We start from the raw sequence: 56011 nt of genomic DNA, 5'->3' as shown, positions 1-56011 counted from the left end.
CCTCCAGCGAGGTCGAGTTTCGCGGTGCGCTGGCGTGGATGATCGGCGAAGAAGGGCGGGGCGTGCCAACCATCATCGAGATGGTCGCCATGACCCGTTTCGATTGCATGGTCGGGTCCAGCGCGCTGATGCGCCAGGCGTTGACCCAGGCCAGCCATCACTGCGCCCATCGCCGTGTCGGCGGCAAGCGCCTGAGCGAGCAGCCGTTGATGCAGAACGTGCTCGCCGATCTGGCGCTGGAAAGCGAGGCGGCCCTGGCGCTGAGCCTGCGCATGGGCAAGGCGCTGGATCATCCGGGTGACTCGCATGAAGCGAAATTCGCCCGCCTGGTGACGGCGGTGGGCAAATACTGGATCTGCAAGCGCGCGCCCGCCATGATCAACGAAGCCGCCGAATGCATGGGCGGCGCCGGCTATGTCGAAGACAGCATCCTGCCGCGCCTTTACCGCGAGGCGCCGGTCAATTCGACCTGGGAAGGCTCAGGCAACGTGCAATGCCTGGATGTGCTGCGGGCGCTGTCGAAGGAGCCCGGCGTGCTTGACGTGCTGTTCAGCGAGTTGGGTGACGGGCACGGCGATAAACGTCTGGCGGCGCACATCGACCAGTTGCACGCCGCCTTCAGGGATACCGGCGACATTCAATACCGGGCGCGGCAGTTGACCGAAGACATTGCCCTGGGGTTGCAGGCCAAGCTGTTGCTGGAGGCGGGGAATTCGCCGGTCAGCGATGCCTTTATCGCCAGCCGCCTGGGGGCGACGGGCCGGGTGTATGGGGCGTTGCCGCGAGGGCTGGAGGTTGAAGCCATCGTCGCCCGCTCGACGCCACCTCTGTAAACAACGCGGATCAAAGCGTGGTGGAGCGGGTAGGACTTGGTCTTTGGGCGACACGCCACTGTTCCCGTGGGGCGACGATGCAGGCAAGATGAAGCTCTGCAAGTCAGAACACAGGATGCTGATCGTGACCGAAGCTTTTATTGTCGTCCAAACCGCCGAGCAAGCCGTGGATCGGCTTGCGTACTTGCACAATCGTGCAACCACCGCGCTGAACCAGGCGCTCATGCGTTACCTCAAGGACCGTATTGAGCCGGACGCCGAACAGCGTGCGATGTTTCGTTATCCTGAGCTGCGTCTGACCTACCACTGTCAGGGCGAAGTCCCGCAAACCACGCGGGCCTATGCCAAGGTCCAGTTGCCGGGCACCTACAGCGTCACCGTCACCCACCCGGCGGCTTTCCGCAAATACCTGCTGGAGCAACTGGTGCCCTTGATGCACGACTTCACCGTGACGGTGGAAGTCGGCATCAGCCAGCAGAACATTCCTTATCCGTACGTGGTCGAGCAGGGCGATGAGCTGGCCGGTTCCGGCGTGACCGCCGCGGTGCTGGCGCGGGTTTTCCCCAGCACCGATCTGTCCGCCGCCACCGACGGCATAGCCGACGGCCTGTACGATTGGGAAAACACCGATCCACTGCCGCTGGCGCTGTTCGATGCCGCGCGGGTGGATTTCTCCCTGCGCCGCCTGGTGCACTACACCGGCAGCGACTGGCGCCATGTGCAGCCGTGGATTCTGCTGACCAACTACCACCGGTATGTCGACCAGTTCATCGTGCATGGCCTGGAGCAGTTGCGCAGCGATCCACGTTTCGTGCGCATGGTGCTGCCGGGCAACGTGATCATCGAAAAGAGCATGGACCATGGCGAAGCCTCGGCGATTGCCGCGGGCGTGGTCTGGCACCGTTACCAGATGCCGGCCTATCACCTGATCGCCGCCGACGGTCATGGCGTGACCCTGGTGAACATCGGTGTCGGCCCGTCCAACGCCAAGAACATCACCGACCATCTTGCGGTGCTGCGCCCGCATTGCTGGCTGATGATCGGGCACTGCGGCGGCCTGCGGCAGTCGCAGACCATCGGCGACTACGTACTGGCCCACGCCTACATGCGGCGCGACGGGATTCTTGACCGGGTGGTGCCGCCGAATATTCCGATCCCGGCCCTGGCCGAAGTGCAGATGGCCTTGCAGCAGGCGGCCGCCAACGTCACCGGCGAGAAGGGCGACGAACTGAAAAAGCGCCTGCGCACCGGGACCGTGCTGACTTACGACGACCGCAACTGGGAATTGCGCTGGGCCCAGGAGCGACCGTTGATCAACCTGTCCCGTGCCGTGGCGGTGGACATGGAAAGCGGCACCATCGCCGCCCAGGGCTATCGCCTGCGGGTGCCGTATGGCACGTTGCTGTGTGTCTCGGACAAGCCGCTGCACAGCGAAATCAAGCTGCCGGGTTCGGCCAACGCGTTCTATCAGCGCGCGGTCAGCCAGCACTTGAAGATCGGTATCGAGGCGGTGGACCTGCTGCGCACCGAGCTCAACTCGCTGCATTCACGCAAATTGCGCAGTTTCGACGAGCCGCCGTTCCGCTGACGGCCATGGCCATTTGTCGGTCGGGGCACTAGCATGGGCAGCCCTGACCGTCAGATGTACCTGTGCTTATGTCCCGTCCTCAACGCCCCGTGTCCCGCCGCCCTGGCGCGAACACCCCGTCATCCGCCCCGCGTCGGGTCGCCAAGGCCCCCCCGGCCGAACCGAAGCTGATCCTGTTCAACAAACCTTTCGATGTGCTGACGCAATTCAGCGACGGCGAAGGGCGGGCGACGCTCAAGGATTTCATTGCGATCCCCGGGATCTATCCGGCAGGGCGGCTGGACCGCGACAGCGAGGGCTTGCTGTTGTTGACCAATGACGGTCAGTTACAGGCGCGGATTGCCGACCCGAAACACAAACTGTCCAAGACGTATTGGGTGCAGGTGGAAGGCGAGCCGAGCGCCGAGCAGTTGCAGCAGTTGCGTGAGGGTGTCGAATTGAACGACGGCATGACCTTGCCCGCGCAGGCGCGGCAGCTGGAGGAACCGCAACTGTGGCCGCGCAACCCGCCGGTGCGCTTTCGCAAAAGTGTGCCGACCAGTTGGCTGGAACTGGTGATTCGCGAGGGGCGTAACCGCCAGGTGCGACGCATGACGGCGGCGGTGGGCTTGCCCACGCTGCGGCTGGTGCGGGTCAGGATCGGCGACTGGTCGATCGAGGGGCTCGATCAGGGACAGTGGAAGGAAGTGCCGGCGCGTTTATAACGTACCGGTTTCGATCAGGCCGATGACCACGCTTTTGATCACGAACGCAGCCACGCCCAGGCCCAGCACGAAGAACAGGATGAACGAGCCAAAGCGCCCGGCCTTGGATTTTTTCGCCAGATCCCAGACGATGAAACCCATGAAAATGATCAGGATGCTGACCAGTCCGGTCATCATCCACTCTTCAAACAGTGCAGGATCCATCAAACATCTCCAGCGCGGTTGCGGCTAAAAAGGCGGGGCGAGTATACGCCATGCTGGATTGGCGCAGCATTGACCTGCGGCAGCGTGTCGCAGCTATTCGTCGCCTGTGCGGCCTTCAACACGAACAGGCGCGCTCCCACAGGGGCGCCGCCGTCTCTGTGGGCGATGGCGTTGTCAGCTACGCAGGTGAGTCAACGGCAGCTCGGTGCTGTTGAGCACCTGGTTCAACACGAAGCTCGAGCGCACGCTCGTCACGCCTTCAATGCGGGTGAGGTGACCCAGCAGCAATTTCTGATAGTGGTCCATGTCCGGCACCACCACCTTGAGCTGGTAGTCGGCGTCCATCCCGGTCACCAGGCTGCATTCCAGCACCTGCGGCAAGGTGCGGATCGCCGCTTCGAAGTTTTCGAAACGCTCCGGCGTATGCCGGTCCATGCCGATCAGCACATAGGCCGTCAGGCTCAGGCCGAGCATTTTGCGGTCCAGCAGCGCCACCTGGCGGGAGATGTAGCCGTCGTCCTCCAGTTGCTTGACCCGCCGCGAGCACGGCGACGGCGACAGGCCGATGCGTTCGGCCAGCTCCTGGTTGGAAATGCGCGCGTCGCGCTGCAATTCCGCCAAAATGCTCAGGTCGTATCGGTCGAGTTTGCTCATCAATCAGGCCTTTGTCGTATCAATTGCGGCAGATTATCTATCCAGGGTTAAAAATTGCGCAAGTCATGTTTATTTGAGCAATCTTCGCAATCCTTTGTCGGCGTCGCGGGCCTATCCTTATCACCAGAATCACTGCTCGGACAAACAGTCCACGGCGACTCGCCCAATCAGGCCAGTCGCGGCCGCCACCCCCACAGGGGATGTGTCCGGCCCCCGAGCTGCACACTGTCCAGAAGACGGCGTGAGGTGAGCCGACGTCAAAAGCGTCGAGCACGGACGAAGTTCTCAAAGGGAGGCCGACGGGTCTCCCTTTTCTTTTGCCCGGGATTTCTTGCCGGCGCCCTCAATAAATATGTTTCGTGACTGATAACCTGTTGCAGAACCGGCCTGTGCTTTCCCAGTCTTACGTACAAGCCCTAACCCGCAGTGAGGATAAGCATGAAGTCGCGCATCTGGCGTTTGGCCGGAGTTGGTTTGCTGATTGTTGGTGTGGGGGTCGGTGTCACTGCGCAATCGCAAGCCGATGAGCCGCAGAACCGGGGTCCGGAAAACGGGCAGCGCGGCGACGGCCGTCAGGGCAATAATCAGGGGCATGGCGGCAACAATCAGCCGCGTGCGCAGAACAATGACATCATCCGGGGCGATAACAGTCGTCAGTTCGAGAACAACGGCCAGCCGCGCAATGGCGGGCAGAACAACCCGCCGCGAGATTTCAACAACCCCGTTCGGCCGCCACCGCCGCCGCCACAATTGCCGGCCAACGATCTGCCGATCCAGGGGCGGCCCGACAGCGTGCGCCAGACCCAGCAGCCCCAGCGTGGCTACTATCAGGATGTGCCTCGGCGCAACGATTACAACCAGCACTGGCAAAACAACGGTCCGCGTCCCGATGATCATGCCTGGGCAGGTCGCCCGAGCGGACACGGCAATGGCTGGGGCCCTGGCCCGCAGTACCGGCCAGGCCACGTGATCGACCGCTTCCCGGACCGCGACTACCGCGTGCCCTATCGCGGTCAGGATTACTTCTACTCAGGCGGTTACTGGTACCGTCCGCTCGGCCCGCGTTATGTGGTGGTGCAGCCGCCGCGCGGGATCCGTACCCGTTACCTGCCGGATTACGCCCGTGAAGTCTGGATCGGCGGCGCGCTGCTGTTCCTCGCGGCCGGTTCGTACTACGCCTATCAGGAAACGACCCAGGATTACGTGGTGGTCGAACCCCCGGTGCAACCGCCGCCTCAGGCCGGCAACGGCTACGACGTGGTGGCCTATCCGGCCAACGGCCAGTCGCCGGAACAGGTCAACCAGGACGGCTACGAGTGCTACCAGTACGCCGTGCAGCAGAGCGGTTTCGATCCGCGCACCGCCACCTACCAGCCCGCGCCTGCGGTGGTGCAAACCTACCGTCAGGCCCAGGGCGACTGCCTGGGCAGTCGCGGTTATCAGGTGACTTACTGAGCCGCCCGGGCCGCCTTCACCACTTCCTGCGGGTCGGCGTGTACCAGCACTTCGGCTCGCGGGTAAGCGGCGTGAATCGCATCGGCGGCTTGATCGCTGATGCCGTGGGCGACTGACAGGGTCAATTCCCCCGGCAACTCCAGGTGCAATTGCACGAACCACTGATTGCCCGAGACCCGTGTGCGCAGGTCGTGCGCGCCCAACACCCCCGGGACGCTGCACGCCAGTTCGAGCATGTGCTGGCTGACGTCCGGCGGCAGTTCCTGGTCCATCAGCACGGTGAAGCTTTCCCGGGCGATCTGGATCGCGCTCCAGAGGATGTACGCGGCGATCCCCAGGCCAAACCAGGCGTCCACCTGATGCCAGCCGAACCCGGCCAGCACCAGCGCGACCAGAATGCTGCCGTTGAGCAGCATGTCGGAGCGGTAGTGCAGCGAATCGGCGCGCACGGCATTCGAGCCGGTGGCCTTGACCACCCGATGCTGCAGCATCAGCAGGCCCAGGGTCAGCACCAGCGAGAACACGATCACCCCGATGCTGATCCACGGCGCGCCCACCGGCTCAGGGTGCTTGAGCCGCTCGAACGCCTGGAAGGCAATCAGCGTCGCACTGCCGCCAATGAACAGAGCCTGCGCCATGCCCGCCAGTGACTCGGCCTTGCCATGGCCATAGCGGTGATCGTCATCGGCAGGGCGCAACGCGTAGTGCACAGCCAGCAGGTTGAGCAGCGAAGTGACGCCGTCGAGGGCCGAATCGGTCAGCCCGGCCAGCATGCTCACCGAGCCACTCAACCACCACGCGATGGCTTTGGCGACCACCAGGGTGCACGCCACGGCCACCGAGGCGCGGGTGGCCAGCCGCAGCAGGCGGGCGTGTTCGGAGCTCGAAACCATAGGGGCGGTTATCCTTTCGGGGCTGGATCAGGCAGCCGGTTGCAGGCCAAGCATGGCCAGTTGCTGCGGGCTGCCCTTGTGCTGGATCAGGCGCGGGTCGTCCAGCGGGAAGCTGCGGCCCAGCTCGGTTTCCAGGATCGTCTGCAGTTTATGGGTATCGACCTTGCCGTCGGCACCGATGGCTTCCTTGAGTTTTTCCGGCGCGACATGGGCGGTCTCGCCGGGCGCGTAATAGATCGCCCCGGTGGCGAAGTCCACGGCAAACGCGATCAGGCCGGGGATGATGTAGAACAGCAGGCCGACGGCGTCGAGCACGGCAATCGCCGGGTCGATCTTGCCGTCGATCTGGCCACGGCGGTCGGGGTAGAAAATCGAACCGCACGCCGTCACCTGGGTCAGCAGGGTCGCCACCAGTACACCGCCAATCAGGCGAAAGGGAATACGCATAGGAAAACTCCTGTCATCTGGAAAAACGAAGCATCGTCGGTATGAGTTAGGACCGCGACGAACACCGGGCAGTTCGCCGTTATACTCGCGACTCTGTTTGGGAGCCAGCATGATTTCTTTGCCGATTGATGAAGTTTTACCCGCCCTGCGTGAAGCCTTGGCGACACGCCATGAAGCCGTGCTCGAAGCACCGCCCGGCGCGGGTAAGACCACCCGCGTTCCCCTGGCCCTGCTCGACGAGGCCTGGCTGGCCGGGCAGACCATCCTGATGCTCGAGCCAAGGCGCCTGGCCGCGCGGGCGGCGGCGGAACGGCTGGCCAGTGAGCTGGGGGAAAAGGTCGGCGAAACCGTCGGTTATCGTATCCGGCTCGACAGCAAGGTCGGTCCCAACACGCGCATCGAAGTGGTCACCGAAGGCATCCTCACCCGGCGCTTGCAGGATGATCCGGCGCTGGACGGCGTGGGTTTGCTGATCTTTGACGAGTTCCATGAACGCAGTCTCGACGCCGATCTGGCCCTGGCCCTGAGCCTGAACGGGCGGGAGCTGTTTCGTGATGAGCAGCCGCTGAAGATTCTCCTGATGTCCGCCACGCTGGAAGGCGAGCGCCTGGCCGGGTTGCTCGACGACGCGCCGATCCTGCGCAGCGAAGGGCGCATGTACCCGGTGGCGATGCGCTGGGGGCGACCGTTCCAGCCCGGCGAATTCATCGAGCCGCGCGTGGTGCAAACCATCCTCGAAGCCCTCAACGACGAAACCGGCAGCCTGCTGGTGTTCCTGCCGGGGCAAGCGGAAATCCGCCGCGTGCATCAACAGGTGGCGGATGCGTTGGGCGAGGGCACATCCGTTCTCCTGTGTCCGTTGCACGGCGAGCTGGACCTGGCCGCGCAACGGGCCGCGATCGATCCCGCCCCGGCCGGCAAACGCAAGGTGGTGCTGGCGACCAACATCGCCGAGACCAGCCTGACCATCGACGGCGTGCGCGTGGTGATCGACGCCGGGTTGGCGCGGGTGCCGCGTTTCGATCCGGGCAGCGGCATGACGCGTCTGGACACGCAACGCATTTCCCGCGCCAGTGCCACGCAGCGTGCGGGCCGGGCCGGGCGGCTGGAGCCCGGTGTGTGTTATCGCTTGTGGTCGCAGGATCAGCACGAGCAACTGGCGGCGTATGCCAGCGCCGAAATCGTTGCCGCGGACCTGGCCGGCCTGGCGCTGCAACTCGGTCGCTGGGGCGTCGCGCCGGAACAATTGGTGTGGCTCGACGTGCCGCCAGCGGCCGCTTATGCCCAGGCCCAGGACCTGCTCGAGCGCCTCGGCGCACGGGACGGTGAAGCGCTGACCCGTCACGGGCTGGCGATGGCCGAACTGCCGGCGCACCCGCGTATCGCGCATTTATTGTTGCGCGGGCAGGCGCTCGGCCTGGCCGACATGGCCTGCGAGGTCGCGGCATTGTTGGGCGAGCGCGACATTCTGCGCGGTGCGGGGGCCGATCTGCACAGTCGGCTGGCGCTGTTGTCCGGTGAGGAACGGGCCACGCGTGGCGCCCAGGGCGGTGTGCAGCGCGCCCGGCAACTGGCGCGGCAATATCGCGGGTATCTGCGGGGCAGGGCGTGCGAACCGGTGAGCGATCCGGACCACACACGCTGGCTGGGGGCCTTGCTGGCGCTGGCCTACCCCGACCGCGTGGCTCAGCAACGACGCGCAGGGGGCGCGGAGTATCGCCTGGCCAACGGGCGTGCCGCGTTGTTCGCCGAAGCCGACAGCCTGATGAAGCAAACGTGGCTGGTGATCGCCGACCTTGGCAGTCGTCAGGGCCAGCGTGAGGAGCGGATCTACCTGGCGGCGGATTTCGATCCTGCGTTGTTCGATTCGGTCCTCGCCGAGCAGGTGCGGGTGGTCGATCAACTGGACTGGGACGAGCGCGAAGGCGTGTTGCGCGCCGAGCGTCAACGCAAGGTCGGGGAGCTGATTCTCAGCCGTGAGCCCTTGACCGGGCTGGATGAAACCGCGCGCAGCCAGGCGCTGGTCAATCTGGTGCGGCGCAAGGGCCTGGAGCTGTTGCCGTGGACGCCGGAGTTGCGCCAGTGGCAGGCACGGGTCGCGTTGCTGCGCCAACTGGACCTCGACGGCAAGGGCGAAAGCGAGTGGCCGGACGTCAGTGACGGGGCGTTGCTCAAGGGGCTTGAACATTGGTTGCTGCCGTACCTGGGCAAGGTGTCGCGGCTCAGTCACTTTGCCAACCTGGACCTGTCGAACATTGTTCGCAACTTGCTGCCCTGGCCGTTGCCGCAACGCCTGGATGAACTGGCGCCGCATCATTTGAGCGTGCCGTCGGGGTCGTCCATTCGCCTGGATTACAGTGAGCAACCGCCGATTCTGGCGGTGCGCCTGCAAGAGCTGTTCGGCCTCGCCGAAACCCCGCGCATTGCTGGCGGGCGACAGGCGGTGAAGTTGCACCTGCTGTCCCCGGCGCGGCGGCCGGTGCAGGTGACGCAGGATCTAGCGAACTTCTGGCGCAGTACCTATGCCGAGGTGAAGAAGGATTTGAAGGGGCGCTATCCCAAGCATTACTGGCCGGATGATCCCCTTGTGGCGGAGGCCACGGCACGGATCAAGCCCCGCAAATAGTCCCGTTGCCTGCCCCTGTGTGAGCGAGCCTCAAGGCACATTTTTAGCGGTCAACTGCTCGCGGCAGTAATCGGCAAACAACTGCGCCGGTTTGGTCAGCTGCCCGCGCTTGAGCCAGGCCGCCACCAGGCCGGAACCGGTGACGTCTTCGACGATGTCCACGCACACCACTTTCTGCCCGTCATAGGTGCATTCCGAATGCGGCCGGGTGACCAGGATCGAGAAGCCGAATCCCTGCCCGACCATGCCCCGCACCATCTCGATCGACGGTGAGCTGAAGGCAATCTGCGGTTGCAGGCCCAGCTCTTCGAACAGGCTGACGAAATAGGTCCGGCTCGGTTGCACGTCCAGCAGGATCATTGGCTCCAGGCACAGGTCGCGCAGCGAGACTTGCTTGAGCTGGGCGAAGCGGTGGTCCGCCGGCAGCAATGCATAGGGGCGTTGCGCCGGCATCAGGGGCTCGGTTTCGATGGTGGCGTCGAGGTCGTGTTCATACAGGATCGCCAGGTCGAAGCTGCCCGAGGTCAGGCCTTGCACCAGCTCCTGCTGTTCGCCGTCGCGGATGCGGATCTTCACCCCCGGATACAGCGCCGAGAAACCGGCAATCAATTGCGGCAGGTACAACGGCGCAACGGTTTCGAAACAGCCGATATCGATTTGCCCGGCCACCACGTCGTTGTCGGCCAGGGCGTTCTGTTCGAATTCCTTGGCCATGCGCAGCAGTTCCTGGGCCTTGCGGTAGAAACGCGCACCGCTGGGGGTCAGGGATACCCCCTGGGCGTGATGACGGATCAGCAACTGCACACCAAAGCTGTCTTCCAGCCCCTTGATCGCCGTGGATATGGCCGGCTGGGCGATGTACAGCTTGCGCGAGGCCTCGGCGACGCTGCCGCATTCGACGGTGGTAATGAAGTACTTCAATTGACGCAGGTTGTAGGCAGCCACGGCGAACCTCGGGTGGATGGGCACAACATCCAGGCAATTTTTGCGCCGACGGCAGCCGTTCTGATGCCGGTGTCGGGTGTGCCTGAACAATAACCACATCGCGCATCGCCCGGGAGATGGGCTGCCCAGTTTTTTCATGGTCTGCGAAGACATTTTTACTATTTTTGCTGGACTCGGGGCTGAGCGACTATCCACTGCACAAGAAAGCCCATGGAGCATTTCAGCGTGTTCGAGCTTGCATATTGGCAAAAAAAAGCCGCGACACTGGCGTTGCCCGACCAGGCCTGGATCGACGGTCGACAGCGTACCGCGCAGTCGGGTCAAACGTTCGCGGCGATCAATCCTGCGACCGGCCAGCTTCTGGCCAACGTGGCGGCGTGCGGCACCGAGGAGGTGGACATCGCGGTCGGCAATGCGCGGCAGGTCTTCGAGGCTGGGACCTGGGCCTCACGGTCGCCGGTCGAGCGCAAGCAGGTGCTGCTGCGTCTGGCCGATCTGATCCTGGCCCATCGCGAAGAGCTGGCGCTGCTGGATTCGCTGAACATGGGCAAGCCGGTCATGGACGCCTATGACATCGACGTGCCGGGTGCCGCCGGGGTGTTTCGCTGGTACGCCGAAAGCCTCGACAAGCTCTACGATCAGGTCGCTCCCAGCGCACAGAACGTGTTGGCCACCATTACCCGCGAAGCGCTGGGTGTGGTCGCCGCCGTGGTGCCGTGGAATTTCCCGCTGGACATGGCCGCGTGGAAACTCGCGCCGGCCCTGGCCGCCGGTAACTCGGTCATCCTCAAGCCCGCCGAGCAATCACCGTTTTCCGCCCTGCGCCTGGCCGAGCTGGCGCTGGAGGCGGGGCTGCCGGCCGGCGTGTTGAACGTACTGCCCGGTCTGGGCGAGCAGACCGGCAAAGCCCTGGGGTTGCACCCGGATGTGGACAGTCTGGTGTTCACCGGCTCCACCGAAGTCGGCAAGTATTTCATGCAATATTCCGCGCAATCGAACCTGAAACAGGTGTGGCTGGAATGCGGCGGCAAGAGCGCCAACCTGGTGTTCGCCGATTGCCAGGACCTGGACCTTGCCGCCGAGAAAGCCGCGTTCGGCATCTTCTTCAATCAGGGCGAAGTCTGCTCGGCGAACTCGCGGCTGCTGGTCCAGCGTTCCATTCATGACGCGTTCGTCGAACGCCTCAAGGCCCAGGCACAGCGTTGGTTGCCGGGTGACCCGCTGGACCCGGCGAGCCGTGCTGGCGCCATCGTCGACAGCCGTCAGACCGCACGCATCATGAACTTCATCGAGCAGGCCGAACGCCAGGGCGCGACCAGGGTGTGCGGCGGCCGCCAGGCGAGGTTCAATGGGTCCGACAACTTCATTCAACCGACGATCTTCACCGACGTGACCCCGGACATGCCGCTGTTTCGCGACGAAGTGTTCGGCCCGGTGCTGGCCGTGACGCCGTTCGATGACGAGGCACACGCCTTGCAACTGGCCAATGACAGCGTCTACGGACTGGCCGCGTCCCTGTGGACCGACGACCTCAACCGCGCCCACCGCGTGGCCCGGCAATTGCGCGCGGGCACGGTGTCGGTGAACAGCGTCGATGCGCTGGACGTGAGCGTGCCCTTCGGCGGCGGCAAGCAGTCCGGATTCGGCCGCGACCTGTCGTTGCACTCATTCGATAAATACACCCAGTTGAAGACCACCTGGTTTCAACTTCGCTGACAAGAAAACGGAGAACTGGCGATGACCACCCCACGTGACACCCGCGATTACCAGGCCGCCGACGCTGCGCACCACATCCATGCCTTCGTCGACCAGAAGGCCCTCAACGACGAAGGGCCGCGCGTGATGGTCCGTGGCGAACGCCTGCACCTGTGGGACAACGATGGCCGGCGTTACCTCGACGGCATGTCCGGGCTGTGGTGCACCAACCTGGGTTACGGTCGCCAGGACCTGGCGGCTGCCGCGGCCCGCCAGCTGGAGCAACTGCCGTACTACAACATGTTTTTCCACACCACCCACCCGCAGGTCATCGAGCTTTCCGAGCTGCTGTTCAGCCTGTTGCCCGGTCACTACAGCCACGCGATCTACACCAACTCGGGCTCCGAAGCCAACGAGGTGCTGATCCGCACCGTGCGGCGTTACTGGCAAGTGCTGGGCAAGCCCGAGAAGAAGGTCATGATCGGGCGCTGGAACGGTTACCACGGCTCGACCCTGGCAGCGACGGCGCTCGGCGGCATGAAATTCATGCACGAGATGGGCGGCATGCTGCCGGACATCGAACACATCGACGAACCGTATTTCTTCGCCCATGAAGGTCAGCTGACGCCCGCCGAGTTTGGTCGGCAGGCGGCGCAGCAGCTGGAGGCGAAGATCCTCGAACTGGGCGCGGACAAGGTCGCCGGGTTCATCGCCGAGCCGTTCCAGGGGGCGGGCGGGATGATCTTTCCGCCGGAAAGCTACTGGCCGGAAATCCAGCGCATCTGCCGTCAATACGACGTGTTGCTGTGCGCCGATGAAGTGATCGGCGGCTTTGGCCGAACAGGTGAGTGGTTCGCCCATGAGCACTTCGGTTTCGAGCCCGACACCCTGTCCATCGCCAAGGGCCTGACTTCCGGTTACATCCCCATGGGCGGGCTGATCCTGTCCCGGAAAATGGCCGAGGTGCTGGTGGAGCAGGGTGGCGTGTTCGCTCACGGCCTGACGTATTCCGGGCACCCGGTCGCAGCGGCGGTGGCCATCGCCAACCTCAAGGCCTTGCGCGATGAAGGCGTGGTGACGCGGGTCAGGGACGACATCGGGCCTTATCTGCAACAGTGCCTGCGCGAGGTGTTCGGCAATCACCCGCTGGTGGGGGATATCCAGGGCGTGGGCATGGTTGCGGCGTTGCAACTGGCCGAGGACAAGAGCAGTCGCAAGCGCTTTGCCAACGAGAACGACATCGCCTGGCGCTGCCGCACGATTGGTTTCGAGGAAGGGGTGATCATCCGTTCGACGCTGGGCCGGATGATCATGGCACCGGCGTTGATTGCCAGCCGCGAGGAGATTGACGAGTTGGTCGGCAAGACGTTGAAAGCGGTGGATCGCACGGCGCAGGAATACGGCCGGCTCTGAATTTGTAGTGTTTTTACCGGCCTCATCGCGAGCAGGTCGAGTTGTCGCACCGTCGCTCCCACAGGTTCAGTGCGATTCCCTGTGGGAGCGACGGTGCGACAACTCGACCTGCTCGCGATTGCATTTCCCCCTTCAGTAAAGAAACCAGCTTTTGCACCCACCCCGTGCACCCCCGCCAACCTCGCCCTTTTACCGCGCACGCTACCCAGTTTTTTCATCACTCCCGCCGACATATTTCCTCATTTTCCTGAGCCCGGCCTTGGTCCAACATCGACCTCGCCCGTCAGCCGAATGCCGTGTGCCGCAAAGTCCAGCAGAGACCCCAGGCCATGGCCCACCCCCAAGGCTGCCGGTCGTACTGCCCATGACAAAACTAAATCAACAGCTTTGGGAGTGCTTCATGATCAAGTCCTTGCTTACCTGCGTTGCGCATCCGCTGGCGGTCACCGCCATCGCCGCCACGGTCGCCTGCAGCGCCCAGGCGGGCACCCTGTCCATCGGCCACACCACCTGGGTCGGCTATGGCACCCTCTACCTGGCCCGGGACCTGGGCTACTTCAAGGAAAACGGCCTGACCGTCGAATTGCCCGTGGTCGAAGAGGCCGCGATGTACATGGCGGCCCAGGCGTCGGGGAAGTTGTCCGGCTCGGCGTCGACCATCGATGAAGTGCTCAAGTACCGCCCGCAATTCTGCTTCAAGGCCGTGGCCGCGCTGGACGACAGCCATGGCGGCGACGGCGTGCTGGTGGGCAAGGACGTCAAGAGTCTGCAAGAGCTCAAAGGCAAGGCCGTGGCGGTCAATGAAGGTTCGACCTCGCAGTTCTGGCTGTCGTATTTGCTGAAAAAGCACGGCATGAGCATGAGCGACATCACCGTGCAGAACATGACCGCAGACGATGCCGCAACCGCCTTCATCGCCGGTCGCGTACCGGCCGCCGTGACCTGGGAGCCGCACCTGTCGATGGTGCGCGCCAAGCAGCAGGGCAAGGTGCTGATCGACAGCAGCAGCACGCCGGGGGTGATCGTCGACGTGGTCGCGCTCAACTGCACAGTGATCGAGAAACAACCGGAGGACGTCAAGGCCCTGGTTGCCGGCCTGTACAAGGCGGTGCAGTTCACCAAGGACCATCCGCAGGAAGCCTACAAGATCATGGCCGAGGGTGTCGGCGGTTACCTCGCCGATCCGAAGGAGCTGGAGGCGGCCGCGCAAGGCGTGCGTTTCTACGACCAGGCCATGAGCGAGAAACTCCTTGGCTCGCCGGGCAAACCGGGCGACAGCGCCCCCTTGATCAAATTGGCCAATGAAACCGCCAGCGAACTGCAGGGCAAGCCCTACAACGTCAGCAATGACGATCTGGTCGACAACCGTTTCGTCAGCCCGCTGTAGGAGGTCCGCATGTTCAAGCGCAAATCGTGGCTGAGCCGCTGCATCACGCCCAAGACCCATCTGCCGGTGGCGGTGATCTGGAGCGCGGGCGGGCTGGCCTGGGTGTTGTTGGTCGGTCTGTGGGCCGGGTTGTCTTATGGCGGTGTGGTGCCGGGCATGTTCCTGCCGACCCCCGGCGCGGTGGTCGAGGCCGCCCTGCGTCTGGGACGCGATGGCACGCTCGGCCAGCATGTGTGGGCGAGCGTCGAAGTGGTGATGGTCGGCTTCATTGTCTCATCGCTGGTGGCGGTGCCGCTGGGGTTGCTGATGGGCAGCTTCCGCATCGTCCAGGCGTTCCTCGAGCCGATGGTGAATTTCATCCGCTACCTGCCGGTGACCTCGTTCGTGCCGCTGTTCATTCTGTGGATCGGTATCGGCCTGGAGCAGCGGGTGTCGGTGATCATCTTCGGGGTGTTTTTCCAGCAACTGGTCATGATCGCGGACGTGTCCAAGGGCATCTCCAAGGACCTGATCAACGCCTCTTACACTCTCGGTTCGAACCGCCGCGATGCGGTGTTGCATGTGATCGCACCGGCGTCGTTGCCGGGTGTGCTCGACACCTTGCGCGTGACCATGGGGTGGGCCTGGACGTACCTGGTGGTCGCCGAGCTGGTCGCTGCGTCCAGCGGCCTGGGTTACCTGAGCCTCAAAGCCATGCGCGGCTTCCAGGTGGATGTGATTTTCCTCGCCATCGCGATCATCGGCCTGTTGGGCCTGATCACCGATCAACTGTTCCGTTTCCTTCGCCTGAGGATTGCCGCATGGGCTCAGTAACCGCCGTCAACCCACGTTTAGTCGCGCCGACGGCCACCCCGACGCACAGCGCGCCGCGCCTGCAGGTGGACAAGGTCAGCCTGCGTTACCCGAAGCCCGGCGGCGGTGTGTTCACCGCGCTGGACCAGGTGTCGTTCGAGGTGCCGGATCAACAGTTCGCCGTGCTGGTCGGGCCGTCGGGCTGTGGCAAATCGAGTTTGTTGTACCTCACTGCCGGCCTGAACGAACCCACGGAAGGCCAGATCCATGTCGGTGGCCAGCAAGTGCAGGGCCCGGGGGCGGATCGCGGCATGGTGTTCCAGAGTTACACGCTGTTCCCGTGGCTGACCGTGCGACAGAACGTCGAGTTCGGCCTCAAGCGTCGCGGCATGGCGGCGGCCCGGCGCAAGGAAATCGTCGATTACTACGTCAATGAGGTGGGCCTCGCCGGCTTCGCCGACCACTACGCCAAGCAGCTGTCCGGCGGAATGATGCAGCGCGTGGCGATTGCCCGGGCACTGGCCAACGACCCGCAGATACTGCTGATGGACGAACCCTTCGGCGCGCTCGACAGCCAGACCCGATTGCAGATGCAGCAGCTGTTGCTACGGGTCTGGGGCAACAGCAAGAAGACCGTGCTGTTCGTGACCCACGACATCGACGAAGCGATTCTGCTGGGCGACCGCGTCTATGTGATGGGCGCGCGGCCGGGGCGGATCAAGCAGATCCTCGACGTGCCGATCGAACGCCCACGCACCCTGGACATGGTCATGGAGCGCTCGTTCATCGAGATGAAACGCAACATTTTCGGGTCGCTGCATGATGATCTGGAGGAGGTGCATTGAGCCTGCGCTTCCTGGCCGGCTCCCACTGTTCGTTCGGTGGGACTAAGGCGCCGCCGGCAGCAGAAAACGCCCGATCACCGGCAAATGATCGGAAATGCGCAAGGTATCGTCCTGCCGCACCATCGCCTCGACCCGTTTGATGCGCGGACTGTAGAACAGGTAGTCGACCGTGCGGTCCGGCCCGCTCAGTCCCGGGTCATTCGGGTAATGGGTCAGCCAGCGTGCCCGATCGATCCCGCCGGCTTCGTTGTTGGTGGGGATCATCGGGTACTTGTCCCATAACACATGCAGGGCGCTGTCGGCGGAGTAGGGCGTGCGTTGTTCGGTGGGCAGGCGTCGATACTGGCCCAGGGGCAACAGGTTGAAGTCGCCACCGATCAGCCACGGGGTGCCACGGCTTTCGAACCTGTCGAGTACTTTGGCCACGGCGGTGACCTGGGATTGCAGGGTGTCGTCCGGCTGCAAGGCGCGATCCAGGTGCGTGTTGAGCACGGCGATCTGGCCACCATCGCTCAGTGGCAGGTAGCTCACCAGCAAGGCGTTTCTGGGTTTGAACTGACGGCTGATGAAGTTGGCTGGCGCGACTGGCAATTGCAGGCGCTCGGCATGCTCGACCTGATAGCGGCTGAGCGTCGCCAGTTGCCGGCCGACGCTGCCGTAGATCGGTGGCAGCGGCACGAAATCGGCTTTCCAGTCGAAGGCATGGGTGCTGCACGGATACAGGTCGGCGACCCGCTCCTGGAGCAGTTTCAATTGATTCTGGTAGTCGCTGGCCTTGGCACCGTCGTCGAGTTCCTGCAGCAGCAGGATGTCCGGCTGTTCATCGCGCACCACCCGCGCCACTTCATCGAGACTGAAGGCCATGTCGGCGTCGGTCGGGCCTTCGTCGGGACCGGCCGCCAGGTCATTCCAGAACACGTAGCGCTTGCCGGCCAGGTATTGGACGTTCCAGGTCATGACTTTCAGCGCCTGGCCCGGCACCAGTGTCGGCGCCTTGGCGTCGCAAGTCACCGGCAGCACTTCCCGGGCTTCGGGGCGCCAGGTCAGGCTGTAAATCAGCAAGGCCGTCAGGCCGATCGCAATCAGCAGGCCCAGCAGGGTGTAGCGCAGTAGACGGGTCATGGCTCGGCTTATGGCGTTACAGAGAGAGGGCCCGAGCATAACCGAGCGAAAACGGCCTGCACATCCATTCCCTGTTCAGAGCGGCCGGTCGGCTTTTTCGGAGGCGTCGCTGATCAGCATGAACAAGCGGAACAGCACCACGCTGGTAAACAGCTGCAAAAAGCTGTGGGCGCTGTCGATCAGCAGGGAGATCACCGGGTTCTGCGGCTCCGGGTACACCTGCAGGGTCAAGCCCTTGAGCACCCACAACGGTCCCATCACACACAGGATGCACACCAGGATGCGCAGGAAATGGCCGCGGGTCTGGCGCAGGCTTTCCTTCATCGCAGCCAGTGGCGCCAGGCCACGCAGCACCAGCAGGTATTCGCCAAAGGCCAGGGCCACCATCAGCCAGATGCCCGGCAGGAAATACAGCGACAGGCCAAGCAGGATCAGCAAGGTGTTGAGCGCGGTCAGCAGGGCGAAACGCGGCCACAGATAGGCGGACCTCGACAGCAGCTCACGGGTGCTCGGCGACTCGCCGCGGCTGCGGGCGTCGAGGAACAGGATCAGCGCGGCGGTGTACAGCGGGTACACCAGCAGGCCGACGATGACACTGATACCGGGAAAGCTGTCCGGTTCGGTGGAGCGATCGACCACCTGTTGCAGCAAGGCTTCGAAAATCACCAGCGGCAGACACAGCCGCACGATCTGGCCCAGATTGCGTTTGAAGAAATACAAGGAGTCGCGCAGTACGTCGAACGGATTCATCAGTGGGTATCGCAGGTTGAAAGCAGTGGCCCACTTTAACCGATGCAGCGCGTCAGGGCGCAAACGTAAACGTTCGGTAAAGGTTATTGAATCAAGTTGTTTCAGCCTCCATTAAGGTCAGGCACCGTATCCTCACGGGAGAAGGGCAATGATTTCCGGCAATCTGAGAGGTCGCCATGAACAGCGAAGAACAAACCCTGATCGATGGACTGTTTTCCCGGCTGCAGCAGGCCGAAAGGGACGCAGCCCCGCGCGACGCCCAGGCCGAGGCGCGGATCAAGGAGCACCTGACTCGCCAACCTGCGGCGGGCTACTTCATGACCCAGGCCATTCTGGTGCAGGAGGCTGCGATCAAAAACCTCGACACGCAGAACCGGCAGCTCGCCGAGCAAGTCCGGCAATTGCAGGCCGAACTGCAATCGGCCAAGGCGCAGGCACCCGCCGCAGCCCCGAGCGGTGGTGGTTTCCTGTCGAGTATTTTCGGTGGTGCCTCCCGCGACACCCCTGCACCCAGCGCACCGCCGGTCAGCGGGGGCTGGCGTGAGCCGGGGCGTTCGTCGTTCGGCGCCCCTGCCCCCCAACAGAATTTCGCTGCACCGCCACCGCCGCCCAACTATGCGCCGCAACCGCCAGCGGGCAGCGGTTTTCTCGGCGGTGCGTTGAAAACCGCCGCCGGTGTCGCGGGTGGCGTAATGCTGGCCCAGGGCATCAGCAGTCTGTTCAGCCATCATCAGCAGCCAGACGTGGTCGAAGTGATTCGCGAAGAGCCGGCGCAGGTCAACGATCAGCACGCTGACAACGGCTGGGGCGATGACCAGCGCGTGGCCGACAACGCCCATGACCAGGGCGGTTACGCCGACACCGACTACAGCGATGACGGCTCGTCGTTCTTTGGTGGCGACGACGATTCCTATGTCTGATCGGTCGATCTGACCTGCCGTTCGTCCGGAGCGTTGCGGCGCTCCGGGCCGATTATTCGCGGAACATTCCTCGAGGCTGGCATACTGGGCCACTTTTCGCGCCAGGTGGCTGATTCAGCCTTGAGGAAAACCGGTGAAAAAAATTGCCGTGTTCGCCGATGTCCAAAACCTCTATTACACCGTGCGCCAGGCTTATGGTTGCCACTTCAACTACGCCGCGTTGTGGGCTGATGTCAGCAAACAGGGCGAAATCGTCGAAGCCTACGCCTACGCGATCGATCGCGGTGACAGCAAACAGCAGCAGTTCCAGCAGATCCTGCGCAACCTGGGCTTCACCGTGAAGCTCAAACCCTACATCCAGCGCAGCGACGGCTCGGCCAAGGGCGACTGGGACGTGGGCATCACCCTCGACATCATGGACGCGGCGGATCACGTCGACGAAGTGGTGCTGGCCTCCGGCGACGGTGATTTCGACATGTTGCTCGAGCGCATCATCAGCAAGCATGGGGTCCAGGCAGTGGCCTATGGCGTACCGGGCCTGACGGCCAATTCGCTGATCCGCGCCGCCAGCCGCTATGTGCCGATCGAAGGTGCCTTGCTGCTCAAGAATTGATTGATACGGAGTTGAAACAGGTTTGGAACGCATCGCAGTCATCGACTTTGAAACCACCGGGATCTCCCCGAGCAGCAGCTGCCGGGCCACGGAAATTGCCGTGGTGATCCTTGAACAGGGGCGCATCGTCGAGCGTTACCAGAGCCTGATGAACGCGGGCGTGCGGGTCCCTGCGTTCATCGAGCAACTGACCGGCATCAGCAACGCCATGCTGCGCAGCGCGCCGCCGGCCGAGCGGGTGATGAACGAGGTCAACGAGTTCGTCGGCACCACGCCACTGCTGGCGCACAACGCCGCGTTCGACCAGAAGTTCTGGGACTTCGAGCTGGGGCGGATCAAGCGCACGCGTTTGCAGAACTTCGCCTGTTCGCTGCTGCTGGCCCGCCGCCTGATGCCGGCGGCGCCGAACCACAAGCTCGGCACCCTCACCACCTTCGCCCAGTTGCCCCACACCGGCCAGGCCCACCGGGCGATGGCCGACGCCGAAATGGCGGCCAATCTGACCGCACACCTGGCGCAAGAGTTGCGGCAAACGCATGGCTTGCGCGAGTTGTCCCATGACCTGCTGGTGAGTTTGCAGAAAGTCCCGGCGGCGAAGATTCATGACCACCTCAAGCGCCATCGCGGGTTCTGAAAAACGGCCAACCCTGTGGGCGCGAGCGAGCTCGATCCCACCGGTGTCGGGGGGCTTCAAGCCTTGCCGTTGCCTTCGATGTGCCCCAACGGCACGCGCTTTTCGATGGCGCTGGACAGCACGATCGACGTCTTGCTGAAACCGAACTTGGCGATCCGGTTGATCAACGCCTCCAGTTCCGGCATCGAACCTACCGCCGCCTGCATGATCACGCACGGATCGCCGGTGACCCGGTGGCATTCGGTCAGTTGCGGAATTTTGATCAGGTCGTCGTAGGCCTTCTGGTTGCCGTGCTGGTTCAGGCGCAGTTCGATCACGCACTGGATCGGCAGGCCGAGCTTGGCCATGTCGACTTTCGCCTGGTAGCCGGTGATCACCCCGCAGGCTTCCAGTTTGGCCACGCGTTCGGCCACGGCGGGGGCGGACAGGTTGACCTTGCGCGCGAGGTCGGCGTAGGACGCCCGGCCGTTTTCCAGCAGGGCGCCGAGGAGCATGCGGTCGTATTTGTCCATGATTCGACTCCTGAAAATGGCCGACTTTCGAAAGCACGGTTTATAGCGTCGATCTCCGTGATTTGAAAAGTGTACCGGCGCTATAAACAGGTTTTGTAACTTATTTTCCGCGGTTGGCCTTTCTAGAATAGCCACTCACCTGTCCTGCCTGCGAGCTATCCCATGTCTGGCCTTCGTCGTTTTCCCTTGCCGTTGATCGCTGCCTTTTTCGCGCTGTACGTGATTTGGGGCTCGACGTACCTGGTCATCCGCATCGGTATCGAATACTGGCCACCGCTGTTGCTCGCCGGTATCCGCTTCGTGATCGCCGGGACGCTGATGTATGCCTTCCTGCGCTGGCGCGGGGTGCCGGCGCCCACCTGGGCGCAGTGGAAGGCGGCGGGGATCATCGGAATCCTGCTGCTCAGTTGCGGTAACGGCGCGGTGAGCGTGGCCGAGCATACTGGCGTCGCCTCGGGTGTTGCCGCGCTGGCGGTGGCCACGGTGCCGCTGTTTACCCTGCTCTGCGGTTATTTCTGGGGCGCGCGCAATACACGCTTGGAGTGGGCCGGGATTGTCCTCGGGTTGATAGGCATTGCCATGTTGAATCTGGGCTCCAATCTGCAGTCCAGCCCGTTGGGTGCGGCGTTGCTGGTGTTTGCGGCGGCGACCTGGGCCTTTGGCTCGGTCTGGAGCAAGCACCTGCCGTTGCCCCAGGGCGCGATGGCCAGTGCCGTGGAAATGCTGGTGGGAGGCGTGGCCTTGTTGATCGGCAGCGCGGTGAGCGGCGAGCACCTGCCGCCCATGCCGCCCCTGGAAGGCTGGGTCGCGTTGGCGTACCTGATCCTCTTCGGTTCGATCATCGCTTTCAATGCCTACATGTACCTGTTGAAAAACGTGCGTCCGGCGGCGGCCACCAGCTATGCCTACGTCAACCCGGCGGTGGCGGTGTTGCTGGGAATCGTGTTTGCCGGCGAGAGCATCGGGATCGAGGAAGCGCTGGCGATGCTGGTGATCATCAGTGCCGTGGTGTTGATCGGTTTGCCGCAGTGGCGGCGGGCGCCGCAACGACCGGCTGCGGTGGCGCAGGCAGAATCGAGTGTGAATTAGGGTAAACTGCGCGGCATTGCTCCTTGTTTGAACAACCCGCGCTGAATTTTCCTACGGTAATCCCATGACTTTCGCCACCCTTGGCCTGATCGACCCCTTGCTGCGCTCTCTCGAGAAGCTCGGCTACCAGACCCCGACGCCGGTTCAGGCGCAAGCCATTCCGGCGGTGCTGGCCGGTCGCGACCTGATGGCCGCCGCCCAGACCGGCACCGGCAAGACCGCCGGCTTCGCGCTGCCGCTCCTGCAATTGCTGGCCATGGAAGGGCCGAAAGTCACCGCCAACTCGGTACGCGCGCTGATCCTGGTGCCGACCCGCGAGCTCGCCGAGCAGGTCCACGAGGCCGTGCGCCAGTACGCCGAGAACCTGCCGCTGCGCACCTATGCGGTGTACGGCGGTGTCAGCATCAACCCGCAAATGATGAAGCTGCGCGGCGGCGTGGACCTGTTGGTCGCAACGCCGGGTCGCCTGCTCGATCTGTTCCGCCAGAACGCCCTCAAGTTCAACCAGTTGCAGACCCTGGTGCTGGACGAGGCCGATCGCATGCTCGACCTGGGTTTTTCCGAAGAACTGGCGAACATCTACAAGGCGCTGCCGAAGAAACGTCAGACCCTGTTGTTCTCCGCGACCTTCTCCGACGCCATCCGCCTGCTGGCCGGGCAGATGCTCAATGACCCGCTGAGCATTGAAGTCAGTCCCCGCAACGTGGCGGCCAACACCGTCAAGCAGTGGGTGGTGACGGTGGACAAAAAGCGCAAGCCCGAGCTGTTCGTGCACTTGATGCGCAAGGGCAAGTGGAAGCAGGTACTGGTGTTCGCCAAGACCCGTAACGGGGTGGACGCGCTGGTGGAAAAACTCCAGGGGCTGGGCGTCAATGCCGACGGCATCCATGGCGACAAGCCGCAGGCGACTCGCCAGCGCGCACTGGACCGCTTCAAGGCCAGCGAAGTGCAGATCCTCGTGGCCACCGACGTGGCGGCCCGTGGCCTGGATATCGAAGACCTGCCATTGGTGGTCAATTTCGACTTGCCGATCGTGGCCGAAGATTACATCCATCGCATCGGACGGACCGGGCGCGCGGGCGCTACCGGCCAGGCTATTTCCCTGGTGTGCGCTGACGAGGTGAACCTGCTGTCGGCCATCGAGACGTTGACCCGTCAGACCTTGCCCCGGCAGATGGAGCAGGACTTCGAGCCTGAGCACCGCGTACCGGAGACGGATGCCAGCGGCCAGGTGATCAAGAAGCCGAAAAAACCGAAGAAGCCGAAGGCGTCCGGTGTTGGCGGCAAGCGCAATCTCGGCAAGTGGGTGGACAGCGGCGACACCACGCCAGTGGAACCTTCGATCAAGCCTGTGCGAAAAGTACCGGTGTTCAATACCGGGCCACGCAAGCGCAAGCCTTGATCGACTGCGGCTCCCACAGTCAACCGTGTTTCCATGCTGGAACGCGGTCACCTGTGGGAGCGGGACCGGCTTGCCGGCGATGGGCGCGCGACTGCTCTCAATCCCTGTGCCGCAGCCACTGTGCCATCCCCAACCCCGCCGCCCGCCCACTGGCGAAACACGCGGTCAGCAGGTAGCCACCGGTCGGTGCTTCCCAGTCGAGCATTTCCCCGGCGCAGAACACCCCCGGCAATTGCTTGAGCATCAAGCGTTCGTCCATCGACTCGAACCGCACACCGCCTGCGCTGCTGATGGCTTCGTCCAGTGGCCGGGTTTTCACCAGGGTCAGGGGCAATGCCTTGATCGCCTTGGCCAGCAAGGCTGGATCGGTGAAGTCTGCGGCGGCGGTCAGTTCGCGCAGCAATGCCGCCTTCACACCGTCGATCCCCAATTGACTGTGCAGGTGCTTGGACATCGAGCGCGAGCCACGGGGTTTGCTCAGCGCCGCCTGAATCTTATCCACAGGGCGGCCGGGCAGCAGGTCGAGGTGCAGGGTCGCTGAGCCGTTCTGGTTGATCGCTTCGCGGATCGGTGCCGACAGCGCGTAGATCAGGCTGCCTTCAACCCCGGTGGCCGTGATGACACATTCGCCGAGGCGTGGAATGTCGTCATTGAGTCCGATGGCAATGTTTTTCAGCGGCGCACCGGCGAATTTGCTGACCATCAACTCGCTCCAAGCCTGCACCTCGAAACCGCAATTACTGGGTTGCAGCGGCATCAGTTCCACGCCGCGCTGTTCCAGTGGCAGCCTCCACGCGCCATCCGAGCCGAGTCGTGACCAGCTGCCGCCGCCCAGGGCCAGCAGGGTCGCGTCGGGTTGCAGGGTTTTTTCACCTTCAGGGCTGGCCATGCGTAATGCGCCGCTGTCATTCCAGCCGAGCCAGCGATGGCGGGTGTGGATAACCACGCCGTTGTCGCGCAGGCGCTTGAGCCAGGCCCGCAGCAGCGGTGCGGCTTTCATGTCGGTGGGGAACACCCTGCCGGAGCTGCCGACGAAGGTTTCGATGCCCAGGTCATGAATCCATTGGCACAGCACCTCGGCACCAAAGGCGCGTAGCAGTGGAGCCATCTGCGGCGCACGTTCGGCGTAGCGTGAAAGGAACGCCGGATAGGCTTCGGAGTGGGTGATGTTCATGCCGCCCACCCCGGCCAGCAGGAATTTTCGTCCCACCGATGGCATGCCGTCGTACAGATCGACCTTGATGCCGGCCAGGCTCAACACCTCCGCGGCCATCAGGCCGGCAGGGCCACCGCCGATGATGGCGACGCGGGCAGGGGAGGGGGTCGAGAGTTGAGTCATGGCAAGCGCTGCGGTCTGGCTGAACAAGCCGGGCATTCTATCAGTACACAGGGATTCTCGATGAATTCAGGGCTGATCAAAAAACAACCACCGCTCCGCAGCCTTTACCGGCTATGGCCTGCAGGACCTTTCACTCAGGTTATCCACAGGCGGTTCCACAGTCGTTGTGGGTAAAGCATCCACAACTCAGTGACAACCTGATGACGTCCAGACCCGTTGCGCGCTGTGATGGAGGATGCCGTGGCGTCGAGCCAAGGCTTGCCGGTCCTTGCTGTAGCCACCGCCAATCACCCCGACCACCGGGATATCCCGCCCCAGGCAATGACGCATCACGCTCTCATCCCTTGCGGCCACGCCTTCGTCTGTCAGCTTGAGGTAACCGAGCGCGTCGTCTTTGTGTACATCGACGCCGGCGTCGTACAGCACCAGATCCGGTTGATACAACGGCAGCAGGTAATTGAGTGTGTCATCGACGATTTTCAGGTATTCGCCATCGCCCATGCCCATGGGCAACGGGATGTCCCAGTCGCTTTGAGCTTTGCGTGCAGGAAAGTTCTTTTCGCAGTGCAGGGAAACGGTAATCGCCTCCGGGGTGTTGTGCAGGATGCGCGCCGTGCCGTCGCCCTGATGCACATCGCAATCGAAGATCAACACTCGGTTCACCCGACCGCTTTGCAGCAGGTAATGGCTGATCACCGCCAGGTCATTGAAGATGCAGAAGCCCGCAGGATAATCGTAATGGGCGTGGTGCGTGCCGCCGGCCAGGTGACAGGCCAGCCCGTGCTCCAGCGCCTGTTCCGCCGCCAGCACCGAACCGCCGACCGCGCGCACCGTACGTCGGGCCAGGGCTTCGCTCCAGGGCAGGCCGAGGCGCCGCTGGTCTTCGCGGGACAACTCGCCGCTCATGTAGCGTTCGATATAGGCAGCGTCATGCGCAAGGGCGAGAATCTCCGGCGGGCAGAGTGGCGGGCGCAGCAGGTCGGCGTCGCGGGTCAGTCCGCTGTCCACCAGGTGATCGCGCAACAGGCGGAATTTGTCCATGGGGAAGCGGTGGTCCGCGGGAAACTCGGGGCTGTAGTCATCGTGGTAAATCAGCGGCAATGGCATGACGTATTCATTCAGAACGGCGGGCAGGAATGCAGGAAGGATCCTACCAGCGTTGTAGACTGGCGACATGGGAAGGGGGAGCACACGATGGAGCCAATTCTGGAACTGGAGAGCGCGCGCCTGCTGCTGCGGCAGTGGCGTGACGATGATTTGCCGGCGTTTGCGGCGATGTGCGCCGACCCGCAGGTGATGCGTTATTTCCCGGCGCCCCTGAGTCGGCTGGAAAGCGCTTCGCTGATCGGGCGCGTTCGCGGGCACTTCGCCGAGCACGGTTTCGGACTCTGGGCGCTGGAACGCAAGGACACCGGGGCCTTCATCGGGTTTACCGGGTTGGGCGTGGTCGGTTTCGATGCGCCGTTCACCCCGGCCATTGAAATCGGCTGGCGCCTGGCCCGTGAACACTGGGGCCTGGGTTATGCCAGTGAGGCGGCGTGGACCGCTCTGCGTTGCGGCTTTGACCGTTTGGCGCTGGAAGAGGTGGTGGCCTTCACCAGCGCCATCAATACACCGTCGGAGAAAGTCATGCAGGCGATCGGCATGCAGCATGATCCGGCGGATGACTTCGAACACCCCAGGCTTGCGCCCGGTCATCCCCTGCGTCATCACGTGCTGTACCGCATCAGCCGGGAGCAATGGCTGCAAACCTTGCATGGCTAAGCCGTCCCGGACGTTTACAATGGCACCCATGATGGCCTCGGCCAGAACCTGAATGGGCCGCCGCAGCCAGGACTGCGCGGCATTGCGTTGTGTGAGGAGAGTCCGAATGAGCCACGTGTTGGAAGATCTGGTCGATTTGCTGACCCTGGAACCGATCGAGGAAAACCTGTTTCGTGGCCGCAGCCAGGACCTGGGTTTCCGCCAGCTGTTCGGCGGCCAGGTGCTCGGCCAGTCCCTGTCGGCGGCCAGTCAGACCGTCGAGGAAGCGCGGCACGTGCATTCGATGCACGGCTATTTCCTGCGCCCTGGGGATGCCGGGCTGCCGGTGGTGTATCAGGTAGACCGGGTGCGCGACGGCGGCAGTTTCAGCACGCGTCGGGTGACGGCGATCCAGAAGGGCCAGCCGATTTTTACCTGCAGCGCCTCGTTCCAGTACGACGAAGAAGGGTTCCAGCACCAGCGCGAAATGCCGGTGGTGGTCGGTCCGGAAAACCTGCCTTCGGAGCTGGAGCTGACCCAGCAACGAGCCCACCTGATCCCCGAGCACATGCGGGAAAAATTCTTGTGCCCCAAGCCGATAGAGTTTCGACCGGTCACCGGGGAAGATCCCTACAACCCCAAGCCCGCCGATCCGATCAAGTACGTGTGGTTCCGCGCCGACGGCGCCCTGGCCGATTCCCCGGCGCTGCACAAATACCTGCTGGCCTACGCATCGGATTTCGGTCTGCTGACCACCTCGCTGCTGCCCCATGGCAAATCGGTGTGGCACAAGGACATGCAGGTTGCCAGCCTCGATCACGCGCTGTGGTTCCATGCAGACCTGCGTGCCGATGACTGGTTGCTGTACGCGATGGACAGTCCGTGGGCGGGCAATTCCCGTGGTTTTTCCCGTGGCAGCGTCTTCAACCGTGCCGGGCAACTCGTTGCATCGGTGACTCAGGAAGGCTTGATCCGCCACCGCAAGGATTGGGCATGAGCCTGACCGACGTACGCCATTGGGTGTTCGACATGGACGGCACCCTGACGGTGGCCGTGCACGACTTCGCGGCCATTCGTGTGGCGCTGGCGATTCCGGCCGAAGACGACATTCTGACGCACCTGGCGGCGTTGCCGGCCGACGAAGCCGCGGCCAAGCACGCCTGGTTGCTGGAGCATGAGCGGGACCTGGCATTGGGGTCGAAGCCGGCGCCGGGTGCCGTGGAACTGGTGCGCGAGCTGGCAGGGCGCGGTTATCGGCTGGGGATTCTCACGCGCAATGCGCGGGAGCTGGCGCATGTGACATTGCAAGCGATCGGCCTGGCCGACTGTTTTGCCGTGGAGGATGTGCTGGGCCGCGACGAAGCGCCGCCCAAGCCGCACCCGGGCGGCCTGCTCAAGCTGGCCGAGGCCTGGAAGGTGCCGGCAAGCGAGCTGGTGATGGTCGGCGACTACCGTTTCGACCTGGATTGCGGCCGGGCGGCCGGGGCACGCACGGTGCTGGTGAACCTGCCGGACAACCCGTGGCCGGAATTGACCGATTGGCATGCGGCGGATTGCGGGGTGTTGCGGGAAATGCTGTCGGCTTGAGGGTCGCATCGCGAGCAGGCTCGCTCCCACAAGATTCACTGTGGGAGCGAGCCTGCTCGCGATTCCGTCACTGACCGAACACGGCCTTCTGCCCCTGCGGCGACATCAGCATTTCACCGCCGTCATGCCCGACCCCGGGCACTTCAATCAATTGCTGGTTCAACCCCTGGGGATGACGGCGCTTGAGGTACTCGAAGTAATTGCGCCCGCGAGCCAGCCGGTTTGCGCCCTGGGCCCTGGCTTCGCAACCCTTGTCCAACGCCGGATGGTTCGGGTCGATGTCCTGCTGCCCCAACAGGTAAACGATGTCGCGCTGGACGTACTTTTCCTCCAGCTGCGGTGCCGTCTGACCTTCGGCATAGGCCGGCAGGTCCGCCAGGCCATACTTCCAGCGATTGAAGTCCACGCAGCCGGCATGGCTGAACGCCACGGGCCGTCGCTCATCGAAATAGGCATAGGAAGACGGATTGGCGATGACATAGCGCACGTGCACGCCCGCCGCCTGCAGTTCTGGCTGATCGTGACTCAACAATGCGTACCGCTGAACCACCTGCGCGCCGCCGGAATGTCCGGCGATCACCACGTCCTTCACATCCGGAAACTGACGGCGATCACCGAGACGGGCGATGATCTGGTCGAGGGCGGCATAGGCACTCAGGGTAAATGGAGCGGTGGATAAACCGCCGGCCATCCACTCATTGCCTTGCCAGCGCAGGACGGTATCGGCCACGGGATGACGGGCCACGTCGGTCTCATTGAGGAATTGCGGGGCGATCACCAAGGTGTTGGCATCTTGCCCGGCTTGCTGCGCCGCCCGCTCGGCGTTGCGGCGATAGGTTTCGGCATTGCGCAATCGCCCGTGGAGGATGATCAGCACCCGTTCGATTTTCGCCGGCGCCGGGCCGATGCCCACCGCCATCTCGCCTTCTTTCAACAGCAGCCGGCCGGGGCTGATCTCCTTGACCCCCTGCTCGGCAGCCTGGGTACTTGCACTGGTCAACAACAGAAGCAACAGCCACTTTTTCATTTACAGGGTTTTCGCCGCAAAGGTATCGCACTGGCCCACCTGGCCCTGCGCGAATCCGGTTTTGAACCAGCGCACCCTTTGCGCTGATGTGCCATGGGTAAACGAGTCCGGCACCACGCGGCCCTGACCCTGCTGTTGCAGGCGGTCGTCGCCGATGGCATTGGCGGCATTCAAGGCTTCCTCGATGTCGCCGGGCTCCAGCCAGTTCAGGCGTTTCTGCGCATGGTTGGCCCAGACGCCGGCCAGGCAATCGGCTTGCAGCTCCTGGCGCACCAGCAGGCCACCGTCGCCTTCCATTTGCCGGCCCTGCTGGCGGGCGGTCTGAATTTTCGCCGAGACACCGAGCAGGGTCTGAACGTGATGGCCGACTTCGTGAGCGATCACGTAGGCCTGGGCGAAGTCGCCGGCGGCGGAAAAGCGTTGCGACATTTCCTGGAAGAACGCCATGTCCAGGTACACCTTCTGGTCAGCCGGGCAATAGAACGGGCCGGTCGCCGAGGTGGCCAGGCCACACGCCGAGTTCACGCGGTTGCTGAACAGCACCAGGGTCGGGTCCTTGTACTGCCGGCCGGCCTGCTGAAAGATCTGGCCCCAGGTGTCTTCCGTGTCACCGAGGATCGAGCGCACGAACTCTGCACCTTCATCGTTGGCCGGTGGCGCCTGGCGGGTTTGCGTCGAAGCCGGCGCCGATGGCTCGCTCATCTGCCCGGTCAGTTGGCCGAGGATCTGCAGCGGGTCCTGGCCGGTGATCCAGCCGATCCCGACGATCAGAATGATCGCCGTCAGGCTCAGCCCCTTGCCGCCACCGAAGCGCATGCCGCCACCGCCGCCGACACTGTCGCCACGGGCATCGACGACGTTGTCGCTGCGCCGGCCTTTTCTCCATAGCATGTGGGAATCCTCTGGTTGTCCGTGGGGATGAGTGTTGCTGGTGAGTGGGAGCGGCGCCAGTCCGGTCGTCCGGCTTTTCGTGTCACGACGCAGTGCGCGTTGTATTGAACGTGGATCCCCGACCGAATTCCCTCAGGCGTCGGGTTTTTATCTTCGTTCGATAATCGGTTGGAAGATCTGGCCAAAGCGGCCCCGTCACGGTTACGGTATGGGTTGTTGTACGACCTCGCGGGTTCGCAACGCTTTTTGATCTTCGATGTGGGACACAAGGATTACCTGATGACCGTCAGCACCCCGCTCTCCGGCGTAAACCAGCCCTTCAAGGGGATTTTGCTGATCGTCCTTGCTACCTTCCTCTTCTCCAGTCACGACGCCTTGTCGAAATACCTGTCGGGGTTCTACCCGATCGTCATGGTGGTCTGGGCGCGGTATGTGGTGCACACCGTATTGATGGCGGGGATTTTCCTGCCGCAATCCGGGCTGCGCGTCCTGCGTACCAAACGGCCGCTCCTGCAATTGATTCGGGCGTTATGCCTGTTGGGCACCAGCCTGTTCTTCACCACCGGCTTGCAGTACATCCCGCTGGCCGAAGCCACGGCGGTCAACTTTCTTGCGCCGGTACTGGTGACGGCGCTGTCGGTGCCGCTGTTGGGGGAGCGCGTCACCCGTGGCCAGTGGATTGCGGTGATTTGCGGATTTGTCGGGGTGTTGATCATTGTCCACCCCGGCGGCGACCTGTTCACGCCGGCGGTGTTGCTGCCGTTCTGCTCGGCACTGTTCTTCTGCTTCTACCAGTTGCTGACCCGCAAGCTCAGTGAGATCGACAGCCCGACCACCAGCAACTTTTTCGCCGGCCTGTGCAACACCCTTGTCATGAGTGCGATGGTGCCGTTCTTCTGGCAAATGCCCAGCGTGGGGCATGGCTTGATGATGGTGGCACTGGGCGCCTGCGGGATGACCGCACACCTGTTCCTGACCCAGGCGTTCCGCCACGCCGCCCCGGCACTGCTGGCGCCCTTCGGCTACTGCCAGATTGTCTTTGCCGGCTTGCTGGGCTGGTTGCTGTTTGCCCATACGCCGACCCTGACCACCGTGATCGGGATTGCGGTGATCTGCTGCAGTGGCTTGGCGGCGGCCTGGCAACAGAGCCGCAAATAGAGGCTCATCGTTCAAAAAACACTGTGGGAGCGAGTAGGCCCGCTCCCACAGGAACTGCGCTGCCTGCTTACTCGGTAACGTTCGGAATCTTGCGCGGTGCCATGAAGTACATCCAGGTCAGCGCGATGAAATACATCGCCGGAATCAGGGTGAACAGCACGGTGTAGTTGTTGTGGGTGACCGTCAGAATGTGGCCGACCAACTGCGTCATGAACATGCCGCCGATCGCTGCACACATGCCGCCAAAGCCGAACACCGTACTCATCATGTGTTTAGGCGTGTAGTCCATGACCAGGCTCCAGATGTTCGCGGTCCAGGCCTGGTGCGCACCGATTGCCAGGGAGATGGCGAACACCGCGACCCACAGGCTGCTCGAACCGGCGGCCATGACCACGCCGATGATGCAGCAGGCGAACAGGAACATGGAGATCAACCGCGCCTTGATCGGATTGACGCCACGACCGATCAGGAACGAAGACAGGATGCCGCCACCGACGCTGCCGAAGTCGGCCGTGAGGTAGATGATGATCAGCGGGATACCCATCTGGGTCACGTTGATCCCCAGGTTGTATTGCTGGTTGAGAAACGGTGGCAGCCAGTACAGGTAGAACCAGAACACCGGTGCGGTCAGGGAGTAGGCGATGGCGAAGGCCCAGGTGCCGCGCATGCGCAGGATTCGCGAGAACGGTACGCGGGCCTGTTCCGGCTCGACTTCCTTCTGGATGTAGGCCAGTTCAGCGGGATTGACGCTCGGGTGGTCTTCCGGGTTGAAATACTTCAAGCCCCAGAACAGCAACCAGATGCCCCCCAGCGCCGCCATGCACAGGAATGCTGCCTGCCAGCCCCATGCGTGCAGGATCAGCGGCAGCAGCATCGGGGTGAACATTGCCCCGACGTTGGTCCCGGCATTGAAGATGCCGGTGGCCACGGCGCGTTCGCCGGCAGGGAACCACAAGCGCGTGGTTTTCACGCAGGCCGGGTAGTTGGCAGCTTCCGTCAGTCCGAGGATAAAGCGGCAGACCATGAAGCCGGCAGCGGAAGTGGCCAGGCCATGGGCACCGGTCGCCAGGCTCCAGAGCAGGACGGCGCAGAAGAACACGCGCTTCACGCCGACCCGGTCGATCAGGCGGCCTTGCAGGACGAAACCGATGGCGTAACCGACCTGGAACCAGAAGTTGATGTTGGCGTAATCCATCGCCGTCCAGCTCATTTCCTTGGCCAGGATCGGCTGCATCACACCCAGTGCGGCACGGTCGATGTAGTTCAGGGTGGTGGCGAAAAACACCAGCGCCAGCATGCCCCAACGGGTTTTGCCGACAGCCATGGCGCCACGGATCTTGTCGCCGATGCCGCTGGGGGCAGGGGTCATGGAGGTACGCTCCATGGGAGAGCTTTGAGAAGGAGTCATGTAGGCCACCCGATTGTTTTTATGTGGTGTGGTGTGTCGTTGTTGACCGAACCCGGTGGTTCACGACCGGACTCAATGTGTCGTCGATGTTGCGCAGTGGACAAAAAATCGTCAATTCGCATGGCGGCATTGTGTTCGATAATCGAACACAAAACTAACCGGATGGTACACTTTGAATTGCTCATTGAAAAACGTGGCTGAATAATCGGGTCATTCTTTCAAAAGCGGCGCAACTTCCCTGTAGCCGAAGCCTCCACCGGGAGTCGAACCATGCAACGTTCCATTGCCACCGTGTCCTTGAGCGGTACCCTGCCGGAAAAGCTCGAAGCCATCGCCGCCGCCGGTTTCGACGGCGTGGAGATTTTCGAGAATGACCTTCTCTACTACGACGGCAGTCCGCGGGAAATTAAACAGATGTGCGCCGATCTCGGGATCGCCATCACCCTGTTTCAACCGTTTCGGGACTTCGAAGGCTGCCGTCGCGAGCGCCTGCCCCGTAACCTGGAACGGGCCGAACGCAAATTCGACCTGATGCAGGAACTGGGCACCGACCTGGTGCTGGTGTGCAGCAATGCTTCGCCTGACTCGGTAGGCGACGAGCAGATCCTCGTCGACGACCTGCGTCTGCTGGCCGAACGCGCCGGGGCACGCGGCTTGCGCATCGGCTACGAAGCGTTGGCCTGGGGGCGGCATGTGAACACTTATCAACAGGTGTGGAACATCGTGCGCCAGGCCGATCACCCGAGCCTGGGCGTGCTGCTCGACAGTTTCCACACGTTGTCGCTCAAGGGCGACCCGAGTGCCATTGCCGATATTCCCGGCGACAAGATCTTCTTCGTACAAATGGCCGACGCGCCGATCCTGGCCATGGACGTGCTGGAGTGGAGCCGGCATTTCCGCTGCTTCCCGGGTCAGGGTGAATTCGACCTGCCGGGCTTCCTTGCACCGATTATCCAGAGCGGTTACACCGGGCCGTTGTCGCTGGAAATCTTCAACGACGGTTTCCGTGCCGCCCCTCCGCGCGCCAATGCCGCCGACGGCCTGCGCTCTTTGCTGTACCTGGAAGAGAAAACCCGCGAGCGCCTGGCGCAGCAAGCCCAGCCCGCGCCGAACAGCGACATTCTGTTCGAGACCCCCAAGGCCAGCGAATACAACGGCATCGAGTTTCTCGAGTTTGCCGTGGACGAGAGCCTCGGTGCCAAGCTGTCCCATTGGCTGGAGCGACTGGGGTTCGTCAAGGCCGGACAGCACCGGTCCAAAAGCGTCAGCCTGATGCGCCAGGGCGATATCAACCTGATCCTCAATTGCGAGCCCTATTCGTTTGCCCACAGTTTTTTCGAGGCCCACGGCCCGTCGCTGTGCGCCACGGCCGTGCGGGTCAAGGACAGCACCAGCGCACTGGCGCGGGCGGTGGCTTACAAGGGCCAGCCCTATCGCGGACTGGTCGGCCCCAACGAGCTGGAGCTGGCGGCGGTGCGGGCGCCGGATGGCAGCCTGATCTACCTGGTTGACCAGCAGGCCGACGTCTATCACACCGATTTCCATCTGCAACCGGACGCCGTGGCCCGTGGCGGCCTCAAGCGCATCGATCACATGGCGATGGCCTTGCCGGCCGACAGCCTCGACAGCTGGGTGCTGTTCTACAAGAGCCTGCTGGATTTCGAGGCTGACGATGAAGTCGTGCTGCCAGACCCCTACGGGTTGGTGAAGAGCCGGGCCCTGCGTAGCCGTGACAGTTCGATCCGCTTGCCCTTGAACATTTCCGAGAACCGTAACACCGCCATCTCACACGCGCTGTCGAGTTATCGTGGCTCAGGCGTGCATCACATCGCGTTCGACTGCGACGATATCTTCGCCGAAGTCAGCCGTGCCAAGGAGGCGGGCGTACCGTTGCTGGACATCCCGCTCAATTACTACGACGACCTGGCGGCCCGCTTCGATTTCGACGATGAGTTCCTCAGCGAACTGGCGTACTACAACGTGCTGTACGACCGCGACCCCCAGGGGGGCGAGCTGTTTCACGTGTACACCGAACCGTTCGAAGGCCGGTTCTTCTTTGAGATCATCCAGCGCAAGAACGGCTATGCCGGTTACGGCGCGGCCAACGTGGCGGTACGCCTGGCGGCCATGGCCAAGTCCCGTAGCGGTACGATTCGTCAGGCCAAGTTGTAGGAATTTGGTAAACACGAGGTTAAACCGACGCCGCGCGGCTTCCTTCACTGTGCAGTGCGGCTCATAATCGCCAGCCTGTGCAGTGATGGCCGTGAGCCCACAATGACCTTAATTTCAGAACTCTCCCCAGCGCCCGACGAACCCTTGGCCGAGCCTCGAAAGAGTCGCAAGAACAACCCGGAAAAGACCCGCGAGAACATTCTTCAAGAAGCCATTGTCGAGTTCGTCCAGCAGGGACTTTCCGGCGCTCGCGTCGATGCGATCGCTGAGCGCATTCACACCTCCAAGCGCATGATCTATTACTACTTCGGCAGCAAGGAGCAGTTGTACGTCGAGGTGCTGGAGAAGCTTTACGGCGACATCCGCAGCACCGAAAGCCGCCTGCACCTGGCCGAACTGGCGCCGCAGGAAGCGATTCGGCGGCTGGTCGAGTTCACCTTCGATCACCATGACCGCAATGTCGGCTTCGTGCGCATCGTCAGCATAGAGAACATTCACAACGCTGAATATGTGAAGCGTTCCGATGCGATCAAGGCGATGAACAACACCATTCTCGATTCACTGGGGGTGATTCTGCAGCGCGGGGTCGAAGAGGGCGTGTTTCGCCCGGGGCTGGAGCCGCTGGACGTGCATCTGCTGATCAGTTCGTTCTGCTTCTACCGCGTGTCGAACCGGCACACGATCGGTGAGATTTTTCAGATCGACCTGCCGGAAGAAAGCGTCAAACAGCGTCACCGGCAGATGATCTGCGAGTCGGTGTTGCGCTATCTGCAGGCCTGACGGGGTTTGACGGGAGCCGGCTCGCCGGCTCCAGGTTCTTGCTCAGCCATTCATGCGCTGAAAGTGCGCGAGCATCCGCTGCGCATCCGGCACCACGCCGCTGAACAATTCAAATGCCTTCACCGCCTGGAACACCGCCATGATGCCGCCATCCAGCGTCCGGCAACCCAAGGCGCGGGCGTGACGCAGCAACTCGGTCTCCAGTGGGAAGTAAACGATCTCCGCCACCCATAGCTGCGGTCGAAGCAGCGCCGCCGGAACCGGCATGCCCGGCAGTTTTTGCATGCCCATGGGCGTGGTGTTGACCAGGCCGTCGGCCTGCGCCAGCGTGCCCGGCAGATCATGCCCGGCCATGGCGCGGTTCGCGCCGAAGTGCTGATTGAGATTGTTCGCCAGGCTCTGCGCGCGGCTGGTTTCCACGTCGAAAATGCTCAGACGTTGTACGCCTTCGCTCAACAATGCGTGGGCGACCGCCGCCCCGGCACCTCCGGCGCCCATCTGCACGACACGCTCGACCGCCGCGTCCTTCAGGCCCCGACGGAAACCCTCGGCGAAACCCAGGCAGTCGGTGTTGTGGCCGATGCGTTTGCCATCCTTCAACACCACCGTGTTCACGGCACCGATACCCCGGGCCTCGTCGGACAATTCGTCGAGCAGCGGAATGATGGTCTGCTTGCACGGGAAGGTAATGTTCAGGCCAGTGAAGCCCATCCGTTCGGCCGCCTTCAGCAGGTCGGGCAGGGCCAGGCTGTCGAGCTTGAGTTGATCGAGGTCGATCAGGCGATACAGGTAGCGCAAGCCTTGGGCATCGCCCTCCTGCTCATGGAGCGCGGGCGTGCGCGACGCCTGGATGCCGGCGCCGATCAGGCCGGCCAGTACAGCACTGTTGCGAGTCATGGTGTTCATCCCTTCAGGCGCAGGCTGAAATGCTCCAGCGCCAGTCGATAGCCATGGCTGCCGAACCCGGCCATCACCGCTGTGGCAATCGCTGAAACGAAGGAATGGTGGCGAAAAGGTTCGCGGGCATGGACGTTCGACAGGTGCACTTCGATGACCGGCAATTCGCTTGCAACCAGGGCATCGCGAATGGCGACCGAGGTGTGCGTCCAGGCGGCGGGGTTGATGACGATCCCGGCACAGCGACCGCGAGCGGCGTGAATCCAGTCGAGCAATTCGCCTTCATGGTTGGTCTGGCGAAACTCCACCGCCAGGCCGAACTCCTCGGCGGCACGCCCGCACAAGGCTGAAATATCCGCCAGGGTCTCATGGCCGTAGGTGCCCGGTTCACGGGTTCCCAGCAGGTTAAGGTTCGGGCCGTTGAGCACCAGAACGATTGGGTTCATCGGGTCTCTCCACTTTTTATTGTTGGAATGGGCTGAAGGTTCAGCCTGTGGAGATAAAATGTACTAGGTGGTTAATTTGGTCAATTGGAGAGGGCCCGAGCCAGTCTTTTGTGTTCGGTGATCGGACGCTTTCAGGGTTTTGAACGAGGCAGCTGTTCCAGCAGAAAATCGATGAACGCCCGTAACCGCAACGGCATATGCCGGCTCTGCGGGTAGAGCAGGGTGAATGGGCGTGAGCGGCCGCCGTAGGGTTTGAGGACTTCCACCAGCGAACCCTCCGCCAGCTCGCTTTCGACGATGAAGCGATAGGTCTGAAACAGGCCGGCGCCGTGTTTGGCCAGGGTCACACCGCCCAGAACGTCGTCGGAGCAACTGAGGTTGCCCTCGGCGAGTATCTCGCGCTGCTCGCCGTTGTCGTTGAACAGCCAGGCGATTCGCCGGCCACTGCTCGGCAACTCGTACTGGATGCACTCGTGCTGCTTGAGGTCGTCCAGGGTCTGCGGGGTGCCCGCGCGTTCGAGGTATTCGGGCGTGGCAATCATCACCAGTTCCGCATCTTCAAGTTGCCGGGCAATCAACCCCGAATCCGGAATCGCCCGCACGCGAATGGCCAAGTCATAGCCTTCGCCGACAAAGTCGATGTTGCGATTGCTGATGTGCGACTCGACTTTTACCTGGGGAAAACGCTGCCGAAAAGCCGGGAGCAGCGGCAGGATCCGGTGATGGGCGTAGGTCGTCGGGATGCTGATGCGCAAGGTCCCGGAAGGCTCCTGCTGCTGGCCCATCACCTCGCGTTGAGCTTCGACCAGTTGCGCCAGCGCCTGACGGCATTCCTCGTAGTACCGGCGCCCGCTGTCGGTCATTTTCACGCTGCGCGTGGTACGCGCGAACAACCTGACACCCAGACGTTCCTCCATGCGCGACACCGAGCGACTCACCGCTGCCGGCGTGACGCCCGCCACCAGTGCTGCGGCGGTAAAACTGCCGGCTTCGGCGGCCAGGCAAAACAGTTCGATGCTGCCGAGCTGAAGATCGTCGAATGTGCGCTGCATGATTGATTACACCAGGGATCAAATAAAGGGCCTGATGCAGTGTTTATCAAATTACCGAAAGGATTGCTCACCCTTTTTACGCGTATCCAGAGCCGTTGCGCGGGTTTCCATGGCCAGCCTCAATCACCGACTGAGCCGGCACAAAAAAGCCGTCGGAACGACGGCTGTTTTGTCAGGGCTGGCTGCGCTTAACGTCGGGTCAGCAACACCCCGGACTCCATGTGATGGGTCCACGGGAACTGGTCGAACATCGCACAGCGGGTGATGCGGTGGGTGTCGTGCAACTGGGCGATGTTGGCCGCCAGGGTGTCCGGGTTGCAGGAGATGTACAGGATGTTGTCGAAGCGCCGGGTCAGTTCGCAAGTGTCCGGGTCCATGCCGGCACGGGGCGGGTCGACGAAGACGCTACCGAACTCGTAGCTCTTCAGGTCGATGCCATGCAGGCGACGGAACGGACGCACTTCATTCAGGGCTTCGGTCAGCTCTTCGGCGGACAGGCGCACCAGCGTGACGTTATCCAGCGCATTTTCGCTGAGGTTGCTCAAGGCTGCGTTGACCGAGGTCTTGCTGATTTCGGTGGCCAGCACCTTGCGCACGCGGGTCGCCAGGGGCAGGGTGAAGTTGCCGTTGCCGCAATACAGCTCCAGCAAATCGTCGGTGCGCTCGCCCAGCGCATCGTAGGCCCAGTTGAGCATCTTCTGGTTTACGGTGCCGTTGGGCTGGGTAAAGGCGCCTTCTGGTTGGCGGTAACTGAACGTGCGACCACCGACTTCAAGTTTTTCGACCACGTAGTCGTGACCGATCACCTCACGCTTGCCCTTGGAGCGACCGATCACGCTGACGTTCAGGTCCGCTGCCAACTTCGATGCCGCGGCATGCCAGTGTTCATCCAGCGGGCGGTGATAGCACAGGGTGATCATCGCGTCGCCGGCCAGGGTGGTCAGGAACTCCACCTGAAACAGCTTGTGGCTCAGGGCCGAGCTGGCTTGCCAGGCGGCTTTGAGCTGCGGCATCAAGGCGTTGATGCGCAGGCTGGCGATCGGGAATTCTTCGATCAGGATCGGCGTGCGCTTGTCTTCCTGGGAAAACATCGCGTAGTGGCGCTCACCGGCTTCACGCCACAGGCGGAACTCGGCACGCAGGCGGAAGTTCTGCAGCGGCGAATCGAATACGACGGGTTCCGGTGCATCAAACGGCGCCAGCAGGTCGCGCAGGCGCGCCACCTTTTCTTCAAGCTGGACGGTGTAAGCCTGGGAATCAAAAGTCATGCGTTGAACCAACCCAACTTGATCACGAACAGAATCGACAGAATCACCAGCGCCGCGTTCAGTTCACGGCCACGACCGGACAGCAGCTTGATCGCCGTCCAGGCGATGAAGCCGAAAGCGATGCCGTTGGCGATGGAGTAAGTGAACGGCATGGCCAGGGCGGTGACCACCACCGGTGCGGCCACGGTAATGTCTTCCCAGTCTATTTCGGCCAGGCCGGATGTCATCAGCACGGCGACGAACAGCAGCGCCGGCGCGGTGGCGAAAGCGGGAACGCTGGCGGCCAGTGGCGAAAAGAACAGCGCCAGCAGGAACAGGATCGCGACCACGATTGCCGTCAGGCCGGTGCGGCCACCGGCGCTCACGCCGGCTGCAGACTCGATGTAGCTGGTGGTGGTCGACGTACCCAGCAGCGAACCGGCCATGGCGGCGGTGCTGTCGGCAATCAGCGCGCGACCCATTTTCGGCATGTGGCCGTCCTTGCCCATCAGGCCGGCGCGCTTGGCGACGCCGATCAGGGTGCCCGAGTTGTCGAACAGATCGACGAACAGGAACGCGAAGATCACGCTGACCAGGCCAATGTCCAGTGCACCCTTGATGTCCAGTTGCAGGAAGGTCGGCGCCAGCGAGGGTGGCATCGACGTCACGCCACCGAACGGGGTGAAGCCCATCAGGATCGAGACGATGGTGACCGCCAGGATGCCGATCAGCACCGCACCGCGTACGGCCAGCGCTTCCAGGGCCACGATCAGGGCGAAGCCGAGTGTGGCCAGGATCGGAGCCGGTTGTTTCAGGTCGCCGAGGCCGACCATGGTCGCCGGGTTGCTGACTACGATGCCGGCATTGTGCAGGGCGATCAGCGCCAGGAACAGGCCGATACCGGCGGCAATCGCCGAGCGCAGCGGCAACGGGATGCTGTTGATGATCCATTCCCGGATGCGGAAGATCGACAGCAGGAAGAACAGCACCGCCGAGATGAACACCGCCCCCAGCGCGACTTGCCAGGTATGGCCCATGTGCAGGACCACGGTGTAGGTGAAGAAAGCGTTCAGGCCCATGCCCGGCGCGAGGGCGATCGGGTAGTTGGCGATCAGGCCCATGACCGTGGAGCCGATGGCGGCGGCCAGGCAGGTCGCGACGAACACCGCGCCCTTGTCCATGCCGGTCTCGCCGAGGATGCTCGGGTTGACGAACAGAATGTAGGCCATGGCCAGGAAAGTCGTGACGCCCGCAAGAATCTCGGTACGCACATTGGTGTTGTGTGCCTTGAGTTGAAACAGCCTTTCCAGCATGTCTGCTCCCCGTGGCGCGCCCGGCGCCGTGAATGTATCGACCTCAACAGCAAAGCACAGACCGCTGCAGGCGCCTGGAATTTTCTGTGGGTCGGAAAAAGCCGCGCATCATACCAGCAGCGTGGCGCCATGGCTGCTTATGGCGGTGATCGTCGTCGATGTTTTGCGTTAAAGCCAAGTGCGCCATACTGCGCGCTGGTTTTGGGGGGATGGGAGCGGCATGAAAAAGTATCTGATCAGCGCATTCGCGACAGGGGTGATCCTGACGCTCGGGGCACAAGGCGCCATGGCGGCATCGGCGGCACCGTTGAGCCAGGTCAAGGTGCTCAAGGTCGAATCGCCGGCGTGTGGTTTCGAAAGCATTGACGAGGGGCAGCAGAGGACCCAGTGCGATCACAGCGGACCGAACATCAAGGTGTATGTGCTGGAAATCGGCTATGGCCGCGCCGCGCAGGCCGGGCTGGACGGCTTCGACGTGAATGGCACGCGGACTCCGGTCTGTGCCTACGACAATGGCAACCTGACCGAGTGCAGCCCTGGCAAAAAAACCGTGGGTTACCTGTATGTGTTCGATCTGGCCGGCAAACAGGAAGGCACGTTCACCTTCAGCAACACATCGATCAACGCACCGCGCAACACGCTGTCGACGCAGCTTTACATCCGGTAATGGCGGGTTCTGACAAGCGTCAGGAAAGCTGACTACGCTTCAAGGATCATCCTGTGGATCGCACCCATGACCTTAAGAGCCCTGATTCCCCTCGCCGAGGGCATCGATGACCTGCAAGCCGTGACCCTGATCGACGTACTGCGCCGCGCCAGGGTGGAAGTGGTGGTGGCCAGTATCGAAGGTCGCCGCATGCTCACTTGCGCCCGTGGCACACGCGTCACCGCCGACGGGATGCTGGTGGATGTGCTGGCCCAGACATTCGACCTGATCGCCTTGCCCGGCGGTGCCGTCGGCGCGCAGCACCTGGCTGCCCATCAGCCCCTGCAGCAATTGCTCAAGGACCAGGCGGCGGCCGGTCGACTGTTCGCCGGCATTGCCGAAGCCCCGGCCCTGGCGCTGCAAGCCAGCGGAGTCCTGCGTCAGCGCCGGATGACCTGCCTGCCTTCGGCCAGTCATCAACTGTCAGGCTGCAACTTCGTCGATCAACCGGTAGTGGTCGATGGCAACTGCGTGACCGCCCAAGGCTCGGGAGGCGCACTGACGTTTGCCCTGACGCTGGTGGAACACCTGTGCGGCAAGGCCGTGCGGGTGGCGGTGGCGGGGGAGTTGGTGGTCTAGATCTTTTCAGGCGGGGGCCGCAAGGGGGGTAATCACTGGCTGCTCCCGCCGCTCCGCGTGCCAGAGGTCGTAATCGGTTTGAACCCCTAGCCACATCCGGGCTTTGCCAATCCCTGCTCTCTCAAGACGCACCGCCAAGTCTGGACTGATCGGCGCATGTCCGTGCAGCACCCGGGAGAGGTGCGGGCGTGCGAACCCCAAGTGACGTGCCAGTTCTGTCACGCTGATACCCAGTTCGGGCAGTACATCCTGTTGAAGCGTTTCGCCCGGGTGCGGCGGGTTGTGCAAGGACATGGCCTGCCTCCTGTCAGTGATAGTCCAGATAATCGACCAGTTCGATGTCCGGACCCGTAAAACGGAAAATGATCCGCCAGTTTCCCGAAACGCTCATTGACCAGTATTCGTTCAACTCACCTTTAAGTGGATGCAATCGCCATCCCGGCAGGTCGAGGTCTCCAGGAACCACAGCGCGGTCCATGAACTGCAATATCCGGGAAAGGCGCTTCGCATGGTCGGCACGGATTCCACGTGTCGAGCCCGTCTCGTAGAAGCCGCGAAGGCCTTTGTGCTGAAAGGATTTGATCATGCCACGAGTGTAAGGCGATACATTACACCGAGTGCGCTAACTATGTATTGCATCTGGTCGGCAATTTTGTGCTTGTCGCGGTTCACCCCTGATCCCCTTTCGATCAATCCCTTTGAACACCCCCACACCCCTGAAGTCGTACCCCTTATGACGGCGGTTTGCCAAAACGCCGCGAACGTACGACCAACCGTGAGGTGTTTATGAGCGCGACCTTCCCCGACGAGACGCCGCCGTCGTTTGCCCGTCTTCCGTTGTCCCTGACACTCAATGGCCAGCCAATCCGGGTTGAAGTCCTGCCCTGGACCACGTTGCTGGATTTGCTGCGGGAGCAACTGGGCCTGATCGGCAGCAAAAAAGGTTGTGATCACGGCCAATGCGGCGCCTGCACGGTGTTGCGTGACGGCAAGCGCGTGAATGCCTGCCTGACCCTCGCGGTGATGTGCCAGGGGGCCGAACTGACCACGATCGAGGGCCTGGCGAACGGTGACGAACTGCATCCGATGCAGCAGGCCTTCATCAGCCACGATGCCTTTCAATGCGGCTATTGCACGCCGGGGCAGATCTGCTCGGCGGTCGGGCTGGCCAATGAAGGTCGTGCGCAATCCAGTGCCGACATTGCAGAGCTGATGAGCGGCAACCTGTGTCGCTGCGGTGCTTACAGCAATATCCGTGATGCCATCGAGGAAGCGCTGCCGGCGTGCCGCCAGCGTGTCGGACAGGGAGGCGAACAATGAACCCTTTCCATTACAGCAAACCCCTTTCGGTGCAGGAGGCGGTGCAGCTTGCCGGTCCGGCCTCGCGCTTCATCGCCGGGGGGACGAACCTGCTGGACCTGATGAAGGAAAATCTCACACGGCCGGATTATCTGATCGACATCACCGGGCTTTCCCTGAACGATGTAAGCGAAACAGCCAGGGGTGGGGTGATGATCGGGGCCCTCGTCAGCAATGCCGACCTGGCCTGGCATCCGTTGATCGAGCAACGTTATCCGTTGTTGTCCCAGGCCATCCTCGCTGGCGCATCGCCGCAACTGCGAAACATGGCCAGCACGGGCGGCAATCTGCTGCAGCGTACCCGTTGTTACTACTTCTATGACGCCGCCGTGCCATGCAACAAACGCGAGCCGGGCAGTGGCTGTCCGGCGCGCACAGGGCTCAACCGGATTCACGCGATCCTCGGCGCCAGCCGCCAGTGTGTGGCCACCCACCCTTCGGACATGTGTGTCGCGCTCGCCGCCTTGAACGCGGTGGTCCATGTCCAGGGCCGCAGCGGTGCACGGACTATCGAATTCGCGGACTTCCATCGACTGCCCGGCGATACGCCCGAGCGCGACAATCAGCTGGCGGACGATGAGTTGGTCACGGCCGTGGAACTGCCGGCAGCGGGTTTCGCCGAGTACAGCCATTACCTGAAGATTCGTGATCGCGCCTCCTATGCCTTCGCTCTGGTTTCCGTGGCGGCGGCGCTGGATCTGACAGGCCCGGTCATTCGCGAGGCGCGCCTGGCCCTCGGTGGCGTGGCGCACAAACCCTGGCGCGATGAAGCGGTAGAGGCCTGGCTGGTGGGCAAAGCGGTGAGCCACGAAACCTTCGGCGCTGCTGCGGATGCCTTGCTGCAAAACGCCGAACCCCTCGAACACAACGCTTTCAAGGTGGCGCTGGCGCGTCGGGCCATCATTCGCGCCCTGAGCACTGCCGCGCAGGGAGGACACGCCTGATGAACACCTTTACTCAACCCATGGGCCAGCCGCTGGACCGCGTCGACGGTCGCCTCAAGGTCACCGGCCAGGCTCGGTACGCCGGGGAATTCGGCGAACCCGGCTTGCTCCACGGCAGTGTCGTGTCCAGTCGCATCGCCCGTGGTCGGGTGGTTCACATCGACACCTCGAAAGCGCTGGCGTTGCCCGGCGTGGTGGCCGTGATCGACCACACCCACCGCCCGGAAATCGCCAGTTACGACAAAAGTTACGAGGACGCCGATTCGGCTGACGGCTCGCCGTTTCGTCCGTTGTACAACGACCGGGTGCTTTACAGTGGGCAGCCATTGGCGCTGGTCGTCGCCGACAACCTGGAGCTGGCGCGCCACGCCGGCTCGCTGATCACGATTGAATATGCCGTCGAGCCGCATCAGACCGATCTGTTGAGTCTGCAAGGTGAAGCCCGTCCGGCGCCTGCAGAACTGCCCAAGCCTCGCGGGAATTTTCAGGCCGAGTTCGCCGGCGCGGCCTTGAGCCTGGACCTGCACTACAGCACGCCGATCGAACATCACAACCCGATGGAGCCGCACGCCAGTACGGTGCTGTACCAGGCGGATGGCAGCCTGCACATTCACGACAAGACCCAGGGCACGCAGAACTGTCAGGCCTATGTGCAGAAGGTCTTCGGCCTTGAGAAGGAACAGGTCAGGGTTTTCGCGGCCTATGTCGGCGGTGCCTTCGGCTCCGGTCTGCGTCCGCAGTACCAGCTACCCCTGGCGGTGATGGCCGCGTTGTACCTCAAGCGCTCGGTGCGCGTGACCCTGACACGCCAGCAGATGTTCACCTTCGGTTATCGCCCGCGCACCCTGCAGCGCTTGCAATTGGGGGCGGCTGCCAACGGGCGTTTGCTGGCGGTAGCGCACACCGCCATCGGCCAGACATCACGCTTCGAGGACTTCACCGAGCACGTGGTGGAGTGGAGCGGCATGTTGTACCACTGTGACAATGTGCAGTTGACCTACAAGCTGCTGCCACTGGATGTGTTCACCCCGCTGGACATGCGCGCTCCCGGTGCGGCGCTTGGGCTGATCGGCCTGGAATGCGCGATGGATGAACTGGCCTGCGCTCTGGCGATCGACCCGGTGCAGTTGCGGTTGATCAATTATGCCGAGCGCAACCAGAACGAAGACAAACCCTATTCCAGCAAGCAATTGCGAGCGTGTTACGCCCAGGGCGCCCAACGTTTTGGCTGGGAACAGCGTAATCCCGAGCCGCGCAGCATGCGTCAGGGGCGGCAGTTGGTGGGCTGGGGCATGGCCGGGGGCGTCTGGGAAGCGATGCAGCAAAAAGCCAGTGCCCGGGCATCGCTCGACCCGCAAGGCAAATTGACGGTCAGCAGCGCGACCACGGACATCGGCACCGGGACCTATACCGTGATGACCCAGATCGCTGCGCAGGCGTCGGGCGTTCCCTTGGAGGATGTCACCTTTGTCCTTGGCGATTCTTCACTGCCCAAGGCGCCATTGCAGGGCGGGTCCTTCACCGTATCGTCGGTGGGTACCGCCGTGCAGCAGGCTTGTGAAGCGTTGAAGGAAAAGCTGCTGGCCGTGGCGCGACAGACGTCGGCGGACTTCGCCGGGGTCACCGCGCAGCAGGCTGTTTTTGCCGAAGGCCACCTCTCGTTCGGTCAGGCGCGGATCGCCTTGGGCGACCTGGTGAAACGCAGTGGCGAGGAGCTGATTGACGTCCAGGTGGACGCCGAGCCGGACCCGAAGCGCAAGGCTTACGCCACCGCGACGCACTCGGCCGTGTTTGTGGAAGTGCTGGTGGATGAAGCGTTGGGCACGGTGAAGGTCAATCGGGTGGTCAGCGCCATTGCGGCAGGGCGGGTGGTCAACCCGAAAATGGCCCGCAGCCAGATTCTCGGCGGGGTGGTGTGGGGGATCGGCATGGCCTTGCATGAAGAGACGCAAACCGATCATGGCCTGGGGCGTCACATGAACCACAACCTGGCCGAGTACCACATTCCGGTCAATGCCGATATCGGCGACATTGACGTGCTGTTCGTCGAAGAACACGACGAAATCGTCAATGCGCTCGGATCAAAGGGCGTGGGCGAAATCGGCATTGTCGGGGTGGCGGCGGCAGTGGCCAATGCCATTTACCACGCCACTGGCAAGCGGATGCGGGATTTTCCCATCACCCTCGACAAACTGCTCTAGACCTTGGCTTCTTCCGCCGGTACATGCATGCGGTCACGGTTGGCCAGGGTCGGGAACAGCTTGATCCAGACCCCGGTCACCACCAGCGTGCCCAGGCCGCCCATGACCACGGCCGGCACGGTGCCGAACCAGTGCGCGGTGACGCCGGACTCAAACTCGCCCAGTTGGTTGGAGGCACCGATGAACAGGCCGTTCACGGCGCTGACGCGACCGCGCATCTCGTCCGGTGTTTCCAACTGCACGAACGACGCACGAATGACCATGCTGATCATGTCCGCGGCGCCCAACACCACCAGCACGGCCAGGGAGAACCAGAACGAAGTCGAGAGGCCGAAGGCAATCGTCGCCACACCGAACACGCCGACGGCGGTGAACATCACGCGACCGACATGGCGATCCACGGAGAAGCGCGCCAGCCACAGCGACATCAACAAGGCACCGACAGCCGGCGCCGAACGCAGCAAGCCCAGGCCCCAGGGGCCGGTCAGCAGGATGTCCTTGGCGAACACCGGCAGCAGCGCCGTCGCCCCGCCGAGCAATACGGCAAACAGGTCCAGGGAGATCGCCCCGAGAATGTCCGGACGGCTGCGGATGAAGCGGATGCCGGCCAGCAGGGAATCCAGAGTCGCCTTGCCCTTGTTCAACGGCGTTTGCCGGGCGGGCAGGTTGAGCATCAACAGGCAGGCGATGACGTACAGAATCACGGTCGGCCCGTACACCCAGACGCTGCCGAAGGCATAGAGCAGGCCGCCGAGGGCCGGAGCGACGATGGTGGCCGACTGTTGCGCCGACTGGGCGGCGGCGACGGCGCGGGGAAACAGCGCCGCCGGCACGATGCTCGGCAGCAGCGCCTGGGTCGTCGGCATCTCGAAGGAGCGGGCGGCACCGAGCAGAAAGGCGAGGATGAAGATCATTTCCCGGGTGACGTGGCCGGTGGCGCCGCCAATCGCCAGGGTCAACGCGATCAACGCCTGCAGCGACTGACAGATGGCCGCGACCTTGCGTCGGTCATAACGGTCGGCGACATGCCCGGTGTGCAGCATGAACAACACTCGCGGGGCGAACTCCACCAACCCGACCAGGCCCAGGTCCAGCACGTTGCCGGTCAATTGGTAGAGGTTCCAGCCGATGGCCACGGTGAGCATCTGAAAGCCGCTGGCGGTGAAGATCCGGGCCAGCCAGAACGCGATGAAAGGGCGATGATGACGTAACAGCAAAGGCGCTTGGCTGGGCATCAGGAGCGATCTTGAGCAAAGGGAAGGGCGAGATTATCACCAACCTGTAACCAGAAGTTGCAGGATTGGAAAATTTAGTTAGCTAGACACCGATCAACGGATTGCAGGTATTCCCCCTGTGGAAGCGAGCCTGTTCCGGGCGGCGTTGCGACGAATGTGCCAGCCTGGCCGCGAGCCGGTTGAGTGGCATGACGTTTGCGCCGGCCGGCACGTTCCCAGCGCAAATGTGCACGACGGATGCTTGCGGCGGCCACTGAGGCAACCTGTCACGCGGCAAAAGACCACACCGTCCATCGTCAAAAACCGGACTACTCTTTTACCCAAGCTTGATCCAGATCAAGACCCTTTGCGGAATTGGTCCGGTGGCCAGATGGCCAGACTCCCTACGATGTGATGGTTGTAAAAAAAGAACGAATCGAAATTCGCCACACTCCATATCCGTGGGGGCAGTGGGTGTAGGCCGCAAGCCTTCAGCCGGTATTACCTGACAGAGGAAGACTTATGTTCGGTTTGGAGGCGCTTGATCTCGCCCGAATTCAATTCGCGTTCACCATCTCGTTCCACATCCTGTTCCCGGCCATCACCATCGGCCTGGCGAGCTACCTGGCGGTGCTCGAAGGCCTGTGGCTGAAAACCGGCAACGACACCTATCGCGACCTGTACCACTTCTGGTCGAAGATCTTTGCCGTCAACTTTGGCATGGGCGTGGTGTCTGGCCTGGTGATGGCCTACCAGTTCGGCACCAACTGGAGCCGCTTCTCGGACTTCGCCGGTTCGGTCACCGGGCCGTTACTGACCTACGAAGTACTCACCGCTTTCTTCCTGGAAGCCGGATTCCTGGGGGTCATGCTGTTCGGCTGGAACAAGGTCGGGCGCAACCTGCACTTCTTCGCCACGGTCATGGTCGCCATCGGCACACTGATCTCGACGTTCTGGATTCTCGCGTCCAACAGCTGGATGCAGACGCCCCAGGGCTTTGAAATCGTCAACGGCCAAGTCATCCCCACCGACTGGCTGGCCGTGATCTTCAACCCGTCGTTCCCCTATCGCCTGATGCACATGGCCACGGCGGCCTTCGTTGCCACCGCGTTCTTCGTCGGTTCTTCGGCGGCCTGGCATCTGCTGCGCGGCAAGGACAACCCGGCGATCCGCAAGATGCTGTCGATGGCGATGTGGATGGCGTTGATCGTGGCGCCGATCCAGGCGGTCATCGGCGACTTCCACGGGTTGAACACGCTCGAGCATCAGCCCGCGAAAATTGCGGCCATCGAGGGGCACTGGGAAAACAAGGGTAACGAGGCGACCCCGCTGATCCTGTTCGGCTGGCCGGACATGAAAGAGGAAAGGACGAAGTTCGCTGTCGAGATTCCGTACCTGGGCAGCCTGATCCTGACGCATTCCCTGGACAAGCAGGTGCCGGCGCTCAAGGAGTTCCCGCCGGAGGACCGGCCGAATTCCACCATCGTGTTCTGGTCGTTCCGGATCATGGTGGGCCTGGGGCTGCTGATGATTTTCACCGGCCTGTGGAGCCTGTGGCTGCGCAAGAGCGACAAATTGTATACGTCGCGGCCGTTTCTCTATCTGGCGTTGTGGATGGGGCCATCCGGTCTGGTCGCGATTCTCGCCGGCTGGTTCACCACTGAAATCGGCCGTCAGCCTTGGGTCGTCTACGGCCTGATGCGCACGGCGGACGCATCCTCCAATCACAGCGTGATGCAAATGAGCATCACCCTGGTCCTGTTCGTGGTGGTGTATTTCGCGCTGTTCGGTGCCGGCCTGGGCTACATGATGCGGCTGGTGCGCAAAGGGCCGAAGATCGACGAGGGCAAGGAAACCAACGAGGGTGGGCCCGGCAAGAAACGTACGCCGGCACGTCCGCTGTCCGCTGCCGACGACGATGGCGCCGACGACCACAGCCCACGCCTGACCAAGGAGATTTGAATCATGGGTATTGATCTTCCGCTGATCTGGGCCGTGATCATCATCTTCGGCATCATGATGTACGTGGTCATGGACGGTTTCGACCTGGGGATCGGGATTCTCTTCCCGTTCATCCCGGGCAAGACCGACCGTGACGTAATGATGAACACCGTCGCGCCCGTTTGGGACGGCAATGAAACCTGGCTGGTGCTGGGGGGCGCGGCGCTGTTCGGTGCGTTCCCGCTGGCGTACTCGGTGGTGCTCTCGGCACTGTACCTGCCCCTGATGTTCATGCTGATCGGGCTGATCTTTCGCGGCGTGGCGTTCGAGTTCCGCTTCAAGGCCAAGGACGACAAACGTCATTTGTGGGACAAGGCGTTCATTGGTGGTTCAGTGGCCGCTACCTTCTTCCAGGGCGTGGCGCTGGGGGCGTTCATCGATGGACTGCCGGTGGTCAACCGCCAGTTTGCCGGTGGTTCACTCGACTGGCTGACGCCGTTCACGATGTTCTGCGGCGCGGCACTGGTGGTGGCCTATGCGCTGCTCGGCTGCACCTGGCTGATCATGAAGACCGAAGGCAAGTTGCAAGAGCAGATGCATGATCTGGCGCGACCCTTGGCCTTCGTGTTGCTGGCGGTGATTGGCGTTGTCAGTATCTGGACACCGCTGGCCCATGCCGAAATCGCGGCGCGCTGGTTTACGCTGCCGAACCTGTTCTGGTTCCTGCCGGTGCCGATCCTGGTGCTGGTGACCATGTATGGCCTGATCCGCGCGGTGGCACGCAATGCGCACTACACGCCGTTCCTGCTGACCCTGGTATTGATCTTCCTCGGCTACAGCGGTCTGGGCATCAGCCTGTGGCCGAACATCGTGCCACCGTCCATTTCGATCTGGGACGCCGCCGCACCGCCGCAAAGCCAGGGCTTCATGCTGGTCGGCACCTTGTTCATCATCCCGTTCATCCTGGGCTACACCTTCTGGAGCTACTACGTGTTCCGCGGCAAGGTCACCCATGAGGATGGGTATCACTAGCCACTGCCGGCAACCGTTTTGCTCGCGATGGCGTCATCAAAGGCGCCATCGAACCCGCAGAAGAGGAGTGCAACGCCATGACGGGTAAACACACTTTGCAGGAAATCGAAGCCGCCGAGAAAAAACCGCTGTGGAAGCGACTGGGCTGGCTGGCGATGATCTGGGCTGGCAGCGTGCTGGCGCTGTTCATCGTCGCGAGCCTGATGCGCCTGTTCATGAGTGCCGCAGGCTTGTCGACCCACTGAATTCGCCTCATCCCATCCCGTGGCCATAGGGCACGGATTGACAACCCTCCTGCACCGGAGGGTTTTTTTTGTTCGGTGATTATTTCCGGGCTTTGAGAATCACGAACTTGGGCGTGGCCGCCACTTGTTCCACGCCGCGGAACAACCGCGCCAACTTGCTGTGATAACCCAGGTGGCGATTGCCCACGATGTACAGCGCTCCGCCCACCACCAGTGCTTCCCGTGCCTGCTGGAACATCCGCCAGGCGAGGAAGTCCCCCACCACTTGCTGCTGGTGAAACGGTGGGTTGCACAGCACCACGTCCAGCGATTGTGCGGCCTGCTCGGCCAGGCCGTCACCGGCCCGCACGAGCACCTCCCGTTCACCCAATGCGGCGCGCCAGTTCTCGGCTGCCGATTGCACCGCCATGAACGACTCGTCCACCAGCGTGTAGTGCGCTTGCGGGTTCTGCAGGGCGCTGGCGATGGCCAGCACGCCGTTTCCGCAACCGAGGTCGGCCACGCGCGCCGTGCCGAGGTTCGTCGGCAAGTGCGGTAGAAACGCACGGGTGCCGATGTCCAGGCCCTCGCGGCAAAACACGTTGGCATGGTTGAGCAGCTCGATGGCCGGTGTATCCAGTCGATAGCGGGTCGGGTAAGGCGATGTCGCCGGTGCCTTGCCTTCAGCCGTCGCGATCAGCAGGCGAGCCTTTTTCACCGCCAGTGAGGCTTGCAGGGGGCCGATGTAACGTTCGAGCAAATCGCCGGCGGCCCGGGGCAGGTGTTTGATCATGGCGCCGGCGATCACCTGGGCGCCAGGTGCCAGTTGGGTTTGCAGGCGGATCAGTTGCTCTTCGAGCAAGGCCAGGGTTTTGGGTACGCGGATCAGCACACGGTCAAACGGACCGGTGAAGGTTTCGCTGGCCGGCACCTTCGGCACGGCGTCAAACCCATGGCCATTGCGGGTCAGATTTTTTTCCAGGCCCAGAAAGGCCAGGTACGAGTCGCCGCTGCTGGTGACCTGGACCTTGCCCACCAGGCTTGCGGCCAGGGCCCCGAAGCTGTCGTTGAGTACCAGTACGCGGGTGTCTGCCAGCAATTGCTGCCCGGCCAGGTGATTGAGCAGGTATTCATCGGCCGCATCAAACGCCTGCAGTGGTTCGTTCTGCTGGTCTGGCTGGCGGATCAGGTCGAGTCGGGCGAAGGGTGTTTCGAGCAAGGGCATGGGGTGGGGCTCTGGGTAATCAACGGGTATCCCGCGGCCCAGGGGCGTTGTAGCGGGCGAAACCGTCCGAGTGTACTGCGTCGTGAAAGGTGACACGCTCAACACTCTGGAGGCGTCGCAAATGGTACTTTTTTTTCCTCTGGATTACTTGCAGGTTTTCATCCGCCAGGGATCGCGGGGCTATTGAGGTAGCCCGCCTTGATGGCCGCGATGATGGCCGAAATCTTGTTGTTGACGCCGAGTTTTACGATTGCGCTCTGAATGTGGAAATGGATCGTGCGCGAACTCAGATTGAGAATTCTCGCGCTCTCGTCAGCCGTCTTGCCCGCTGCCGCCAGTTCCAGTACGTCGATTTCGCGAGGCGACAGGTGCGGGACGGGCGGTTTCCTGGGCAGCGACTGCATGACCAACTGATGCAGATGGCGACCCATGAAAACGGAAAATCCCAGGTTTTCATAAAGCTCCAACGGGTTGATCGGGCAATGGCTTCTGGCCAGACTCAGAACGCTGCACAAGCCGCTTTCCTCATCATGCAGCGCTTGCGACCAGCCATGTTGAATCCCTTGCGCTTCGAGCGCCTCCCACAATGCGGGTGTCTTGGCGAACAGTTGTTCGCTCCAGACAATCGGCAGCATGGAGTGATTGCAATGTGCTATTGCTGGATCAATCGAGAAGTTCTCGTGCGCATGCCCCGTGTTCCATCCTGCCGGGAAGTTGTGACGCCCAATAGTGTTCAACTGATTGTTTCTGGTTTTGTAGGTGGTTGAAAAGGCAAAAAATTTGAATCCGATATTCTTCGCAAAGCCGAGGGCAATGCGATAAGCGGAATCGATATCCGTCGTGCACGACAGGTGAGTAAGTTGAGCCTCCTTCCATCGTTCCATCTCGTTTCTCCACACATCATTTTTATTAAGTGTCCTTGGATCCAGGATCCTGCACGTGGTGGATTGTAGGATGGTTCTTACATACGATTGAGATTTTTTGGCTTTACCGATATCGGCAAACTAGCTATCCGGTTCTATTAAACAATATGTTGGTCTGCAGGTAATACCAAGCGTCAATAATTAACTGAGTAATAACTCTAGATGCATGTTGCATGTTTGAAACAGTTATGAGGGTTAGTGGAGGTTTTAAAAGCACTATGAGGGTTAGTGGAGGTTTAAAAACACTACAAATGGTGGGTGTTTAATTCGCGTGCTTTGCGGGACACTGGAGCGACCTGTCCAATGGAGCCCCCCATGACCGCCAGCGCAGAAAAATTCACCCGGCAGACCCTGCTCGATGTCCGGCCGTTAACCCCCAACCTGTTCACGTTGCGCACGACACGGGATCCGGGCTTTCGTTTCCGTGCAGGTCAATTCGCCCGGCTGGGGGTTACCAAGGCGGATGGCAGTACGGTATGGCGGGCCTATTCCATGGTGTCCTCGCCTCATGACGAATTCCTCGAGTTCTTCTCCATCGTGGTGCCGGGGGGCGAGTTCACCAGTGAACTCAGTCGCCTGGGCGTGGGCGATACATTGCTGGTCGAACGCCAGGCCTTTGGCTATCTGACGCTCGACCGTTTCGTCGACGGGCAAGATCTCTGGCTGTTATCCACAGGCACCGGGGTCGCGCCGTTTCTGTCGATCCTGCAGGATTTCGAGGTGTGGGAACGATTCGAACGGATCATTCTCGTCTACAGCGTACGTGAAGCCGCTGAGCTGGCTTATCAGGCGCTGATCGCGGGGCTGGCGCAGCGAGACTACCTGGCCGAATACGCGCACAAGTTGCAGTTCATCCCCACCGTGACCCGCGAGCAGCACCCGGGAGCCTTGAACGGCCGGATCACCACGCTGCTGTACAATGGCGAACTGGAGCGGGTGGCGGGCGTGGCCATGACGGCCGAGCATTCCAGGGTCATGCTCTGCGGTAACCCGCAGATGATCGATGACACGCGCAAGCTGCTGAAACAGCGCGACATGAGTTTGAGCCTGAGCCGACGTCCCGGACAGGTGGCTGTGGAAAACTACTGGTAAGAAAAACGGCGCCCCGAAGGCGCCGTTTGGGTCAGCGGCCGTTACTCGGGCCGTTGATTCTGCGCTTTGAGCAGATCGCGAATTTCCCCCAGCAGCTCCTCTTCCTTGGTTGGAACAGGCGGCAGGGTTGGCGCGACAGCCTCTTCGCGCTTCAAGCGGTTGATGGCCTTGACCCCCATGAAAATCGCAAACGCGACGATGATGAAGTCGATCACGCTCTGGATGAATTTGCCGTAAGCCAGCACCACGGCGGGGGCGGCCCCTTCGGCGGCCTTGAGCGTCACGGCAAGGTCGCTGAAATCCACGCCGCCAATCAGCAGCCCGAGGGGCGGCATGATCACGTCGCCGACGAACGACGACACGATCTTGCCGAAAGCGGCGCCGATGATGATACCGACCGCCATGTCAACCACGTTGCCTTTGACCGCGAAGGCCTTGAACTCACTGATCACGCCCATAGGTTGTTTCCTTGTTACAGATGAGGTTGGTTACGCAGTGTAAGCCAGCGACAGGCTTCTCGCTCGAAACAACTGCTTACAGAGACTGCCTGCAGTCGACCGGCCTTGCGGGAAAAAGTTTACGAATCATCCGCCTGGCGCGAGCATTGATGGACTGCGCAATGGGTAAGGGGCTGCAGATTTACTTGAAGCGGGGAAGAAGTTGCAATCGCTGAAAAACGGAGTGGAGAGTTGGATTGTTGTAAAGGTGGTTATCTCGATACAAATTTTTACATATGAAAGTATGGGATTGCTAATGGTTGGTAATAGATAGGGTTGCCACTAAATTGCCAGTAATGAGTTGCGCTTTTTTCAAACATTAAAAGTTTGCAGTTTTTTGTACATGGCTTCGTAGTATCAAAAATGTTTGTACAGCTTTTTGTCGGTGTTGAATGAATGTCTCCTTGAACAGTGATTGTTTTTCGAGATGCCAATCAAATAAGTTGGCGGTTCGCTCATTGTTATTCATGTGTTGCTATTAAACATCGCCTGTCTGTCGTCGACGCGCCGATTCAGTCCAGCTGAGCTATCATCGCGTTTTTTGCCGGGAGTTCAGATGGCCAAGGCCAAACGCATGTATGGCTGCACCGAGTGTGGCGCAACGTTCCCCAAGTGGGCCGGCCAGTGCGCAGAGTGCGGAGCCTGGAATACCCTGACCGAAACCATGGTCGAAAGTGGCGGGGCCGCAGCGCCCAGTGGCCGCACCGGCTGGGCCGGCCAGCAGGCCCAGATCAAGACCCTGGCAGAAGTCAGTGTCGAGGAAATCCCGCGCTTTTCCACGGCATCCGGCGAGCTTGACCGGGTGTTGGGCGGCGGCCTGGTGGATGGTTCCGTGGTGCTCATCGGCGGTGATCCGGGCATTGGCAAGTCAACCATTCTGTTGCAAACCCTGTGCAACCTCGCCAAGAACATGTCGGCCCTGTACGTCACGGGCGAAGAGTCCCAGCAACAAGTGGCCATGCGTGCACGGCGCCTGGGTTTGCCCCAGGACCAACTGCGGGTCATGACCGAAACCTGCATCGAAACCATCATCGCTACCGCCCGGGTGGAAAAACCCAGGGTCATGGTGATCGACTCGATCCAGACGATCTTCACTGAGCAACTGCAATCGGCGCCAGGCGGCGTTTCCCAGGTTCGCGAGAGTGCGGCGCTGCTGGTGCGTTATGCCAAACAGAGTGGCACGGCGATTTTCCTGGTCGGCCACGTGACCAAGGAGGGGGCCCTGGCCGGACCACGGGTGCTGGAGCATATGGTCGACACCGTGCTGTATTTCGAGGGTGAGTCCGATGGACGCCTGCGCCTGCTGCGGGCGGTGAAGAATCGTTTCGGTGCGGTCAACGAGCTGGGCGTGTTCGGCATGACGGACAAGGGCTTGAAGGAAGTTTCCAACCCGTCGGCGATTTTTCTGACTCGCGCTCAGGAAGAAGTGCCGGGCAGTGTGGTCATGGCGACGTGGGAAGGCACCCGGCCGATGCTGGTGGAAGTCCAGGC

General features: G+C 62.3%; 55 protein-coding genes (2 of these 55 only partly in view). 31 read left to right on the top strand and 24 right to left on the bottom strand.

Features of this window, described 5'->3' with window-relative positions:
* The 3 genes from IB249_RS27380 to IB249_RS27370 all read left to right on the top strand — a co-directional run.
* Window positions 1–833, top strand: partial view of an acyl-CoA dehydrogenase family protein gene (locus IB249_RS27380; protein WP_192309159.1) — the 3' portion only. It extends 814 nt beyond the left edge of the window; the window shows 833 of its 1647 coding nt (coding positions 815–1647); the start codon falls outside the window, past its left edge; its stop codon occupies window positions 831–833.
* Between the two features lie 88 nt (window positions 834–921).
* Complete coding sequence (gene amn, locus IB249_RS27375) at window positions 922–2421, top strand: AMP nucleosidase (RefSeq protein WP_192309381.1); 1500 nt, start codon at window positions 922–924, stop codon at window positions 2419–2421.
* A gap of 68 nt (window positions 2422–2489) precedes the next feature.
* A complete protein-coding gene (locus IB249_RS27370; RefSeq protein WP_225607219.1) occupies window positions 2490–3125 on the top strand; it encodes a pseudouridine synthase in 636 nt (211 codons plus the stop codon).
* Here the strand turns inward: IB249_RS27370 and IB249_RS27365 are convergent.
* Window positions 3120–3329 carry a DUF2788 domain-containing protein gene (locus IB249_RS27365; RefSeq protein ID WP_192309157.1) on the bottom strand — a complete coding sequence of 70 codons (210 nt, stop codon included), beginning with the start codon at window positions 3327–3329 and terminating at the stop codon, window positions 3120–3122. The two genes, IB249_RS27370 and IB249_RS27365, sit on opposite strands and share 6 nt — an antisense overlap.
* 174 nt (window positions 3330–3503) lie before the next feature.
* The gene (locus IB249_RS27360) at window positions 3504–3983 is read right to left on the bottom strand and encodes an Lrp/AsnC family transcriptional regulator (RefSeq protein ID WP_007937367.1); all 480 of its coding nucleotides are present in this window, start codon (window positions 3981–3983) and stop codon (window positions 3504–3506) included.
* A 438-nt stretch (window positions 3984–4421) separates the two neighbouring features.
* On the opposite strand from IB249_RS27360, the gene IB249_RS27355 reads away from it, so the two are divergent.
* Window positions 4422–5438, top strand: coding sequence for a DUF6515 family protein (locus IB249_RS27355; RefSeq protein ID WP_192309155.1), 1017 nt, complete (start codon window positions 4422–4424; stop codon window positions 5436–5438).
* On the opposite strand, the gene IB249_RS27350 is transcribed toward IB249_RS27355, so the two are convergent.
* A complete protein-coding gene (locus tag IB249_RS27350) occupies window positions 5432–6331 on the bottom strand; it encodes a cation diffusion facilitator family transporter (protein WP_192309153.1) in 900 nt (299 codons plus the stop codon). The two genes, IB249_RS27355 and IB249_RS27350, sit on opposite strands and share 7 nt — an antisense overlap.
* Window positions 6332–6358: 27 nt before the next feature.
* Window positions 6359–6778 carry a polyribonucleotide nucleotidyltransferase gene (locus IB249_RS27345; protein ID WP_192309151.1) on the bottom strand — a complete coding sequence of 140 codons (420 nt, stop codon included), beginning with the start codon at window positions 6776–6778 and terminating at the stop codon, window positions 6359–6361.
* 109 nt (window positions 6779–6887) lie between these two features.
* On the opposite strand from IB249_RS27345, the gene hrpB reads away from it, so the two are divergent.
* Window positions 6888–9404, top strand: a complete 2517-nt coding sequence (hrpB, locus tag IB249_RS27340; protein WP_192309149.1) for an ATP-dependent helicase HrpB — start codon at window positions 6888–6890, stop codon at window positions 9402–9404.
* A 30-nt stretch (window positions 9405–9434) separates the two neighbouring features.
* On the opposite strand, the gene IB249_RS27335 is transcribed toward hrpB, so the two are convergent.
* Window positions 9435–10349, bottom strand: coding sequence for a LysR substrate-binding domain-containing protein (locus IB249_RS27335; protein ID WP_192309147.1), 915 nt, complete (start codon window positions 10347–10349; stop codon window positions 9435–9437).
* 225 nt (window positions 10350–10574) lie between these two features.
* On the opposite strand from IB249_RS27335, the gene IB249_RS27330 reads away from it, so the two are divergent.
* The 5 genes from IB249_RS27330 to IB249_RS27310 all read left to right on the top strand — a co-directional run bounded on the left by IB249_RS27330 (window position 10575) and on the right by IB249_RS27310 (window position 16481).
* Window positions 10575–12065 (top strand): aldehyde dehydrogenase, encoded by a 1491-nt coding sequence (locus IB249_RS27330; RefSeq protein WP_192309145.1) that lies wholly within the window; start codon window positions 10575–10577, stop codon window positions 12063–12065.
* A gap of 21 nt (window positions 12066–12086) precedes the next feature.
* The gene (locus IB249_RS27325) at window positions 12087–13457 is read left to right on the top strand and encodes an aspartate aminotransferase family protein (RefSeq protein WP_192309144.1); all 1371 of its coding nucleotides are present in this window, start codon (window positions 12087–12089) and stop codon (window positions 13455–13457) included.
* Window positions 13458–13857: 400 nt separating this feature from the next.
* Entirely contained in the window at window positions 13858–14844 is a 987-nt protein-coding gene (locus IB249_RS27320; protein ID WP_192309142.1) for an ABC transporter substrate-binding protein, read from the top strand.
* A 9-nt stretch (window positions 14845–14853) separates the two neighbouring features.
* Complete coding sequence (locus IB249_RS27315; RefSeq protein WP_192309140.1) at window positions 14854–15657, top strand: ABC transporter permease; 804 nt, start codon at window positions 14854–14856, stop codon at window positions 15655–15657.
* On the top strand, window positions 15645–16481 hold the full coding sequence (locus tag IB249_RS27310; protein ID WP_192309137.1) for an ABC transporter ATP-binding protein: 837 nt from the start codon (window positions 15645–15647) through the stop codon (window positions 16479–16481). Before IB249_RS27315 ends, IB249_RS27310 begins: the two co-directional genes overlap by 13 nt.
* Before the next feature lie 42 nt (window positions 16482–16523).
* Here IB249_RS27310 and IB249_RS27305 read toward each other — a convergent pair whose 3' ends face one another.
* Both IB249_RS27305 and IB249_RS27300 read right to left on the bottom strand, forming a co-directional pair.
* Window positions 16524–17603, bottom strand: a complete 1080-nt coding sequence (locus IB249_RS27305) for an endonuclease/exonuclease/phosphatase family protein (protein WP_192309135.1) — start codon at window positions 17601–17603, stop codon at window positions 16524–16526.
* Between the two features lie 75 nt (window positions 17604–17678).
* Window positions 17679–18353 carry a YciC family protein gene (locus IB249_RS27300; RefSeq protein WP_192309134.1) on the bottom strand — a complete coding sequence of 225 codons (675 nt, stop codon included), beginning with the start codon at window positions 18351–18353 and terminating at the stop codon, window positions 17679–17681.
* A gap of 176 nt (window positions 18354–18529) precedes the next feature.
* Here IB249_RS27300 and IB249_RS27295 point away from each other — a divergent pair, with 176 nt between their 5' ends.
* The 3 genes from IB249_RS27295 to IB249_RS27285 all read left to right on the top strand — a co-directional run bounded on the left by IB249_RS27295 (window position 18530) and on the right by IB249_RS27285 (window position 20520).
* Window positions 18530–19273 carry a DUF2076 domain-containing protein gene (locus IB249_RS27295; protein ID WP_192309132.1) on the top strand — a complete coding sequence of 248 codons (744 nt, stop codon included), beginning with the start codon at window positions 18530–18532 and terminating at the stop codon, window positions 19271–19273.
* Between the two features lie 133 nt (window positions 19274–19406).
* Window positions 19407–19886, top strand: a complete 480-nt coding sequence (locus IB249_RS27290) for an NYN domain-containing protein (protein ID WP_034148167.1) — start codon at window positions 19407–19409, stop codon at window positions 19884–19886.
* Window positions 19887–19908: 22 nt separating this feature from the next.
* Window positions 19909–20520: a PolC-type DNA polymerase III gene (locus IB249_RS27285; protein WP_192309131.1), complete on the top strand. Its 612-nt coding sequence runs from the start codon at window positions 19909–19911 to the stop codon at window positions 20518–20520.
* Window positions 20521–20576: 56 nt separating this feature from the next.
* On the opposite strand, the gene IB249_RS27280 is transcribed toward IB249_RS27285, so the two are convergent.
* Window positions 20577–21032: an Lrp/AsnC family transcriptional regulator gene (locus tag IB249_RS27280; protein ID WP_192309130.1), complete on the bottom strand. Its 456-nt coding sequence runs from the start codon at window positions 21030–21032 to the stop codon at window positions 20577–20579.
* Between the two features lie 162 nt (window positions 21033–21194).
* Here IB249_RS27280 and yedA point away from each other — a divergent pair, with 162 nt between their 5' ends.
* Both yedA and IB249_RS27270 read left to right on the top strand, forming a co-directional pair.
* On the top strand, window positions 21195–22121 hold the full coding sequence (yedA, locus tag IB249_RS27275) for a drug/metabolite exporter YedA (protein ID WP_192309129.1): 927 nt from the start codon (window positions 21195–21197) through the stop codon (window positions 22119–22121).
* Between the two features lie 64 nt (window positions 22122–22185).
* Window positions 22186–23523 (top strand): DEAD/DEAH box helicase, encoded by a 1338-nt coding sequence (locus tag IB249_RS27270; protein WP_192309128.1) that lies wholly within the window; start codon window positions 22186–22188, stop codon window positions 23521–23523.
* A gap of 97 nt (window positions 23524–23620) precedes the next feature.
* Here IB249_RS27270 and IB249_RS27265 read toward each other — a convergent pair whose 3' ends face one another.
* Together IB249_RS27265 and IB249_RS27260 are read right to left on the bottom strand one after the other, a co-directional pair.
* A complete protein-coding gene (locus tag IB249_RS27265) occupies window positions 23621–24862 on the bottom strand; it encodes a TIGR03862 family flavoprotein (protein WP_192309127.1) in 1242 nt (413 codons plus the stop codon).
* A gap of 186 nt (window positions 24863–25048) precedes the next feature.
* Window positions 25049–25969: a histone deacetylase gene (locus tag IB249_RS27260; RefSeq protein ID WP_192309126.1), complete on the bottom strand. Its 921-nt coding sequence runs from the start codon at window positions 25967–25969 to the stop codon at window positions 25049–25051.
* Window positions 25970–26056: 87 nt separating this feature from the next.
* Between IB249_RS27260 and IB249_RS27255 the strand changes: the two genes are divergently transcribed.
* The 3 genes from IB249_RS27255 (at window position 26057) to IB249_RS27245 (ending at window position 28192) form a co-directional block, all read left to right on the top strand.
* Entirely contained in the window at window positions 26057–26626 is a 570-nt protein-coding gene (locus IB249_RS27255) for a GNAT family N-acetyltransferase (protein WP_192309124.1), read from the top strand.
* A gap of 106 nt (window positions 26627–26732) precedes the next feature.
* Window positions 26733–27602 carry an acyl-CoA thioesterase II gene (tesB, locus tag IB249_RS27250; protein ID WP_192309122.1) on the top strand — a complete coding sequence of 290 codons (870 nt, stop codon included), beginning with the start codon at window positions 26733–26735 and terminating at the stop codon, window positions 27600–27602.
* Window positions 27599–28192, top strand: coding sequence for an HAD family hydrolase (locus tag IB249_RS27245; protein WP_192309120.1), 594 nt, complete (start codon window positions 27599–27601; stop codon window positions 28190–28192). Before tesB ends, IB249_RS27245 begins: the two co-directional genes overlap by 4 nt.
* A 67-nt stretch (window positions 28193–28259) precedes the next feature.
* Here IB249_RS27245 and IB249_RS27240 read toward each other — a convergent pair whose 3' ends face one another.
* Window positions 28260–29219, bottom strand: coding sequence for an alpha/beta hydrolase (locus IB249_RS27240; RefSeq protein ID WP_192309118.1), 960 nt, complete (start codon window positions 29217–29219; stop codon window positions 28260–28262).
* A complete protein-coding gene (locus IB249_RS27235; protein ID WP_192309116.1) occupies window positions 29220–30110 on the bottom strand; it encodes a neutral zinc metallopeptidase in 891 nt (296 codons plus the stop codon).
* 279 nt (window positions 30111–30389) lie between these two features.
* On the opposite strand from IB249_RS27235, the gene IB249_RS27230 reads away from it, so the two are divergent.
* Window positions 30390–31268 carry a DMT family transporter gene (locus IB249_RS27230; RefSeq protein WP_192309114.1) on the top strand — a complete coding sequence of 293 codons (879 nt, stop codon included), beginning with the start codon at window positions 30390–30392 and terminating at the stop codon, window positions 31266–31268.
* 67 nt (window positions 31269–31335) lie between these two features.
* Here the strand turns inward: IB249_RS27230 and IB249_RS27225 are convergent, their stop codons facing one another.
* Window positions 31336–32652, bottom strand: coding sequence for an MFS transporter (locus IB249_RS27225; protein WP_225607224.1), 1317 nt, complete (start codon window positions 32650–32652; stop codon window positions 31336–31338).
* 294 nt (window positions 32653–32946) lie between these two features.
* Between IB249_RS27225 and quiC the strand changes: the two genes are divergently transcribed.
* A complete protein-coding gene (gene quiC, locus IB249_RS27220; RefSeq protein ID WP_192309110.1) occupies window positions 32947–34848 on the top strand; it encodes a 3-dehydroshikimate dehydratase QuiC in 1902 nt (633 codons plus the stop codon).
* A 102-nt stretch (window positions 34849–34950) separates the two neighbouring features.
* On the top strand, window positions 34951–35628 hold the full coding sequence (locus IB249_RS27215; protein ID WP_192309108.1) for a TetR/AcrR family transcriptional regulator: 678 nt from the start codon (window positions 34951–34953) through the stop codon (window positions 35626–35628).
* 42 nt (window positions 35629–35670) lie between these two features.
* On the opposite strand, the gene IB249_RS27210 is transcribed toward IB249_RS27215, so the two are convergent.
* The 5 genes from IB249_RS27210 to IB249_RS27190 form a co-directional block, all read right to left on the bottom strand.
* The gene (locus IB249_RS27210; protein WP_192309106.1) at window positions 35671–36525 is read right to left on the bottom strand and encodes a shikimate dehydrogenase; all 855 of its coding nucleotides are present in this window, start codon (window positions 36523–36525) and stop codon (window positions 35671–35673) included.
* Between the two features lie 5 nt (window positions 36526–36530).
* Window positions 36531–36971, bottom strand: coding sequence for a type II 3-dehydroquinate dehydratase (gene aroQ / locus IB249_RS27205; RefSeq protein WP_192309104.1), 441 nt, complete (start codon window positions 36969–36971; stop codon window positions 36531–36533).
* Between the two features lie 131 nt (window positions 36972–37102).
* Entirely contained in the window at window positions 37103–38023 is a 921-nt protein-coding gene (locus IB249_RS27200) for a LysR family transcriptional regulator (protein ID WP_192309102.1), read from the bottom strand.
* A gap of 188 nt (window positions 38024–38211) precedes the next feature.
* Window positions 38212–39291, bottom strand: a complete 1080-nt coding sequence (trmA, locus tag IB249_RS27195) for a tRNA (uridine(54)-C5)-methyltransferase TrmA (RefSeq protein ID WP_192309100.1) — start codon at window positions 39289–39291, stop codon at window positions 38212–38214.
* Window positions 39288–40583, bottom strand: a complete 1296-nt coding sequence (locus tag IB249_RS27190; RefSeq protein ID WP_192309098.1) for an NCS2 family permease — start codon at window positions 40581–40583, stop codon at window positions 39288–39290. The genes trmA and IB249_RS27190 overlap by 4 nt, the downstream gene beginning before the upstream one ends.
* 220 nt (window positions 40584–40803) lie before the next feature.
* Here IB249_RS27190 and IB249_RS27185 point away from each other — a divergent pair, with 220 nt between their 5' ends.
* Both IB249_RS27185 and IB249_RS27180 read left to right on the top strand, forming a co-directional pair.
* Window positions 40804–41250 carry a DUF4879 domain-containing protein gene (locus IB249_RS27185; protein ID WP_192309096.1) on the top strand — a complete coding sequence of 149 codons (447 nt, stop codon included), beginning with the start codon at window positions 40804–40806 and terminating at the stop codon, window positions 41248–41250.
* A 66-nt stretch (window positions 41251–41316) separates the two neighbouring features.
* Window positions 41317–41868 (top strand): DJ-1 family glyoxalase III, encoded by a 552-nt coding sequence (locus tag IB249_RS27180; RefSeq protein WP_192309094.1) that lies wholly within the window; start codon window positions 41317–41319, stop codon window positions 41866–41868.
* 6 nt (window positions 41869–41874) lie between these two features.
* Here IB249_RS27180 and IB249_RS27175 read toward each other — a convergent pair whose 3' ends face one another.
* Window positions 41875–42162, bottom strand: a complete 288-nt coding sequence (locus IB249_RS27175) for a HigA family addiction module antitoxin (protein WP_192309092.1) — start codon at window positions 42160–42162, stop codon at window positions 41875–41877.
* Between the two features lie 13 nt (window positions 42163–42175).
* A complete protein-coding gene (locus IB249_RS27170) occupies window positions 42176–42454 on the bottom strand; it encodes a type II toxin-antitoxin system RelE/ParE family toxin (protein WP_192309091.1) in 279 nt (92 codons plus the stop codon).
* A 200-nt stretch (window positions 42455–42654) separates the two neighbouring features.
* On the opposite strand from IB249_RS27170, the gene IB249_RS27165 reads away from it, so the two are divergent.
* The 3 genes from IB249_RS27165 to IB249_RS27155 are packed head-to-tail and all read left to right on the top strand — an operon-like array spanning window position 42655 to window position 46372.
* A complete protein-coding gene (locus tag IB249_RS27165; RefSeq protein ID WP_192309089.1) occupies window positions 42655–43188 on the top strand; it encodes a (2Fe-2S)-binding protein in 534 nt (177 codons plus the stop codon).
* Window positions 43185–44171, top strand: a complete 987-nt coding sequence (locus IB249_RS27160; protein WP_192309087.1) for an FAD binding domain-containing protein — start codon at window positions 43185–43187, stop codon at window positions 44169–44171. Before IB249_RS27165 ends, IB249_RS27160 begins: the two co-directional genes overlap by 4 nt.
* Window positions 44171–46372, top strand: coding sequence for a xanthine dehydrogenase family protein molybdopterin-binding subunit (locus IB249_RS27155; RefSeq protein WP_192309085.1), 2202 nt, complete (start codon window positions 44171–44173; stop codon window positions 46370–46372). The genes IB249_RS27160 and IB249_RS27155 overlap by 1 nt, the downstream gene beginning before the upstream one ends.
* Here IB249_RS27155 and IB249_RS27150 read toward each other — a convergent pair.
* Entirely contained in the window at window positions 46369–47607 is a 1239-nt protein-coding gene (locus tag IB249_RS27150; protein ID WP_192309083.1) for an MFS transporter, read from the bottom strand. The genes IB249_RS27155 and IB249_RS27150 overlap by 4 nt on opposite strands.
* Window positions 47608–48108: 501 nt before the next feature.
* On the opposite strand from IB249_RS27150, the gene IB249_RS27145 reads away from it, so the two are divergent.
* The 3 genes from IB249_RS27145 to IB249_RS27135 all read left to right on the top strand — a co-directional run bounded on the left by IB249_RS27145 (window position 48109) and on the right by IB249_RS27135 (window position 50804).
* Window positions 48109–49548, top strand: coding sequence for a cytochrome ubiquinol oxidase subunit I (locus IB249_RS27145; RefSeq protein WP_192309081.1), 1440 nt, complete (start codon window positions 48109–48111; stop codon window positions 49546–49548).
* A 3-nt stretch (window positions 49549–49551) separates the two neighbouring features.
* Complete coding sequence (gene cydB / locus IB249_RS27140) at window positions 49552–50559, top strand: cytochrome d ubiquinol oxidase subunit II (RefSeq protein WP_192309079.1); 1008 nt, start codon at window positions 49552–49554, stop codon at window positions 50557–50559.
* Window positions 50560–50636: 77 nt separating this feature from the next.
* Window positions 50637–50804, top strand: a complete 168-nt coding sequence (locus tag IB249_RS27135) for a DUF2474 domain-containing protein (RefSeq protein WP_192309077.1) — start codon at window positions 50637–50639, stop codon at window positions 50802–50804.
* 79 nt (window positions 50805–50883) lie between these two features.
* Here IB249_RS27135 and IB249_RS27130 read toward each other — a convergent pair whose 3' ends face one another.
* Window positions 50884–52008, bottom strand: a complete 1125-nt coding sequence (locus tag IB249_RS27130) for a methyltransferase (RefSeq protein ID WP_192309075.1) — start codon at window positions 52006–52008, stop codon at window positions 50884–50886.
* A gap of 158 nt (window positions 52009–52166) precedes the next feature.
* Window positions 52167–52892, bottom strand: a complete 726-nt coding sequence (locus tag IB249_RS27125; protein ID WP_192309073.1) for a helix-turn-helix transcriptional regulator — start codon at window positions 52890–52892, stop codon at window positions 52167–52169.
* 354 nt (window positions 52893–53246) lie between these two features.
* On the opposite strand from IB249_RS27125, the gene IB249_RS27120 reads away from it, so the two are divergent.
* Window positions 53247–54023, top strand: coding sequence for a ferredoxin--NADP reductase (locus tag IB249_RS27120; protein WP_192309071.1), 777 nt, complete (start codon window positions 53247–53249; stop codon window positions 54021–54023).
* 41 nt (window positions 54024–54064) lie between these two features.
* Here IB249_RS27120 and mscL read toward each other — a convergent pair whose 3' ends face one another.
* Window positions 54065–54481 (bottom strand): large-conductance mechanosensitive channel protein MscL, encoded by a 417-nt coding sequence (mscL, locus tag IB249_RS27115; RefSeq protein ID WP_192309069.1) that lies wholly within the window; start codon window positions 54479–54481, stop codon window positions 54065–54067.
* Window positions 54482–55076: 595 nt separating this feature from the next.
* Here mscL and radA point away from each other — a divergent pair.
* On the top strand, window positions 55077–56011 hold the 5' portion of the coding sequence (radA, locus tag IB249_RS27110) for a DNA repair protein RadA (RefSeq protein ID WP_192309068.1). 433 nt of this gene lie beyond the right edge of the window; 935 of the gene's 1368 nt are visible here — the first part of the coding sequence; the start codon lies at window positions 55077–55079; the stop codon falls past the right edge of the window.

Source organism: Pseudomonas sp. PDM04 (assembly GCF_014851765.1).
In the GTDB taxonomy this organism is placed as follows: Bacteria; Pseudomonadota; Gammaproteobacteria; order Pseudomonadales; family Pseudomonadaceae; genus Aquipseudomonas.
Note: the sequence above shows the minus strand (reverse complement) of the source record. Positions and strands in the feature narration are given on the sequence as shown.

Excerpts from the sequence above, each read along its gene's own strand:
- amn (WP_192309381.1), top strand. The coding sequence starts at position 922 with ATGAAGCTCTGCAAGTCAGAACACAGGATGCTGATCGTGACCGAAGCT.
- IB249_RS27370 (WP_225607219.1), top strand. The coding sequence starts at position 2,490 with ATGTCCCGTCCTCAACGCCCCGTGTCCCGCCGCCCTGGCGCGAACACC.
- IB249_RS27365 (WP_192309157.1), bottom strand. The coding sequence starts at position 3,329 with ATGGATCCTGCACTGTTTGAAGAGTGGATGATGACCGGACTGGTCAGC.
- IB249_RS27360 (WP_007937367.1), bottom strand. The coding sequence starts at position 3,983 with ATGAGCAAACTCGACCGATACGACCTGAGCATTTTGGCGGAATTGCAG.
- IB249_RS27355 (WP_192309155.1), top strand. The coding sequence starts at position 4,422 with ATGAAGTCGCGCATCTGGCGTTTGGCCGGAGTTGGTTTGCTGATTGTT.
- IB249_RS27350 (WP_192309153.1), bottom strand. The coding sequence starts at position 6,331 with ATGGTTTCGAGCTCCGAACACGCCCGCCTGCTGCGGCTGGCCACCCGC.
- IB249_RS27345 (WP_192309151.1), bottom strand. The coding sequence starts at position 6,778 with ATGCGTATTCCCTTTCGCCTGATTGGCGGTGTACTGGTGGCGACCCTG.
- hrpB (WP_192309149.1), top strand. The coding sequence starts at position 6,888 with ATGATTTCTTTGCCGATTGATGAAGTTTTACCCGCCCTGCGTGAAGCC.
- IB249_RS27325 (WP_192309144.1), top strand. The coding sequence starts at position 12,087 with ATGACCACCCCACGTGACACCCGCGATTACCAGGCCGCCGACGCTGCG.
- IB249_RS27320 (WP_192309142.1), top strand. The coding sequence starts at position 13,858 with ATGATCAAGTCCTTGCTTACCTGCGTTGCGCATCCGCTGGCGGTCACC.
- IB249_RS27315 (WP_192309140.1), top strand. The coding sequence starts at position 14,854 with ATGTTCAAGCGCAAATCGTGGCTGAGCCGCTGCATCACGCCCAAGACC.
- IB249_RS27310 (WP_192309137.1), top strand. The coding sequence starts at position 15,645 with ATGGGCTCAGTAACCGCCGTCAACCCACGTTTAGTCGCGCCGACGGCC.
- IB249_RS27305 (WP_192309135.1), bottom strand. The coding sequence starts at position 17,603 with ATGACCCGTCTACTGCGCTACACCCTGCTGGGCCTGCTGATTGCGATC.
- IB249_RS27300 (WP_192309134.1), bottom strand. The coding sequence starts at position 18,353 with ATGAATCCGTTCGACGTACTGCGCGACTCCTTGTATTTCTTCAAACGC.
- IB249_RS27295 (WP_192309132.1), top strand. The coding sequence starts at position 18,530 with ATGAACAGCGAAGAACAAACCCTGATCGATGGACTGTTTTCCCGGCTG.
- IB249_RS27280 (WP_192309130.1), bottom strand. The coding sequence starts at position 21,032 with ATGGACAAATACGACCGCATGCTCCTCGGCGCCCTGCTGGAAAACGGC.
- yedA (WP_192309129.1), top strand. The coding sequence starts at position 21,195 with ATGTCTGGCCTTCGTCGTTTTCCCTTGCCGTTGATCGCTGCCTTTTTC.
- IB249_RS27270 (WP_192309128.1), top strand. The coding sequence starts at position 22,186 with ATGACTTTCGCCACCCTTGGCCTGATCGACCCCTTGCTGCGCTCTCTC.
- IB249_RS27265 (WP_192309127.1), bottom strand. The coding sequence starts at position 24,862 with ATGACTCAACTCTCGACCCCCTCCCCTGCCCGCGTCGCCATCATCGGC.
- IB249_RS27260 (WP_192309126.1), bottom strand. The coding sequence starts at position 25,969 with ATGCCATTGCCGCTGATTTACCACGATGACTACAGCCCCGAGTTTCCC.
- IB249_RS27255 (WP_192309124.1), top strand. The coding sequence starts at position 26,057 with ATGGAGCCAATTCTGGAACTGGAGAGCGCGCGCCTGCTGCTGCGGCAG.
- tesB (WP_192309122.1), top strand. The coding sequence starts at position 26,733 with ATGAGCCACGTGTTGGAAGATCTGGTCGATTTGCTGACCCTGGAACCG.
- IB249_RS27245 (WP_192309120.1), top strand. The coding sequence starts at position 27,599 with ATGAGCCTGACCGACGTACGCCATTGGGTGTTCGACATGGACGGCACC.
- IB249_RS27240 (WP_192309118.1), bottom strand. The coding sequence starts at position 29,219 with ATGAAAAAGTGGCTGTTGCTTCTGTTGTTGACCAGTGCAAGTACCCAG.
- IB249_RS27235 (WP_192309116.1), bottom strand. The coding sequence starts at position 30,110 with ATGCTATGGAGAAAAGGCCGGCGCAGCGACAACGTCGTCGATGCCCGT.
- IB249_RS27230 (WP_192309114.1), top strand. The coding sequence starts at position 30,390 with ATGACCGTCAGCACCCCGCTCTCCGGCGTAAACCAGCCCTTCAAGGGG.
- IB249_RS27225 (WP_225607224.1), bottom strand. The coding sequence starts at position 32,652 with ATGGAGCGTACCTCCATGACCCCTGCCCCCAGCGGCATCGGCGACAAG.
- quiC (WP_192309110.1), top strand. The coding sequence starts at position 32,947 with ATGCAACGTTCCATTGCCACCGTGTCCTTGAGCGGTACCCTGCCGGAA.
- IB249_RS27215 (WP_192309108.1), top strand. The coding sequence starts at position 34,951 with ATGACCTTAATTTCAGAACTCTCCCCAGCGCCCGACGAACCCTTGGCC.
- IB249_RS27210 (WP_192309106.1), bottom strand. The coding sequence starts at position 36,525 with ATGACTCGCAACAGTGCTGTACTGGCCGGCCTGATCGGCGCCGGCATC.
- aroQ (WP_192309104.1), bottom strand. The coding sequence starts at position 36,971 with ATGAACCCAATCGTTCTGGTGCTCAACGGCCCGAACCTTAACCTGCTG.
- IB249_RS27200 (WP_192309102.1), bottom strand. The coding sequence starts at position 38,023 with ATGCAGCGCACATTCGACGATCTTCAGCTCGGCAGCATCGAACTGTTT.
- trmA (WP_192309100.1), bottom strand. The coding sequence starts at position 39,291 with ATGACTTTTGATTCCCAGGCTTACACCGTCCAGCTTGAAGAAAAGGTG.
- IB249_RS27190 (WP_192309098.1), bottom strand. The coding sequence starts at position 40,583 with ATGCTGGAAAGGCTGTTTCAACTCAAGGCACACAACACCAATGTGCGT.
- IB249_RS27185 (WP_192309096.1), top strand. The coding sequence starts at position 40,804 with ATGAAAAAGTATCTGATCAGCGCATTCGCGACAGGGGTGATCCTGACG.
- IB249_RS27180 (WP_192309094.1), top strand. The coding sequence starts at position 41,317 with ATGACCTTAAGAGCCCTGATTCCCCTCGCCGAGGGCATCGATGACCTG.
- IB249_RS27175 (WP_192309092.1), bottom strand. The coding sequence starts at position 42,162 with ATGTCCTTGCACAACCCGCCGCACCCGGGCGAAACGCTTCAACAGGAT.
- IB249_RS27170 (WP_192309091.1), bottom strand. The coding sequence starts at position 42,454 with ATGATCAAATCCTTTCAGCACAAAGGCCTTCGCGGCTTCTACGAGACG.
- IB249_RS27165 (WP_192309089.1), top strand. The coding sequence starts at position 42,655 with ATGAGCGCGACCTTCCCCGACGAGACGCCGCCGTCGTTTGCCCGTCTT.
- IB249_RS27160 (WP_192309087.1), top strand. The coding sequence starts at position 43,185 with ATGAACCCTTTCCATTACAGCAAACCCCTTTCGGTGCAGGAGGCGGTG.
- IB249_RS27155 (WP_192309085.1), top strand. The coding sequence starts at position 44,171 with ATGAACACCTTTACTCAACCCATGGGCCAGCCGCTGGACCGCGTCGAC.
- IB249_RS27150 (WP_192309083.1), bottom strand. The coding sequence starts at position 47,607 with ATGCCCAGCCAAGCGCCTTTGCTGTTACGTCATCATCGCCCTTTCATC.
- IB249_RS27145 (WP_192309081.1), top strand. The coding sequence starts at position 48,109 with ATGTTCGGTTTGGAGGCGCTTGATCTCGCCCGAATTCAATTCGCGTTC.
- cydB (WP_192309079.1), top strand. The coding sequence starts at position 49,552 with ATGGGTATTGATCTTCCGCTGATCTGGGCCGTGATCATCATCTTCGGC.
- IB249_RS27135 (WP_192309077.1), top strand. The coding sequence starts at position 50,637 with ATGACGGGTAAACACACTTTGCAGGAAATCGAAGCCGCCGAGAAAAAA.
- IB249_RS27130 (WP_192309075.1), bottom strand. The coding sequence starts at position 52,008 with ATGCCCTTGCTCGAAACACCCTTCGCCCGACTCGACCTGATCCGCCAG.
- IB249_RS27125 (WP_192309073.1), bottom strand. The coding sequence starts at position 52,892 with ATGGAACGATGGAAGGAGGCTCAACTTACTCACCTGTCGTGCACGACG.
- IB249_RS27120 (WP_192309071.1), top strand. The coding sequence starts at position 53,247 with ATGACCGCCAGCGCAGAAAAATTCACCCGGCAGACCCTGCTCGATGTC.
- mscL (WP_192309069.1), bottom strand. The coding sequence starts at position 54,481 with ATGGGCGTGATCAGTGAGTTCAAGGCCTTCGCGGTCAAAGGCAACGTG.